General features: G+C 63.7%; 43 protein-coding genes (2 of these 43 cut by a window edge). 28 read left to right on the top strand and 15 right to left on the bottom strand.

What is annotated here, in order from left to right; translation table 11 throughout:
- Nucleotides 1-630, top strand: the 3' portion of a protein-coding gene (locus C6W88_RS19730) for a DUF1501 domain-containing protein (RefSeq protein ID WP_108133712.1). The gene continues 510 nt to the left of window position 1, outside the view; only the last 630 of its 1,140 coding nucleotides appear in the window; its start codon lies beyond the left edge, outside the window; the stop codon is at nt 628-630.
- Nucleotides 631-690: 60 nt separating this feature from the next.
- Here the strand turns inward: C6W88_RS19730 and zigA are convergent, their stop codons facing one another.
- Nucleotides 691-1,914 carry a zinc metallochaperone GTPase ZigA gene (gene zigA, locus C6W88_RS19725; RefSeq protein ID WP_108133711.1) on the bottom strand — a complete coding sequence of 408 codons (1,224 nt, stop codon included), beginning with the start codon at nt 1,912-1,914 and terminating at the stop codon, nt 691-693.
- 114 nt (nt 1,915-2,028) lie between these two features.
- On the opposite strand from zigA, the gene C6W88_RS19720 reads away from it, so the two are divergent.
- A complete protein-coding gene (locus C6W88_RS19720; protein WP_108133710.1) occupies nt 2,029-2,718 on the top strand; it encodes a DUF1826 domain-containing protein in 690 nt (229 codons plus the stop codon).
- Nucleotides 2,719-2,779: 61 nt separating this feature from the next.
- Here C6W88_RS19720 and C6W88_RS19715 read toward each other — a convergent pair whose 3' ends face one another.
- Nucleotides 2,780-4,051: an NAD(P)/FAD-dependent oxidoreductase gene (locus C6W88_RS19715; RefSeq protein ID WP_162816542.1), complete on the bottom strand. Its 1,272-nt coding sequence runs from the start codon at nt 4,049-4,051 to the stop codon at nt 2,780-2,782.
- Nucleotides 4,052-4,204: 153 nt separating this feature from the next.
- Between C6W88_RS19715 and C6W88_RS19710 the strand changes: the two genes are divergently transcribed.
- The 11 genes from C6W88_RS19710 (at nt 4,205) to nhaC (ending at nt 18,525) form a co-directional block, all read left to right on the top strand.
- Nucleotides 4,205-5,656: an NAD-dependent succinate-semialdehyde dehydrogenase gene (locus C6W88_RS19710; protein WP_108133708.1), complete on the top strand. Its 1,452-nt coding sequence runs from the start codon at nt 4,205-4,207 to the stop codon at nt 5,654-5,656.
- A 264-nt stretch (nt 5,657-5,920) separates the two neighbouring features.
- On the top strand, nt 5,921-8,104 hold the full coding sequence (locus C6W88_RS19705) for a putative bifunctional diguanylate cyclase/phosphodiesterase (protein ID WP_108133707.1): 2,184 nt from the start codon (nt 5,921-5,923) through the stop codon (nt 8,102-8,104).
- A 106-nt stretch (nt 8,105-8,210) separates the two neighbouring features.
- The gene (locus tag C6W88_RS19700; RefSeq protein WP_045992553.1) at nt 8,211-8,807 is read left to right on the top strand and encodes a sigma-70 family RNA polymerase sigma factor; all 597 of its coding nucleotides are present in this window, start codon (nt 8,211-8,213) and stop codon (nt 8,805-8,807) included.
- On the top strand, nt 8,804-9,562 hold the full coding sequence (locus C6W88_RS19695; protein ID WP_108133706.1) for an anti-sigma factor: 759 nt from the start codon (nt 8,804-8,806) through the stop codon (nt 9,560-9,562). Before C6W88_RS19700 ends, C6W88_RS19695 begins: the two co-directional genes overlap by 4 nt.
- Before the next feature lie 327 nt (nt 9,563-9,889).
- Complete coding sequence (locus tag C6W88_RS19690; RefSeq protein WP_045992551.1) at nt 9,890-10,345, top strand: DUF7282 domain-containing protein; 456 nt, start codon at nt 9,890-9,892, stop codon at nt 10,343-10,345.
- Between the two features lie 273 nt (nt 10,346-10,618).
- Nucleotides 10,619-11,551: a 4-hydroxyproline epimerase gene (locus C6W88_RS19685; protein WP_045992550.1), complete on the top strand. Its 933-nt coding sequence runs from the start codon at nt 10,619-10,621 to the stop codon at nt 11,549-11,551.
- Nucleotides 11,552-11,673: 122 nt separating this feature from the next.
- Nucleotides 11,674-12,621, top strand: coding sequence for a dihydrodipicolinate synthase family protein (locus tag C6W88_RS19680; RefSeq protein WP_045992549.1), 948 nt, complete (start codon nt 11,674-11,676; stop codon nt 12,619-12,621).
- 143 nt (nt 12,622-12,764) lie between these two features.
- Nucleotides 12,765-14,342 carry an aldehyde dehydrogenase (NADP(+)) gene (locus C6W88_RS19675; protein ID WP_108133705.1) on the top strand — a complete coding sequence of 526 codons (1,578 nt, stop codon included), beginning with the start codon at nt 12,765-12,767 and terminating at the stop codon, nt 14,340-14,342.
- 108 nt (nt 14,343-14,450) lie between these two features.
- A complete protein-coding gene (locus C6W88_RS19670; protein ID WP_045992547.1) occupies nt 14,451-15,122 on the top strand; it encodes a GntR family transcriptional regulator in 672 nt (223 codons plus the stop codon).
- A 590-nt stretch (nt 15,123-15,712) separates the two neighbouring features.
- Entirely contained in the window at nt 15,713-17,032 is a 1,320-nt protein-coding gene (locus C6W88_RS19665) for an NAD(P)/FAD-dependent oxidoreductase (RefSeq protein ID WP_108133704.1), read from the top strand.
- A 56-nt stretch (nt 17,033-17,088) separates the two neighbouring features.
- Entirely contained in the window at nt 17,089-18,525 is a 1,437-nt protein-coding gene (gene nhaC / locus C6W88_RS19660; RefSeq protein WP_108133703.1) for a Na+/H+ antiporter NhaC, read from the top strand.
- Between the two features lie 239 nt (nt 18,526-18,764).
- Here nhaC and C6W88_RS19655 read toward each other — a convergent pair whose 3' ends face one another.
- A complete protein-coding gene (locus tag C6W88_RS19655; protein ID WP_108133702.1) occupies nt 18,765-19,472 on the bottom strand; it encodes a FadR/GntR family transcriptional regulator in 708 nt (235 codons plus the stop codon).
- Nucleotides 19,473-19,717: 245 nt separating this feature from the next.
- Here C6W88_RS19655 and C6W88_RS19650 point away from each other — a divergent pair, with 245 nt between their 5' ends.
- From C6W88_RS19650 to C6W88_RS19630, 5 genes are all read left to right on the top strand, one after another.
- Nucleotides 19,718-20,710, top strand: a complete 993-nt coding sequence (locus tag C6W88_RS19650) for an asparaginase (protein WP_108133701.1) — start codon at nt 19,718-19,720, stop codon at nt 20,708-20,710.
- 114 nt (nt 20,711-20,824) lie between these two features.
- Nucleotides 20,825-21,820 carry a DctP family TRAP transporter solute-binding subunit gene (locus C6W88_RS19645; protein ID WP_197037161.1) on the top strand — a complete coding sequence of 332 codons (996 nt, stop codon included), beginning with the start codon at nt 20,825-20,827 and terminating at the stop codon, nt 21,818-21,820.
- Nucleotides 21,821-21,832: 12 nt separating this feature from the next.
- Nucleotides 21,833-22,354, top strand: a complete 522-nt coding sequence (locus tag C6W88_RS19640; RefSeq protein ID WP_045992541.1) for a TRAP transporter small permease — start codon at nt 21,833-21,835, stop codon at nt 22,352-22,354.
- 13 nt (nt 22,355-22,367) lie between these two features.
- Nucleotides 22,368-23,642: a TRAP transporter large permease gene (locus tag C6W88_RS19635; protein WP_045992540.1), complete on the top strand. Its 1,275-nt coding sequence runs from the start codon at nt 22,368-22,370 to the stop codon at nt 23,640-23,642.
- Between the two features lie 10 nt (nt 23,643-23,652).
- Nucleotides 23,653-24,909 carry a M20 family metallo-hydrolase gene (locus C6W88_RS19630; protein WP_108133700.1) on the top strand — a complete coding sequence of 419 codons (1,257 nt, stop codon included), beginning with the start codon at nt 23,653-23,655 and terminating at the stop codon, nt 24,907-24,909.
- Between the two features lie 38 nt (nt 24,910-24,947).
- Here C6W88_RS19630 and C6W88_RS19625 read toward each other — a convergent pair whose 3' ends face one another.
- The 8 genes from C6W88_RS19625 to C6W88_RS19590 form a co-directional block, all read right to left on the bottom strand.
- Nucleotides 24,948-25,754, bottom strand: a complete 807-nt coding sequence (locus C6W88_RS19625; protein ID WP_108133699.1) for an SDR family NAD(P)-dependent oxidoreductase — start codon at nt 25,752-25,754, stop codon at nt 24,948-24,950.
- Between the two features lie 420 nt (nt 25,755-26,174).
- Nucleotides 26,175-27,542 carry a YjiH family protein gene (locus C6W88_RS19620; protein ID WP_181248690.1) on the bottom strand — a complete coding sequence of 456 codons (1,368 nt, stop codon included), beginning with the start codon at nt 27,540-27,542 and terminating at the stop codon, nt 26,175-26,177.
- A gap of 147 nt (nt 27,543-27,689) precedes the next feature.
- Nucleotides 27,690-28,652, bottom strand: coding sequence for an electron transfer flavoprotein subunit alpha/FixB family protein (locus C6W88_RS19615; RefSeq protein WP_108133697.1), 963 nt, complete (start codon nt 28,650-28,652; stop codon nt 27,690-27,692).
- A complete protein-coding gene (locus C6W88_RS19610; protein ID WP_108133696.1) occupies nt 28,649-29,401 on the bottom strand; it encodes an electron transfer flavoprotein subunit beta/FixA family protein in 753 nt (250 codons plus the stop codon). The genes C6W88_RS19615 and C6W88_RS19610 overlap by 4 nt, the downstream gene beginning before the upstream one ends.
- A 23-nt stretch (nt 29,402-29,424) precedes the next feature.
- Nucleotides 29,425-30,558 (bottom strand): acyl-CoA dehydrogenase family protein, encoded by a 1,134-nt coding sequence (locus tag C6W88_RS19605; protein WP_108133695.1) that lies wholly within the window; start codon nt 30,556-30,558, stop codon nt 29,425-29,427.
- Nucleotides 30,555-31,697: a CaiB/BaiF CoA transferase family protein gene (locus C6W88_RS19600; protein ID WP_108133694.1), complete on the bottom strand. Its 1,143-nt coding sequence runs from the start codon at nt 31,695-31,697 to the stop codon at nt 30,555-30,557. The genes C6W88_RS19605 and C6W88_RS19600 overlap by 4 nt, the downstream gene beginning before the upstream one ends.
- A 585-nt stretch (nt 31,698-32,282) precedes the next feature.
- Entirely contained in the window at nt 32,283-32,990 is a 708-nt protein-coding gene (gene hutC, locus C6W88_RS19595) for a histidine utilization transcriptional repressor HutC (RefSeq protein WP_108133693.1), read from the bottom strand.
- Nucleotides 32,991-33,192: 202 nt separating this feature from the next.
- Nucleotides 33,193-34,056, bottom strand: coding sequence for an alpha/beta hydrolase fold domain-containing protein (locus C6W88_RS19590; RefSeq protein WP_181248689.1), 864 nt, complete (start codon nt 34,054-34,056; stop codon nt 33,193-33,195).
- A 175-nt stretch (nt 34,057-34,231) separates the two neighbouring features.
- On the opposite strand from C6W88_RS19590, the gene C6W88_RS19585 reads away from it, so the two are divergent.
- The gene (locus C6W88_RS19585; protein ID WP_108133691.1) at nt 34,232-35,128 is read left to right on the top strand and encodes a glycine betaine ABC transporter substrate-binding protein; all 897 of its coding nucleotides are present in this window, start codon (nt 34,232-34,234) and stop codon (nt 35,126-35,128) included.
- A gap of 203 nt (nt 35,129-35,331) precedes the next feature.
- Nucleotides 35,332-36,345 (top strand): zinc-binding alcohol dehydrogenase family protein, encoded by a 1,014-nt coding sequence (locus C6W88_RS19580; RefSeq protein WP_108133690.1) that lies wholly within the window; start codon nt 35,332-35,334, stop codon nt 36,343-36,345.
- A 145-nt stretch (nt 36,346-36,490) separates the two neighbouring features.
- Here the strand turns inward: C6W88_RS19580 and nspC are convergent, their stop codons facing one another.
- Nucleotides 36,491-37,666, bottom strand: coding sequence for a carboxynorspermidine decarboxylase (gene nspC / locus C6W88_RS19575; protein ID WP_231498715.1), 1,176 nt, complete (start codon nt 37,664-37,666; stop codon nt 36,491-36,493).
- Between the two features lie 3 nt (nt 37,667-37,669).
- A complete protein-coding gene (locus tag C6W88_RS19570; protein ID WP_045992530.1) occupies nt 37,670-38,890 on the bottom strand; it encodes a saccharopine dehydrogenase family protein in 1,221 nt (406 codons plus the stop codon).
- 691 nt (nt 38,891-39,581) lie between these two features.
- Here C6W88_RS19570 and C6W88_RS19560 point away from each other — a divergent pair.
- From C6W88_RS19560 to C6W88_RS19525, 8 genes are all read left to right on the top strand, one after another.
- The gene (locus C6W88_RS19560) at nt 39,582-40,580 is read left to right on the top strand and encodes a TRAP transporter substrate-binding protein (RefSeq protein WP_108133688.1); all 999 of its coding nucleotides are present in this window, start codon (nt 39,582-39,584) and stop codon (nt 40,578-40,580) included.
- A gap of 52 nt (nt 40,581-40,632) precedes the next feature.
- Nucleotides 40,633-41,145, top strand: a complete 513-nt coding sequence (locus C6W88_RS19555; protein WP_045992527.1) for a TRAP transporter small permease — start codon at nt 40,633-40,635, stop codon at nt 41,143-41,145.
- Nucleotides 41,146-41,147: 2 nt separating this feature from the next.
- Nucleotides 41,148-42,416 (top strand): TRAP transporter large permease, encoded by a 1,269-nt coding sequence (locus C6W88_RS19550; protein WP_045992526.1) that lies wholly within the window; start codon nt 41,148-41,150, stop codon nt 42,414-42,416.
- 20 nt (nt 42,417-42,436) lie between these two features.
- Nucleotides 42,437-43,210, top strand: coding sequence for an SDR family oxidoreductase (locus tag C6W88_RS19545; protein ID WP_108133687.1), 774 nt, complete (start codon nt 42,437-42,439; stop codon nt 43,208-43,210).
- A gap of 16 nt (nt 43,211-43,226) precedes the next feature.
- Nucleotides 43,227-44,162 (top strand): 3-hydroxyacyl-CoA dehydrogenase, encoded by a 936-nt coding sequence (locus C6W88_RS19540; RefSeq protein WP_108133686.1) that lies wholly within the window; start codon nt 43,227-43,229, stop codon nt 44,160-44,162.
- 74 nt (nt 44,163-44,236) lie between these two features.
- Complete coding sequence (locus C6W88_RS19535; protein ID WP_045992523.1) at nt 44,237-45,169, top strand: 3,5-dioxohexanoate:acetyl-CoA acetone transferase; 933 nt, start codon at nt 44,237-44,239, stop codon at nt 45,167-45,169.
- Between the two features lie 11 nt (nt 45,170-45,180).
- Complete coding sequence (locus C6W88_RS19530; RefSeq protein ID WP_108133685.1) at nt 45,181-45,708, top strand: gamma carbonic anhydrase family protein; 528 nt, start codon at nt 45,181-45,183, stop codon at nt 45,706-45,708.
- Between the two features lie 38 nt (nt 45,709-45,746).
- A complete protein-coding gene (locus C6W88_RS19525; protein ID WP_045992521.1) occupies nt 45,747-46,772 on the top strand; it encodes a LacI family DNA-binding transcriptional regulator in 1,026 nt (341 codons plus the stop codon).
- Nucleotides 46,773-46,839: 67 nt separating this feature from the next.
- On the opposite strand, the gene C6W88_RS19520 is transcribed toward C6W88_RS19525, so the two are convergent.
- Both C6W88_RS19520 and C6W88_RS21550 read right to left on the bottom strand, forming a co-directional pair.
- Complete coding sequence (locus C6W88_RS19520) at nt 46,840-49,179, bottom strand: type I secretion C-terminal target domain-containing protein (RefSeq protein WP_108133684.1); 2,340 nt, start codon at nt 49,177-49,179, stop codon at nt 46,840-46,842.
- 609 nt (nt 49,180-49,788) lie between these two features.
- A protein-coding gene (locus tag C6W88_RS21550) for an Ig-like domain-containing protein (protein WP_108133683.1) crosses the window boundary here: on the bottom strand, nt 49,789-57,671 show its 3' portion. 202 nt of this gene lie beyond the right edge of the window; 7,883 of the gene's 8,085 nt are visible here — the last part of the coding sequence; the start codon falls outside the window, past its right edge — the gene reads right to left on this strand; it ends in the stop codon at nt 49,789-49,791.

The following is a 57,671-nucleotide window of genomic DNA, read 5'->3' as shown; positions in this document are numbered from 1 at the left end:
GCGCACGGCACCACCCAGCCGTCACTGGCCCAGCGGGTCGCTGCGCTCTATCGACAGGATCCCCGGCTGGGCCCGGTGTTCGAGCGCGCCCTGGCGATGCAGCAGATGGCCCCCACCGATATCGACAGCGGTGGCCTCCTGAAGGACACCCTGGCGGCGGCAGCACAGTTCCTGGCCGCCGCGGATGGCCCCCAGATCGCCATGGTGGAAGACGACGGCTGGGACACCCACGCTCGCCAGAATGCGGTGCTGTCACGCAAGCTTGAACAGCTGGATAGCGGGCTTGCGGCGCTGCACGGCAAGCTCGGCGAGCGCTGGCAGCACACCGCCGTAGTGGTCATCACCGAGTTTGGCCGCACGGTGGCCGTCAACGGCACCGGCGGCACCGATCATGGCACCGCCAGCTGCATCCTGCTGGCCGGTGGCGCCATTCGAGGGGGGCGCGTCCACGGCCAGTGGCCGGGGCTCGCCAGGTTGCGTGACGACCGTGATCTGATCGCCTCCCAGGACACCCGCGCCGTCCTCAAGGGTGTGCTGCGTGACCACCTTGGCCTCGACCTCGATCCCCTGGCCGAGCAGGTCTTTCCCGACAGTCGGCAGGTGGGCCCTCTAGCTGGCCTGATTGGCTGAGCGGATGGCCTGATCGGACAGCCTGGGCTGACTCACTGAGCCAGCGTCGATAGCCTGGTTTTACCAGGACGGGAAAGGGTCATCCGAGTCGACCCAGGCGTCCATACCGAGGGCCAGCTCCGATTCGCTCAGCAGGCACTCATCCAGCGCCTGACGAATGCGATGCTCCGCCAGGTTCTGGCCGATGAACACCAGTTCCTGGCGCATATCACCGAAGGGCTCCTGCCATTTGGCCAGAATCGCCTCGCGATACTCCGGGTCCTCGGGCCACTGATCCTCGGGTACCGCCCGCCAGAAGCGACCCGCCAGGCCGTGGTGAGCGATGCCTCCCGCCTGACTCCACTGACCGGCGAACTGAGGACGGCTGGCAAGCCAGAAGAACCCCTTGGAGCGCAGCAAGGTGCCACCGAACCAGTCGCCATGCAGCAGTTCATGAAACCTGCGCGGGTGGAAGGGGCGGCGCGCCTCATAGGCAAAACTCGAGATACCGTACTCCTCGGTTTCCGGCACATGCTCACCGCGCAGCTCCTTGAGCCAGCCCGGCGCCCGCTGGGCCCGCTCGAAGCTGAAGCGACCGGTATCCAGTACCCGCGACAGCGCCACCTCGCCCTGGACCATGTGGACGATGTCGGCCTCGGGATTGAGGGCGCGCAGTACCGCCTCGACCTCCGCCAATTGCTGCGCCGAGATCAGGTCGCACTTGCTGATCGCCAGCACATCGCAGAACTCGATCTGGTCCACCAGCAGGTCGGCGACATTGCGCTCATCGTCCTCGCCCAGCGACTCCCCCGCCTCCTTGAGGGAGCGGGCTTCAGCGTACTGGCTCAGAAAATTGGCGCCATCGACCACGGTGACCAGGGTATCGAGTCTGGCGATCTCGGACAGGCACTGACCGTCCTCATCGGCGAAGGTAAAGGTCTCCGCCACCGGCAGGGGTTCCGAGATACCGGTGGATTCGATCACCAGGCTGTCGAAGCGCCCCTCCTCGGCCAGCCTGCGGACCTCGATCAACAGGTCCTCGCGCAGGGTGCAGCAGATACAGCCGTTGCTCATCTCCACCAGGCGCTCTTCGGCACGGTTCAGCGTGACCCCGTCCTCCAGCTCGTCTGATGCCCCAGGCCCACCGCGCACCAGGGCGGCGTCGATATTGACCTCGCTCATGTCATTGACGATGACCGCGACCCGACGCCCCTGGCGATTGGCCAGAAGGTGATTCAGCAAGGTGGTCTTGCCGGCTCCCAGAAAGCCTGACAGTACCGTGACCGGCAACCTGGCATCATTCATGAACCTGTTCTCCCGATGTGCGCTCGCAAAGGAAAGCCCTCGCGGCACGAGGCGCTTTCCTTGTTTTAAATGTTACGTTATAACATTGTAAACACATCCCATGGAGACGCCAAGATGTCGCTGTCCTGCTCACTGTCCACCTGCGTCGACGGGGACGCCCCGACCGCGTCTTGCGAGTCGCAGCCAAGTGTCCACTGGGCCCAGGGTATCGATGCCTCGATCCTGCCGCGCATCTTCGAGCAAGGCACCACCATCGCGGTGATGCAGCGCGCGCTGTCCCCCAGCCTGGAACGCAGCATCCAGGCACAGTGCGATACCGAGCGTCGCTGGAGCTTCCAGTGGCTGGGAGTTCCCGACGCCGCCATGAAGCGAGAACTCCGGCGCAGCATGCCCGCCCCGGAGCAAGCCTGCCCCCTGGTAGACGACGTCGTGCTGTTGACCCAGGCCATGGCGATGCTGTTTGACACCGACACTCTGGGAATACGGCTCCGCCTGCTGGACAGCGCCATGTGTCCACGCTTTCACTGCGACAAGTTGCCGGTGCGACTGGTCACCAGCTATCGGGGGCCGGGCAGCGAATGGCTGCCCGAGTCTGCGGTCAATCGCGCCGGGCTCGGCGCACCCTCGCCGGATAAGCCCGAGACGCTTCGCCAGGCCCATGCCATTCAGCGGCTGGGCACCGGCGACCTGGCACTGTTGAAGGGAGACGGCTGGAGCGGCAACGAGGGCCGCGGACTGGTACATCGCAGCCCGGCGCAGCAGGCAGGGGAGACGCGCCTTTTGTTGACCATCGATCCGAGCTGAGTCGAGCGGCCGCCGACGCTTTGCCAGGGGCGTGGCGGCCGCCTGCGCACGCAACGCGTGGTCAGTGAATCTTCAGGCGTGGCCCGACCGAGCGGCCGAGGACGTCGCTCAGCGCCTCGGCGGTACCCTTGAGCGGCCCCAGCAGGATGAACTGGTGCTGGCGCTGCAGCCCCTGGTAGGCCGCCCGCGCGAGTCGCCCGCGCAACTGGACGTCATCGGCGAACCAGCCTTTCACTTCGCCGACGCTGCCGGCCTCACCCAGCGACAGCAGCGTACCCTTGTCCTCGTAGACGAAGGGCGCCGGCGTTTCCCCCGCGAGAAAACGCGGCAACTCCTTGGCCAGATGTTCTGCCTGCTCGCTGGCCGCCTGGGCGGTGGGCGGTGCGGGCTCGTCGTCAATAACCGAGCAGTCGCCCAGCGCAAAGACGTGATCACTGTCGACACTCTGCAGGGTCGGCTTCACCCGCCACTGGCGCTTCTTGTTGGTCGCCAGCGCGTCGATCGAATCGGCCACCGGCGGCCCCACGCGACCGGCCGCCCAGATGGTCAGGTCCGCCGGAAACTCGTCGCCGCCATCGGTGGTCAGACGGTCGCGATCGACGCGACTGACCTGTTGTTCGGTATGGATGTCGATGCCGACATTCAAAAGGCGCTTGCGGATGGACTGGCGCACCTCATCCTCCATGCCCGGCATGAAGGTATCAGTCGCCTCCAGCAGGGTCACCTTGACCCTGGGCTGGCACTCTCGTGGGGCCACACTCGAGGCCCGCGCCTCGGTGGCCAGCAGCCCTGCCAGTTCCACCCCGGTGGCCCCTGAACCGACGATGGCGATATGGAAGGGATCACTGCGCTGCCCGGCGCGATGCGCCAGCAGACCCGTCGAGAAGCGCTCGAACAGTCGCTCGGCGTCGGCCTCGCTGTCGAGCATCAGGGCATGCTCGAGCACGCCCTCCACGCCCATGTCCGGGGTCACCCCGCCAATCGCCAGCACCACCGCCTGGTAGCCGATGCAGCGACCGGGCACCCTCACCCGACCGTCGTCTTCGGGCCACTCGGCCAGGGTCAGGGTACGCGCCTCGGGATCGATGTCCGCGAGTTCACCGCGCTCGAAGCCAAACCCCCAGTGCTCGGCGAGTCCTGCGTAGTCCAGCTCATCGACCTCGCCACGCCGAAAACCGGCGGCAAGCTCATGCAACCGCGGTTTCCACACATGGGTGGCGCTACGGTCGATCAGCAATACGTCCTTATGGCCTGCCTTGGCCAGCCGGATGGCAAGCTCGAGGCCGCCGGCACCACCACCTACGATCACCACGCCTTCACTGCGAACGTTCATGGGACCTCCTGTCATCGCCCCTGCGGGGGATCCACAGGGACGTCCGGTGTCGATTCGTCCCCACCCTACCACTCCGAGCCCGGCTTGAGGACATGCTCGTTGCAGCGTAGTTTGGGGAGGTCGGAAACGGAACTTCTTCAGGAGATTGCCCCTATGCACACCCCTGAGAACCAGCTGATGACTGACCATGCCTATCTTGGCGGACGTTGGGTCGAGGCCAGTGACGGCAAGACCCGGGAGGTCGAAGACCCGGCCACCGAAAAGACCATCGGCAAGGTGCCCCAGCTGACCGAAGACCAGTTGGGCGAGGCCATCGATGCCGCCAGTCAGGCCTTCGAGCGCTGGCGTGACACCCCCGCCCTGGAGCGCGCCGACGCGCTGATGGCCTGGTACCAGGCGATGCAGGACAACGCCGAGGCGCTGGCCCGCCTGATGACCCTGGAGCAAGGCAAGCCCCTGGCCGAGGCCCGTGGCGAGGTCGATTACGCCGCCAGCTTCCTGCGCTGGTTTGCCGGCCAGGCGCGACGCATCGCCGGTGATACCCTGGCCTCGGATGACCCCGACATCTCGCTTGGCACGCTGCGCCAGCCGGTCGGCGTGGTGGCCATCATTACCCCCTGGAACTTCCCGCTGGCGATGATTACCCGCAAGGTCGGGGCCGCGCTGGCGGCGGGCTGCACCACCCTGGTCAATCCAGCAAGCCAGACCCCTTTCTGCGCACTTGCCCTGGCCAGACTGGCCGAACAGGCCGGGCTGAACCGGGGCGAATTCAACGTCCTCACCTGCCCCGGCAAGCGCTTTTCCGAAAAGGTCTGTGACGACAATCGCGTTCGCGCGCTGTCGTTCACCGGCTCCACCGAGGTCGGCCGGACGCTGCTGGCTCAGGCCGCCGACACGGTCAAGCGCAGCGCCATGGAGCTGGGTGGCAACGCCCCTTTCATCGTCTGCGAGGACGCCGACCTGGACGCCGCCGTGGAAGGCGCCATCGCCGCCCGCTTCCAGACCAGCGGACAGGACTGCGTGGCGGCCAACCGCCTGTTCGTCCACCGTTCTCTCTACGACACCTTCATCGAGCGCTTCACCCAGCGCATGAATGACATGCCGGTGGGCAACGGCTTCGATGAGGACATCGAGATCGGCCCGCTGATCAACCGCGACGCGGTGGCCAAGGCCCGCGAACTGGTAGAGGACGCCAGATCCCGGGGGGCGCGCGTGCTCGGTCGCGGCCAGGACCAGGCCCCAGGGCCACGCTTCTTCATGCCGACCCTGGTGGCCGACTTCACCGATGATATGCGCATCGCCAGTGAAGAATCCTTCGCGCCCCTCGCCCCGGTGCGCGCCTTCGACAGCGATGACGAGGCCATCGCCGCTGCCAACGACACGGTCTACGGTCTGGCCGCCTACGTCTATGCCAAGGACCAGCAGCGCATCCGTCGCTACCAGCAACGTCTGGAAGTCGGCATGGTGGGTGCCAACACCATGGATATCACCGGGCCCCAGGTCCCCTTTGGCGGCGTCAAGCAGTCCGGCCTCGGTCGTGAAGGCGGCCTCGAGGGCATGGAGGAATACCTCGAGACCAAGTACCTGTGCACCGCCCATGGCTAGCGTGTACACACCCTGAGTCCCCCGGGAGAAGCGCAGCCTTCTCCCGGGGAGCACGGTTATCTCCTGCGACCCCGTCCCGCCGAGGATACCCGGCAGGGCCTGCGGCGCCCCCACCGACCCACAGATCCCCCCTCCAGACTCCGTCAGAAACTTAAGAAAAGCTGGCTTTTCAGGAGATTGCCTCACCTCCTGCACAAGGCTGAGGGTAAAGTGAATGCGACACCTGGCCGATACTAATACTTTACTCTCAAGGATCTCACCTGCATGGACCACTCGCTTGCGTCCTACAACCCGGCACTGGTCGCCCTGAGCCTTGGCATCGCCGCCATCGCTTCGCTCACTGCCCTCGATCTCGCCGGACGCGTCAGAGCGAGCCAGGGCCTTGCCCGCCACCTGTGGCTTGCCGGCGGTGCCTTCGCCATGGGCACCGGCATCTGGTCGATGCACTTCGTCGGCATGCTGGCCATGGACCCCGACTCGCACTTCGCCTACGGGATCCCCCTTACCCTGGCGTCCCTGCTGGCGAGCCTTCTCGCTTCCGCCTTGGCACTGGCAACAGTGCAGTCAGGCCACCTCACCGGTCCTCGCCTGGCCGTCGGCGCGCTGATCATGGGTAGCGGCGTCTGCCTGATGCACTACATCGGTATGGAGGCCATGCTGTCGGTAGACAGCCTGCGCTACCGACCGGACCTGTTTGCCCTGTCCGTGGTCATCGCCGTGCTGGCCTCGGCGGTCGCCCTCAGCCTGGCCTTTCGACTCAACCCGGTGGGGGGACGCTCCCCGCTGTGGCAACGTGGCCTGGCCTCGCTGGTCATGGCCGCAGGCATTTCGGGCATGCACTACACCGGCATGGCCGCCACCAGCTACCGCACCCTGAGCTACTCGGCCTCGGCCCCGGGCATCGGCACCGACCGGCTGGCCATCGTGGTGGCGCTGATCGCCACCTGCATCATGCTGGCAGCGTTGATGATGTCGATCTACGACGCCCATCTGTCCTCGCGCAATGCTCAGCTGGCACGTTCGCTACAGCAGGCCAATCAGGAGCTCAAGGACCTGGTCCATCATGACGTCCTGACCCAACTGCCCAACCGACTGAAGCTCGAGGAGCACCTCGATGAACTGCTCGAGGACAACATCGATACCTTCGCGGTGTTCTTCGTCGACCTGGACCGCTTCAAGCAGGTCAATGACGGCCTCGGCCACCATGTGGGTGACGAGTTGATCAAGGGCGCGGCCCGACGCCTGCAGATGGCGGTGCGCGACAGCGACCTGGTCGCCCGGGTGGGCGGCGACGAATTCATGGTGGTCACCCATCAGGTTGCCAGGCGCGGCGACGCTGAAGCGCTGGCCCAGCGCATCGTCAGTTCGCTGGACAAGCCCTTCCAGATCGGCAACAGCATGGTCAAGGTCTCCACCAGCCTGGGCATCAGCCTTTACCCCGACCACGGGCGCAGCAAGCACGCCCTGATGGTCCACGCCGACGCCGCCATGTATCGCGCCAAGCAGCAGGGACGCAACAACTTCCAGTTCTTCGCCTTGGACATGACCTCCGAGGCGGACCGGCGCAGTACCCTCGAGCGACGCCTGACTCAGGCCATCGAGGAGGATCGCCTGAGCCTGGCCTATCAACCGAAGATCCGCGTCGACAGCGGTGAGGTCTCAGGCGTCGAAGCGCTGCTGCGGTGGCACGATGAGGAACTCGGCCAGGTCACCCCTGACGAGATCATTCCCGTCGCCGAAGACTGTGGCCTGATCCTTCCCCTGGGCGCATGGGTGCTACGCACCGCCTGCCGGTTCTCGAGCGAGTGGCTCAAGGAGTCCGGCGAGCCATTGCCGGTGGCGGTCAACATCTCGGCCATTCAGCTCAATCATCGCGGCTTCGTGGCCACCATCGAGGCTGCGCTTGCCGAATCGGAGCTTCCCCCTCACCTGCTGGAACTCGAACTGACCGAAAGCACCCTGGTACAGAACCCTGATCGCGCCCTGGAAGTACTGAGTACCCTGCGCAACATGGGTGTGCTGCTGTCCATCGATGATTTCGGCACCGGCTATTCCAACTTGACCCAGTTGAAGTATCTGCCCGTGGACCGTCTGAAGATCGACCGCACCTTCATGCAAGGCGTGGTCGATTGCGAACAGGACGCGGCCATCGTCCAGGCGGTGATCTCGCTGGCCAGGTGCCTGGGGCTTCATATCATCGCAGAAGGTGTCGAGAGCGAAGAACAGCTGGCCTTTATCCGCCAGCTGCAGGGCCACGAGTACCAGGGCTACCTGTTCAGCAAACCGGTCCCGGCCGAAGAGCTCAAGGCACTGTTGGCCAAGGGTCACCTCGTGGCAGCGGCCGCAGCGGAACCCCGACACGCCCCCCGGGACACGCCGGTGCGCGAGGCCCGCCTATCAGGACTCGAGCCTGAAGGCAGACCTTCCCACCCCACTGGCATCGCCTGAGCGATCGTCCAATACCGTCGATACAGGCTGCTTGACCTTGCCGGTCAGGCAGCGTCACCCTTCTGCCACCACGACAACAACACTCCGCAGCGCAGAGATCGCCGCCATGTCCAATGCCTTTCGCGCCCCGCCCCCGGCGCACCAGGAATCCCCGCCGCTGTCCTCCCCGGAGCGGCTGGTTCATCTGCTGTCCAGAGTCGCCGACAAGGACCGGGAGGCCTTCGCCGAGTTGTACGAGGCCAGCGTGGCGAAACTCTTCGGCACGGTGTTACGTATCTTGAAGCAGCAGGCCTGGGCCAACGATGTCATCCAAGAGGTCTACGTGACCATCTGGCAGAAGGCCGGACGCTTCGAGAGCGAGCGCGCCTCCGCCATCACCTGGATGGTGACCATCGCCCGCAATGCGGCCATCGACGAGCTACGCAAGGCACCGACACGGCCCACCGAGAGCGACAGTATCCTCGAGAACTGGGTCGCCGAGACGCCCTCCGCCTACGATCAGCGTCACCAGGACGAGACGTCGACACAGCTGACGTTGTGCCTTGATGAACTGGAAGAGAGCCGGCAGCAAATGGTGCGCCTGGCCTATCTGGAGGGCTGGTCGCGGGCCGAACTGGCAAGCCACTTCGACCAGCCGGTCAATACCGTCAAGACCTGGCTGCATCGTGCACTGAAACAACTCAAGGGGTGCCTGGGATCATGAGCGACCGCGACGACAAGGACATGCTGGCCGCCGAGTTCGTGCTGGGCACCCTGGATCGTGACGAGCGCGACAGGGTGCACCGCCAGCGTCAACACGACAGCGAACTCGAGCAGCGTATCGGTGAATGGGAGAGCCGGCTGGCGCCTCTGGCCGACGAGATCCAGGACCTCACCCCGGGCCCGGACCTGTTGCCGCTTATCCAGCAACGCATCAAGGCCATCGAGGACGCCGCGCGTGGCGATACGGCATCCGACGCCCCCCCGAGCACCGCCAGCGTCACGCCGCTGCACCGCCGTCTGGCCTTCTGGAAGGCCGCCACCGGCCTGTCCAGCGCCGCGGCGGTCATCCTGGCGGCGGTGCTGCTGGCACAGCCGTCGCCGTCCACCAGTGAGTCCAACTTTGTGGCGGTGTTCCAGCAGGACGATCGCCAGCCCGCCTTCATGCTCAGCGTCAACTTGGAGCAGCGCCGCCTGCATGTCCGCCCGGTCAGCGCCGAACCTCTGCCCGACCGCTCCTATCAGCTCTGGATCAAGCATGATGATCTGGGCTCCGCTCCCCGGTCCGTCGGTGTACTCGACGATGACCTGAGCCTCGACCAGGCCGCCCTGCGCGACTACGAACCTGAATTGCTGAAGCATGCCACCTTTGGCATCAGCGTCGAGCCTCCGGGTGGCTCGCCCACCGGCCAGCCTACCGGCCCCGCTATTCACGGCTACCTGTACCCCACCGAGCCCAGCGGCGGCCAGCGCCTCTGAGAATTTCAGCCCTCACTGAAACCTTTTCGCCTGCCCTGCGTAGCTAGTCGATGACCCCGCCACCGGCAATGGCCGATGGCGGGGTCATCGTGGCGGGCGTGGGTTTCGACACCCTCGAGGCGTACGCCCCGCACCACGACTTCCCTGCTTGGCCACTCGTTCGAGTGGCCTTTTTTATATGGACGTCGGCTCTCTCAGGGCACAACAAATTTTTTCGATGATGTGAAACCCACCGTGGCATCGGCACGTAGCTGTTATCAACTCGGCAGCCATCCTGTCGTGGAGCACCTTCGGCAAGCCAATCAGCAACACCAGGAGACCATCACCATGTTCAAGCCATTGGCAGCACGTACCCTCATCACCTCAGCCCTCCTCGTCGGCGCGGCCACCCTGGCCACCGGCGCCCAGGCCGCCCACCATGGAGAGATGGACGAAGCCGGCCATCTCGGCGTCTGGGCCGAAGATCAGTCGGTGGAGAGCGGCACCGTCACCGCCGATCGCATCGTCGCCGAGAACAACGGTTGGCTGGTCGTCCACCGTACCGACGAAAGCCACAAACCAGGGCGCGTTGTCGGTCACGCCCCGCTCAAGGCCGGTGAGAACACCGATATCGCGGCCATCCTGACTGAAGAGGTCAGCAGCGGCGAACATCTGATGCTGATGCTCCACGGCGAGGACGGCGGCATGCAGACCGGCATCTTCGAATACACCCTGGGCGCCAGCGAAGACGGCCCGGTCAAGGTCGACGGCAACCTGGTGATGAGCGTAATCACCGCTCAATGACACCAGCCCCCTCCTTTTGACGACTTGGCGAGGGCCCTGCCCCTCGCCTTTTTTGTGCCTGCTGCTCGCCCTTCGTACCCCACCGCTGTCCTTCCGCGCCGGCCTCCCGGTCTTTCCTGTGCCTGCCGCTCTTCCTGCTCGCGCCAGCCCCCGCAAAGAATCCTCTTTGATGACTTCACAACGCCTCTTGAAGATTGTATAAAATATAAAACCTGATCAACGACGCCCAGATGATCGTCGATCACCACAACCGACAACAAACCGGGGTACTCCATGCAACGCGTACACGTCATCGATTCCCACAGCGCCGGCGAGCCCACGCGCCTGGTCATGGACGGCTTTCCGACGCTTGCCGGCGCCACCATGACCGAGAAACGCGACTGTCTGCGCGACCGACACGACCACTGGCGCCGCGCGGTGATGCTGGAACCCCGCGGCCACGACGTGCTGGTCGGCGCACTCTACTGTGAGCCGGTATCTCCGGACGCAACCTGCGGGGTGATCTTCTTCAACAACGCCGGCTACCTGGGCATGTGCGGTCACGGCACCATCGGCCTGGTCGCCTCGCTGCATCACCTGGGCCACCTCAGCCCCGGCGACCACCGCATCGACACGCCGGTGGGCCAGGTCGAGGCGACCTTGCATGCCGACGGTGCCGTGACCGTACGCAACGTCCCCTCCTACCGCTACCGCCGGCAGGTCGCGGTGGAAGTGCCCGGCCACGGCATGGTCCATGGCGACATTGCCTGGGGCGGCAACTGGTTCTTTCTGGTCAGCGACCATGGCCAGCGCATCGCCCTGGACAATGTGGAGACCTTGACCGGCTATACCTGGGCCATTCGTCAGGCGCTTGCAGGCCAGGGCTTCACCGGCGATGACGGTGGCGAAATCGACCACATCGAGCTGTTCGCCGATGACGACGAGGCCGACAGCCGCAACTTCGTGCTGTGCCCCGGCAAGGCCTACGACCGATCCCCCTGCGGTACCGGCACCAGCGCCAAGCTGGCGTGCCTGGCCGCCGACGGCAAGCTCGCTCCCGGCGAACGCTGGCGCCAGGCCAGCGTCTGCGGCGGCCTGTTCGAGGCGAGCTATGAATGGCAGGGCGATCAGATTCGCCCCAGCATCACCGGACGCGCCTTCATGAGCGCCGACAGCACCCTGCTGATCGACGAGCAAGACCCCTTCGCCTGGGGCATCGGCGGCTGAAGCCCCAGCGGCTGGCGCCCCAGTACCCGACGACGGCCATTGACGTTTTTACCCACCGGCGGCTGCCCAAGAAGGGCGGCGCCTCCCTGACCCCGTGACACCGTCCCACTCAAGGACCCGACATGAACGACAATATCTTCACCGGCTGCATCCCCGCCCTGATGACCCCGTGCACCAAGGACCGCCAGCCCGACTTCGACGCCCTGGTCGCCAAGGGCCGTGAACTGATCGAGGCCGGCATGAGCGGCGTGGTCTACTGTGGCTCCATGGGCGACTGGCCGCTGCTGACCGAGGCCCAGCGCCAGGAAGGCGTCGCCCGCCTGGTGGAAGCCGGCATCCCCACCATCGTCGGCACCGGCGCGGTCAATTCCCGCGAAGCGGTATCCCACGCTGCCCACGCCGCCAAGGTCGGCGCCCATGGACTCATGGTGATTCCTCGGGTGCTGTCTCGCGGCACCTCGGTGACCGCCCAGAAGGCACACTTCGCCGCGATCCTGGACGCCGCGCCGGACCTCCCCGCGGTCATCTACAACAGCCCCTACTATGGCTTTGCCACCCGCGCCGACCTGTTCTTCGAATTGCGTCGCCAGCATCCCAACCTGATCGGCTTCAAGGAATTCGGTGGCGCCGATGACCTGCGCTACGCCGCCGAGCACATCACCTCCCAGGATGATCAGGTCACCCTGATGGTCGGCGTCGACACCACCGTCTTCCATGGCTTCGTCAACTGCGGCGCCACCGGCGCCATCACCGGCATCGGTAACGCCCTGCCCCACGAGGTGCTGACGCTGGTGGCCCTCAGCAAGAAGGCTGCCAAGGGCGATGTCGAGGCCCGCCGCCGGGCCCAGGAACTCGAGCAGGCCCTGGGGGTGCTGTCCTCCTTCGATGAAGGTGCCGACCTGGTGCTCTACTACAAGCACCTGATGGTGCTCAACGGTGACGAAGAGTATCGCCTGCACTTCAACGAGAGCGACGCCCTCAGTGATGCCCAGCGTCGCTACGTCGAGACCCAGTACGACCTCTTCCGCACCTGGTACGCCGGCTGGTCAGCCTCGCTCGACCTGTCCTGAAGCCCGATATGTCCTGAAACCACCGGGGAGGCTCGCTCGACGCCGGGCCTCCTGTTGTTTTCGGCATGGGCGACAGGGGCGTTGGCACAACCCCCCTTTCGCCCATGCTGCTTCCCGCACTTCCCCCTCGACAGGAGAGTCAAATGACACTGGAAGGCAAGATGCTGATCGGACAGGACGCCGTGACTGGCAGCCAGGCGCCGATCCACGCCATCGACCCCGCCACCGGCAAGCGCCTGGAGCCGGCCTACCCGGGCGGCAGCCAGGCCGAGGTGGAGCGCGCCTGCGCCCTGGCAGAGGCCGCCTTCGATGACTACCGCGAAACCACGCTCGAGACACGCGCCCGTTTTCTCGAGACCATCGCATCGGAAATCGAGGCACTCGGCGATGCGCTGATCGAGCGCGCCATGCAGGAAACCGGCCTGCCCCAGGCCCGCCTTGCCGGAGAGCGCGGACGCACCTGCGGACAACTCAGACTGTTTGCCGACACCGTACGCGCGGGCGAATGGCTCGACGTTCGCATCGACCCTGCCCAGCCACAACGCCAGCCCATGCCCCGTGCCGACCTGCGTCAGCGTCAGATCGCCCTGGGGCCTGTCGCGGTGTTCGGTGCCAGCAACTTTCCGCTGGCCTTCTCGGTGGCCGGCGGCGACACCGCTTCGGCCCTGGCCGCTGGCTGCCCGGTGGTGGTCAAGGCTCACTCGGCCCACCCCGGCACGTCGGAGCTGGTCGGCCGCGCAGTACAACGGGCGGTGGCCCGGTGCGAGCTGCCCGAAGGCGTGTTTTCGCTGATCTTCGGCTCCGGCCGCGTGGTAGGCCAGGCGCTGGTCGAGGACCGCCGAATCAAGGCAGCCGGCTTCACCGGCTCTCGCTCTGGCGGCATGGCCCTGTGGCAAAGCGCCCAGCGCCGACCGGACCCCATCCCCTTCTACGCAGAGATGAGCTCGATCAACCCGGTATTCCTGCTGCCCGAGGCGCTCAAGGCCCGCGGCAAGGACCTCGGCGAGGCCTTTGTCGGCTCACTGACCATGGGCGCCGGACAGTTCTGCACCAACCCGGGGCTGGTGATCGCGGTCAAGGGCGAGGCCCTGGACGCCTTCATCGAGTCGGCCGCCGAAGCCGTCAAGGCCGCGGGCGCCCAGACCATGCTGACCCCGGGCATCCATGACGCCTACACCCAGGGCGTAGAGACCCTTGGCGACAGCGACAAGGTCCGAGAAATCGCACGTGGGCCGCAAGGCGAAGGTGTCAATCAGTGTCAGGCGGGTCTGTTCGTGGCCACGGCCAGCGACTTTCTCGGCGACGAAGCACTACAGGCCGAGGTATTCGGTTCGACGTCCCTGGTGCTGGAGTGTGCCGACATAAGTGAGGTCAAGGCGCTGGCCGAAGGTCTCGAGGGCCAGCTGACCGCCACCTTGCAGATGGACGACGGCGATACCGAGACGGCCCGCGGCCTGCTTTCGATCCTCGAACGCCGGGCCGGACGTATCCTGGTCAACGGCTGGCCAACCGGGGTCGAGGTATGCCATGCCATGGTGCATGGTGGCCCCTTCCCCGCCACCTCCGATGCCCGTACCACCTCGGTGGGCAGCGCCGCGATCCAGCGCTTCCTGCGCCCGGTGTGCTATCAGGATCTGCCCGAAGCGCTGTTGCCCCAGGCACTGCGCGACGACAACCCCTGGGCCCTTGGCCGCCTCATCGACGGCAAGCGCGAGGCCTGAATCAGGTCCCTTGCCCAGGCGGCGGCCCCTAGGGCCGCCGCCTGCCCATGGACATTCATCGCGGTTTGTATACAGTGTGCAATAACATCCGATGGGCAGAGAGAGGCTATGGCGACTTTCAAGACACGCGCACAGTTCGTCGCGGATGACCTGCGCAGGCGTATCCTGGGCGGAGAGTTCCAGGGGGGAACCCAGCTGCGCCAGGATGCCCTGGCAAAGGACTATGACGTCAGCCGTATTCCCGTGCGCGAAGCCCTGCTGACCCTGGAGTCCGAAGGGCTGGTCGAGTTCCATGCCCACCGCGGTGCCTTTACCACCGAACTGTCGGTCGCCAAGATTCGCGAGCTGTTCGACCTGCGAGTATTGCTCGAGACCTACGTCCTGCGCCATGCCATCAGCGAGTTGACGGAAGACGACCTGCTCAAGGCAGAGCGCATCCTCGAGAAGTACGACGATGCCCTGAACAGCGGCGGCGAGATCGACAACTGGAGCGAGTACAATTTCGCCTTCCACCAGGCCCTCTATGCACCGGCCAGGTTGCCCGAAACCCTGGCGTTGATCAGTCAGCTCAACACCAAGTCGGATCGCTACATCCGCATGCAACTGCTCTACACCCAGGAGATCGAAAAGGCCGAGCGCGAACACCATGGGCTGCTCGACTTCGCCCGCCAGGGCAAGGCCGACGAGGCCTGCGAATTGCTCCAGCGCCATATTCAGGAAGCCTGTGAAGGCATCGTGACCCTGCTAGAAGAACGCGCCCAGCGCGGCGACGCCGACTGAAGCGCCATCCCTCCCCTTGTGCTTGCCCTGTCGGCGCCTTGCGGGCGCCGACTCGCTAGAACCCTGGCGTCAACGCCATAGCCCCCTGAACGTCCGCGGGTGAGCTGCCCGCTTTCGCGGTCGTCGCCCTTGGCCTGCCAGTGGCGTCATCGCCCCCGTCGGCGCCAGCCGCCTGTCATCAACGTTTCCTCCTGCGCTGGCTTGTTCAAGGCCCTGCCCTGAACGCACCGTCCTGACGCTCCATCCCCTTCACACGTTTTCTGCGCCCCGAACACGGCGCATTCCTTTGCGCTCCGAACCCAGCACGACTTTCTCGGCGCTCCGAACCCGGCGCGGCTTTCTCGGCGCCCCCAACACGGCGCATTCCTTTGCGCTCCGAACCCAGCACGACTTTCTCTGCGCCCCGAACACGGCGCATTCCTTTGCGCTCCGGCCCCAGCACGTCGTTCATGCGCTCCCCCTCGGTGCGTCGCCCATGCAGACCGTCCCAGCGGATAACGCCAACGTTGAATATCGCCGCTATTGATCCGAAAGGGCACCTATCTTATATTTTATACAATCGACAAAGACAAACGCTGCAGAGGAAAACCATGGGTTCACCCGGCTCGCGACAAGACCGCCAACCCGGCGACACGCGCATTACCGTGATCGGTGCTGGCGTCATCGGCCTCGCCTGCGCACTCGAGCTGCGCCGCCAGGGCTTTTCGGTGCAGGTACTGGATCGTCAGGCTCCCGGCATGGGGGCGTCATACGGCAACGCCGGGCATATGGCCACCGAGCAGGTCTTTCCCATCGCCGACGCCTCGATCCTGACGCAGCTTCCCGCCATGCTGCGTGATCCGATGGGGCCGCTGCGACTGGACTGGCGCTACCTGCCCCGCGCCCTGCCCTGGTTCACTCGTCTATTGCTGAACCTGCGCTCTGCCCCCTACGCCAACAGCGTGGCCGGGATTCGTGCCCTCAACGAGGTCAGCCTGGACGCCTGGCGCAAGCTGCTCGATTCGATCGATGGCCGCCATCTGATGAAGGAGGACGGCTCGCTGCTGGTCTATGAGCAGGACCAGTCAAAGCCCCGGATCGACCACCTGGCCGCCGCCATGTCGGCCCAGGGGGTAGCCCTCGAATCCTGGTCGGGTGACGCCATACGCGAGCTTGCGCCGTCCCTCTCGACCAAGCTCCGTGGCGGCCTCTTCTTTCCCGCCACCGCCCATGTGGTCGACCCCGCCGCCATCTCTCGGGCCCTGGTCGACGCCGCCCGCCATGCAGGCGTTACCTTCGCCACGGCGGAGGTACGCGCAGCCCGTGTCCATGGCCAGGGCGTCACCCTCCAGACCGATTCGGGGGCGCTGGACTGTGAACGGGTACTGCTGGCCTGCGGCGCCCACTCGGCCCCCCTGGCCGCAGACCTCAGCGGTCGCCGGGTGCCACTGGATACCGAGCGTGGCTATCACCTGATGCTGCCGGAAGAGCGGCACCGATTGCCGGTGGCGGTCACCTCGCTGGAGCGCCGCTTCATCATGACGCCGATGAGTGACGGCCTGCGCCTGGCCGGCACTGTCGAATTCGCCGGCCTCAAGCGCCCCCCCAACATGGCCCGCGCCTGGCAGCTCCACCGCCTGAGCCAGGGTCTGTTCGAGCACGACCTGGACGCCACCGATGCCAAGCCCTGGATGGGCTTTCGCCCTTCCCTTCCCGATTCGCTGCCGATCATCGACAGCGCCCGGGACGGCCGCGTGCTGCTGGCCTTCGGCCACCACCACCTGGGACTGACCCAGGCCGCTGTGACGGCACAGCTTGTCGCCCGCCTGGCGACAGGGCGGACGGGCCCAGCGACCGGATCCGGTCCGGTGTCACTCCCGCCACCATCGCCACTCCCGCCACTGTCGCCCTATCGGCTCGAGCGCTTCTGAGCATGACCGCTCGGCCCCTGCACCGCAGAACCCACAACAACACCAAAGGAGATCCCATGACGTCGTCTTCCACCCCCATCCGCCTACCCGGCATGGCCGAGGTTCTGGCCGTCATGATCGGCTTCATCGCCATCATGTTCTTGAGCATCAATGTCCTTGGTCTGCCCATCCAGCTTGCCCTGTTCGCCTCCTGGTTTCTGGTCATGGCGCTGGGCGTCAGGCTCAAGATCCGCTACGCCAGCATGCAGGAAGGACTGATCAACGGCATTCACAACGGCATGGAAGCCGTACTGGTGCTGACCACCGTCGGCGCCCTGATCGGCACCTGGATCGCCGGTGGCATCGTGCCGAGCATCATCTACTACGGTCTGACGGTGATGGACCCGCAGATCTTCCTGTTCGCCGCCTTCATCATCTGTGCCCTCACCTCGCTGGCCACTGGTACCTCCTTCGGTACCGCAGGCACCGCCGGTGTCGCCATGATGGGCATCGGCCACAGCTTCGGCATCCCGCTGCCGCTGGTCGCCGGCGCGGTGATCTCCGGTGCCTACGTCGGCGACAAGATGTCGCCGCTGTCCGATACCACCGTGATGACCGCCTCGCTGTGCAAGGTCAACCTGATCGACCATATCCGCTCGATGATGCTGGTCAGTGCACCGGCAATCCTGATCGCCGGCGTGCTGTTTCTGGTGGTCGGCTTCTTCTTTATCGACGGCGACGTTGACACCTCCCGTGCCACCGTCGCCATGCAGGCGCTGGAGACCCACTTCACCATCAGCCCCTGGCTGTTGCTGCCGGCGGTGATCGTGATCGGCCTGCTGACGCGCCGATTCCCCGCCATCCCGGTAATCACCTTCGGCGCCGTGCTGGGCAGCATCTGCGCCTGGTGGGCCCAGGACGTGTCTCCGGTCGATGCCATTCGCATCGCCTATGACGGCAACGCCATGGCCTCCGATGTGGAATTCCTCAATACACTGCTCAATCGCGGCGGCATCCAGTCGATGCTCGGCGTGGTGGCACTGATCCTTTTCGCCCTGGGCCTCGGTGGCCTGATGGACCGGGTCGGCATCCTCAAGGCGATCAGCAACGGCTTCCTGCGCTGGGCCAACAACCCGGGCCGGCTGACCCTGTCGACCATGCTCGGTGGCTTCTTCGGCAACTTCTTCGGGGGCGCCGCCTACGTCTCGCTGATCACCGCCAGCACCATCACCGAGAAGAACTACGACGACCAGGGCATCGATCGTCGGGTGCTGTCGCGCAACGCCGAAGCCGGTGGCACGGTGACCACCCCGATGGTGCCCTGGACCGATGGCGGCGTGTTCATGGCCACCACCCTCGGCGTGTCCACCATGGCCTACCTGCCCTTCCTCTGGTATCACATGCTGGTCATCGCCATCTCGCTGTTCTACGGCTACGCCAATATCGCCATCTGGCGCACGACCCCGTCCGCCGAGAAAGCGACCACCTCCAGCGGCGAATTTCAGACCACCTGAGCCGTCACCAACAGCAGGCAACCAAAAGCCCCCGCTCGCCTTTACGGTGAGCGGGGGCTTTATCTTGTAGCGGGGCTGGGCAGGCGCGCGCCAGGCTCGTCCCCGGTCGAGGCATCCAGGTCTGGTTCGTGCAGGACGCTTCCTGCCTGGCCTTCTGCTCACGGCGGCGTGTCAGCAACGGCCGCGCGGGTGTCGACGCTGGTCCAGGCATCCTGCAAGCCGAGGACGCCGAACGTCGATCAGCGGCTTTCTGTACCTTCCAGATAGGTCAGGGTGGTTTCCCAGCTTTGGCTACTGACCTCAATCGCGGCCCTGACGGCCGTCTCGTCGCCCGCTTGGAAAGCCGTGTAGATCGCCTTGTGGTCCTTCAGCGCCACCTCAGGCAAGGTCTGCATCGACGTCTCGAGGCCGGCCTCGACCAGTTGAATCAGCGTCTCGCCGACACGAATCGTCATGGGGTTGTGGGTGGCGGCCAGGATCGCGCGATGAAAGGCCGTGTCGTGGCAAGCGGTCTGCTCGTCATTGGCAATGGCTGCCTCGAGCGCATCAATGGCAGCGCCAATTGCCTCATGATCCTCGGGCGTGGCATTGTCCATCGCCTGCAGCGTATAGGCGGGTTCAAACATCTTGCGAAACTCCAGAACGTCACGGGTCATGCCTCTGGCCAGGATCATGCCAAATGCCATCGGATCGACCAGCGGCTCTCCGGGCTCCTTGCGAATCAGCGTCCCCTGCCCCCGCTTGACCTCGACGATGCCGATCGCCTGCAGCATCTTGATCGCCTCGCGCACACTGGACTTGCCGATTCCCAGGCTATGGGTCAATTCCGTCTCCGAAGGCAGATAGTCTCCTGGCTTGAGCTCACCGGCGATCAGCGCCGTCTTGATGCGCTCGAGCAGCTGCACCGCGACCGACTGGCGGTCGATTGAACTCCCGAAGAGATCCATTGGCTTTATCCTTGTTGATGCGTTTCGAACTTGGCGTGGCGCGGCTGGGTAACACGTCAAAAGCGGTCAGCGACAGAAAATATCCAACCAATCTGCGCATCGACACAAGACGGCCGCGACGAAAATCTATTTTTATAGGTTTTATCATTACTTTTTGAGCGCCAGGACTTGCCTGGACAGCAACCTTGAGTCTAGCATGATGACAGACATCTGATGTCTTATGACAACAACAACGAGACGCGAACATGTCCTCCCTACCCCGTATTCTGGTGATGACCACCGGAGGCACCATTGCCAGTGCCCTGGATAGCTCCGGGCGCAGTCTGTCCGGTGCGCTCCCAGGCGACGCCTTGCTGGCAAACGTTGCGCTACCCGAAGCGCTCCGCGCTCGCGTCGACGTGGTTTCGGTCCTGCAAAAGCCAAGCAACGCCATCAGCCGCGCCGACCTTGTAGCGTTGCACCAGCGTTGCCTGGACGCCATGGCCGACCCAGGCGTGCAAGGCATCGTGATTACCCACGGCACCGATACCCTGGAAGACACGGCGTTCTTCCTCGACCTGACCCTGCCGTCGCACAAGCCTGTCGTGGTGACTGGCTCCCAGCGACCGCCACACCAGGCCGGGACGGACGCTTTCACCAATCTGGCCGACGCCATCCGGGTGGCCGCCGACGAGCAGGCACGTGGACTGGGCACACTGGTCGTGTTCAACCAGTCGTTGTTCGCGGCTCGGCAGGTACGCAAGGTCTCGACCTATCAGCTGGACGGCTTTGCCGCGCCTGCCGCTGGCCCCGTTGGCCGAGTGGATGGAGAGAACGTCCACCTGCTGCAGCGCCCCGTCGATCACCAGGTCTTCGAGTTGCCCTTGCAGGCACAACTTCCTCGCGTCGACATCGTTCCCGCCTACCTCGACGCCAGCCCCGCACTGCTCGAATGCGCCATCGACAACGGCGCCGCCGGCATCGTCATCGACGCCCTGGGTAGAGGCCATGTCCCTCCCGACTGGATGCCGGCTGTTCGTGATGCCAGCTCGCAAGGACTTCCTGTACTGGTCACGAGCAGTTGCCTGTCAGGCCCGCTCCACCAGAGCTACGAATTCTCGGGAAGCCTTGTCGATCTGTGTCAGGCAGGCGCACTACCGGTCAGCGGGCTTGGCGCACGCAAGGCGCGAATTGCCCTGTCGATATTGCTGGCCAGCGACACTCCACTGGCGGCAACACTCGATGCACTGGCTCGCTGAATCGAAGCACCAGGTCTTACTCAGCCATCCCCGATGGTGCTCCACCATTTTCATCGCGTTGTACCGACCACAACAACAACCACGACAACAACCACGACAAAAAAGGAACCATCCATGAAAATGTCCCTGAAGCTGGCCCTGCCCCTGGCCATCGCCGCAGCCTCCATCTCCGGCCAGAGCCTGGCCGCCGACTACACCTTTTCCTTTGCCCATGTGTTGATTGAAGACACGCCCAATGGCAAGGCCGCCCTCGCCTTCAAGAAGGAGGTGGAGGAGAACTCCGACGGCCGTATCAGCATCAACGTGCTGCCCGCCGCCCAGGTCGGTGGCGATGTCGAAATCATCGAACAGATCCAGATGGGGCTAGTGGATATCGGCATCCCCCCCACCGCAACCCTGGGCAACTTCGAACCCCGCCTGCAGATTCTTGACCTGCCTTTCCTGATCTCGACCTACGATGACATGGAAGCGGTGCTTGATGGCGACGTGGGACGGGAAATCCTCGATACCCTCGAAGATGATGGCATGCATGCCTTCAACTTCTGGGGCGCGGGTTTTCGCCATATGACGAATAACGTGCGTGCCATCGAGTCCCCCGAAGACCTCGACGCCATTCGCATGCGCACCATGCAGGCCCCGATCATCATCTCGACCTACGAGAACTATGGCGCAAACGCGACTGCGATGGCGTTCACCGAGGTCTACAACGGCTTGCAGCAAGGCGTGGTAGAAGGACAGGAAAACCCGCTGGCCAATATCTACACCATGCGCTTCCACGAGGTTCAGGACTACCTGTCACTGACCAGCCATGCCTACCACGCCTACGCCGCCGTCATGAACAAGGATGCCTGGGAATCCCTGCCCGAAGACCTCCAACAGGTCATGCTCGAAGCCTTCGACAACGGTCGCGATGCCTCACGCCAGATGACGCTCGAGGACGAGGAAGTGATCATGTCCGAAATCAAGGACGAGATCGCCATCAACGAAATCAGCGATGAGGCTCGCCAAGCCTTTGTTGAGGCCAGCATGCCGGTACACAAGGACTACGAAGACGTGGTGACGCCGGAACTGCTGCACAAGGTCTACGACGTCGTCGGTATCGAATACTAAGAGAGAGCTCCGATGATCAAGACGCTGAATGCAGCGATTGATCGCCTGGAGAGCGTTTCGATGGTCGCGTTCATGTCGATCGCGACCGTCATTACGGCGGTTCAGGTGGTTTATCGTTATGGCTTCAACAGCTCACTGTTCTGGGCCGAGGAAGTTGTCATCTATTCCATCATCTGCATGAGCTTCGTCGGTGCCAGCATGGGGGTGCGACACGGCGCTCATATCTCGGTCGATGTGCTCAATGCCATCGCCTCGCCCAGGGTCAATCGCCTGTTGCATCTGGTCTCGGCGGTACTCGGCATCATCTTCGCCGGATTCATGGTCTTCTACGGGTTCCAGCTATTCGGAAAGACCATGGATCGCGGACAGCTGACGGCAGCCCTGAGACTGCCGATGGCATGGTTCTACCTGCCGATCGGTATCTCGGGAGTGCTGCTGATCATCCGTTACCTTGGACTCTTGCAGACGATGTGGTCGAGCCCCCCCATGAGCCACGCTGAACAACTCGCCGCAGAGGCAGACAAGCTCGTCTAACCAGGAGACTCCCATGATTACGGCGCTTCTGCCAATCTTCTTCGCGGTGTTATTGCTCGGTCTACCGATATTCGCCGCACTCTCACTCGCCGTTTTTGTCGCCATTGAGCTGTTCGGCTCGACCAGTGCGCTGATTGTTCCCATGCGCATGTTCACGGGCATGAACAACTTCTCGCTGATGGCCATCCCCTTCTTTATTCTAGCTGCCGAATTGATGCGTATCGGCGGGCTGTCCGACCGCCTGATCAACCTGGCCAAGGCACTGGTGGGCTGGGTTCCCGGAGGACTCGCAGCGGCCACCGTGCTGTCATGCCTGTTCTTTGGCTCCATCTCAGGTTCCAGCCCAGCCACCGTGGTGGCCATCGGCACCATCATGTTTCCCGCCCTGGTCGCGGCAGGCTACAACCGGCTTTTCGCCATTGGCCTGATCGCCACAGCCGGCACCCTTGGCCCGATCGTGCCCCCCAGTATCGCCTTGATCATCTATGGTTCGGTGACCGGCACCTCGGTGGGTCAGCTATTCGCGGCGGGGTTGCTGCCGGCCATCCTGATCGCCTCTCTGTTGATCGGCTACTGCATGGTCTACGCCAGCCTCAAGGGATATGCGCGTGCGCCGATTCCCTCTTTGGGCGAGATCCTGCGTGCCTTCAAGGCGGCAGCCTGGGGCCTGGGACTCCCCTTTATTCTGCTGGGCGGCATCTACAGCGGCGTCTTCACCCCCACGGAGTCGGCCGCGGTGGCCTGCGTCTACGGACTCTTCATCGGCATGGTCGTGTATCGAACCATAGGTCCCCGGGAGCTGGTCGCTACCCTGAGAAGCTCTGGCTTGACCTCTGCGACCTTGCTGCTGATCACTGCCGGCGCCTCTGCCTTCTCATGGCTGCTGGCGATCACCGGTACGCCAACCCAGCTGGCCAGTCAGGTGCTATCACTGACCGACGATCCCATTCAGGTCATGGCGCTGTTCAATGTGGTGATGATCGTCGCAGGCTTCTTCCTCGACAGTGCCTCGGCCATCATCGTGCTGTCCCCTCTCCTTCAGCCTATCGCCGAGCAGGTCGGCGTCGACCCCGTGCATTTTGGCGTGATCACCCTGATCAACTTCTCGGTGGGCATGATCACGCCCCCGGTCGGGCTGAATCTTTTCGTGGCCATGTCCATCTCGAAAATGTCACTGCAGGAAGTGTTCAAGGCGTGCCTGCCCTTCATCGCCATGATGCTGCTGGCGTTGATTGTCATCAGCTATGTTCCCTGGTTCAGCACCTGGCTGCCCTCACTCATCTATTGAGACGAGCACAATGCAACAGCACAGCACATTAGGGCGAGAGGTCGATATCGATCGCTTCTGGCAGGACGTTCAGACCCAGGCGCGCATCGGCGCGCTACCCGAAGGCGGCCTCGGCCGCCTGGCACTGGACGAAAGCGACATCGAGGCACGTCTGTGGCTGATCGAACAGGCCGCCTCTCTCGGCGCGAGCGCCTTCCACGACCCCATCGGCAACCTCTACCTGCGCCGAGAGGGGCGCTCCCCGGAGCTCCCGCCGCTGTTGATCGGCAGCCATATGGACAGTCAGCCTCGAGGGGGAATCTACGACGGGGCGCTGGGCGTCATCGCAGGCCTCGCCGTGCTGCGCACACTGCACGAACAGGACATCACGCTCGAGTGCCCTGTCGAAGTGGTGAGCTGGACCAACGAGGAAGGCGCCCGTTTCGCCCCGGGAACACCGGGGTCTGCATGGTTCGCGGGGGTTAGAGACATCGCGGCGATCATGGCGTCACGCGATGATGCCGGAGTGTCATTCGAACAAGCCCTGGCCCCTTGTCTAGAGGCCATGGAAGCCCGGGGGTCGACCAAGCGAGAAACCCCCTTTTCACCATCGGCCTACCTGGAGCTGCATATCGAGCAAGGTCCCGTACTGGATGCAGGCCAACTCCCCGCCTGTGTGGTCGTTGGTATTCAGGGTGTCAACTGGTACCGCTTTCGCCTCCAGGGACGTGCCAACCACGCCGGCACAACGCCCATGGATATGAGACGAGACGCAGTGATGGGGGCACATGCCCTGATCAGGGAGCTGGAGAACTGCGTCAACCGACGGGGCTCGCAGGTACGTTTCACCATCGGCAAGTTCAGTGTGGCACCAGACTCGATCAATACCATCGCCGACGAGGTCAGCTTCACGGTCGATCTGCGCCACCCCGATGGCTCAGTACTGGCAGCCATCGACGACGATTTTGCCGCCCTGGCAGCGACTCACTGGCAGGGCTGTCCGGCCACGCTGGAACGATTGTCCTCGATCGCACCGGTCACCTTCGATTCGGCCATCCTGGCATCACTTGAACAGAAGCTTGAGACGTACGCCACCAAAGCCCCCCGACTGGTGTCTGGCGCCTTTCATGACGCCATCCATCTGGCCAACCTGTGCCCTGCTGCGATGCTGTTCGTCGCCTGTCGGGACGGCATCAGTCATCACCCGGACGAACATGTCGAGAAGGACGATGCCGCAGTGGCCGTCCGAACCCTGACCGACACCGTCCTCGAGCTTGCTCAAGGCTAAACACGACTGGCCAGGGCACTCTCGTTCGTGGCAACGGGCTAGGCCTGGCGCTCCAGCACCTCTTCCATGGCCTCGACCAGGCGACGGCATCGGCCATCGTCCATGGCGTGGGCATGCGGCGACGAGAAGCTCTTGCCGTCGTTGTCGTAGTACTGGCCGCCGGCGTTGCCGAACTCCTCGGACAACGCCGCCCGGACCAGGATGTCGACGCCGATGGACAGGTCGTTGCCGGCCACGCCAAAGCCTTCCTTGACCATCTTGCTGGCCAGCAAGGAGCCGGGATTGACCGCCACTACCATGGGATCACCGGCACTGGACCTGGCGGCCAGGTCGCGGGTCCACATGATCAGCGCCAGCTTGCTCTGGGCGTAGGCGTCGAAGTCACCGTCGGCGTCGGCAGTGCCGGCAAGCGCCGCCAGCGAAACCGGCGCCTGGGCGGCAGAAGCCAGATTGACCACCCGCCCCTTGTCTCCGAGCAAAGCCGCCAGGCGACGGGCCAGCACATAGGGCGCCAGGGTATTGACCGCAAATCGCACATCGAGGCCGTCTGCGGTGCGGGTGTCCGGGGTGCGGTAGACCCCGGCGTTGTTGATCAGCACATCGATGCGCTCGTCACTCTGCTCGATCTCCGCCGCCAGCGCCGCCGCTTCGGCCAGGCGTGACAGGTCGGCGACATGCCCTGCGGGCACCTCGCCTTGCGAGATCGCTGCCAGCTGTTCACGGGCCGCCGCGAGCTTATCCGGATTACGTCCATGCAGGATGACGCGATGGCCCTGGCGCGCCAGCTCGCTGGCGGTGGCAAGGCCAATCCCATCGGTGGACCCGGTGATCAATATCGTCTTCATGGCAATCTCCTGGCGGCGCCGGTCACCGGATAACGGTGCGGCGACATGTTTTCCCCCATGCTAGTGCAGCCCTGTGCCGACGATAAGCCGGCAAGCGGCGCAATCAGTTTTCGGTTTTCTTGCTAAGCCATCGCCTGCACCACGCCGGCAGCCTCGCCTATCCCGACCCTGGCGTATGACCTGCGCCTTGCGCCCGACATAAAAAAGGCGCAGCCGACGGAGGACGGAAGCGCCAATGGGCGATGCAAAGAGACGAGGCTCAGACTTTAGACAAGCCTTAGGCGCTGTCCGAAAAGTCGACGAGCGAAGGTTAGACAAGGCAAAAATCGGTGAGAAAGCGCAGTTTACGGGGAGTAAATGAGCATTTTGATCCGATTTTTAACGCCGTATTACCGAGCGCAGGCACTTTTCAGACAAGCCCTAGAACAGCAGATGGGTCGCCAGCGCCACCATGGGCATGGCCACCAGGGTGCGCAGCAGGAATACCACGACCAGGTCACGCACCGTCAGCGGGATGTCCGACTCCAGCATGGCGTTGGCACTCTCGGTGAAGAAGATGATCTGCACCGACGACAGGGTGCACACGAAGAACACCGCCATGGGGTCGACGTCGGCGCCGGAGATGATGATCGCCGGCAGCGCGATCTCGGCGATCGACACCAGCACGGTGGGGGCAATGGCGCCGGCATCCGGCAGCTGAAGCGCAGAGATCAACGGCTCCACCAGCACGCCCAGGTAGTCGAATACCGGGGTGTAGGTCGCCAGCAGCAGCGCCAGGGTGGCGATGGCCAGGATGTAGGCGACGATCTTCTGGGCAAAGGTGATGGCCTCCCAGAAGCCCTTGTAGAACACATCGAGCCGAGTCTGGGAGGCGCGCTCGGCGGCGGCGCCACAGGCCCGGGCCAGGATGTGTCCATCACTGGAAACCTCAAGATCCTGGGCTGTCTGGGTGTTGCCCTGATGGTAGACGTCAAGCTTGCGCGACAACGGCGGAATCCTGACCATCAGCGCCGCCAGGGTGAAGTTGATGATGAAGGAGACGATGATCATCTGCGGCAGGTAGGCCATGATGCCGCCGATGGACGCCAGCAGGGCGAAGAAGCCCAGGCTGCAGATACTGAAGTTGGTGGCAATGCTGGCCGACTCCCGCTGGGTATAGTGGCCTTCCAGATAGAGCTTGTTGGTGATGAAGATGCCCACCGCCGGGGCGGCGACGAAGGAGGCAACCGCGTCCACCGCAGACTTGCCCGGCAGACGATAGAGCGGGCGCATCAAGGGCTCCATCAGGGTGCCGACAAATTCCAGGAAGCCGAACTCGGTCAGAAACAGCACAAACAGGCCGGCGATGGCCACGGTCAGAAAGACGCTGCCCCCCAGGTACAGCGCCAGCCCACCGACATCCTTGTGCAGCAGCCAGTCGGGGCCGATCTGGAACACCAGCATGAAGGTGAACACCGCCGCCAGCAGGAAGGTCAGCCCGGTCATGGTGCCATCCTTCTCATGGTAGGCGGCGACGGCTCGGCGCCATGGAGACGACGCCCCGGAGGAAGCCACCAGGCGTGACAGCAGCCAGGTCACACACAACAGGGCGACCAGGCCAAGCGTCAGATACTCGAGGGCCCCGCCGAGCGAAGACTTCAGATAGTCGATGATGATCACCAGCGGGATCTTCAGCGAGCCATCTGCCGTCGGGAAGGGGAAAAAGAAGATGCAAAGGCCAATCAGGCTGCCGACCAGCGAGGTCACGCCAGCGCTGCGTGGAGGGGCTGCCACCTTGGGATTGTTCATGTTGTGTCTCCAGTGGGGCTTGCGATGAGCACCGCCCGCAGGGGCGATGCTCGGTGGTGCCGGCGCCGTCATCGGCGCCAGCGGGATGGATGATATTCAGGGGTTGAATGGCCAGCGCCGTTAAGCACGGAGCTGTGGCCAGCCGCGTCAGCGCTCGGCCAGTGCCTGGTCGAGTTCGGGCAGTGCCTGGAACAGGTCCGCGACAAGACCGTAGTCGGCGACCTGAAAGATCGGCGCCTCCTCGTCCTTGTTGATGGCGACGATGACCTTCGAGTCCTTCATCCCTGCCAGGTGCTGGATGGCGCCGCTGATACCCACCGCGATATACAGCTCCGGCGCGACCACCTTGCCGGTCTGCCCTACCTGCAGGTCGTTGGCCACGAAGCCGGCGTCCACCGCCGCCCGCGACGCCCCGATGGCGCCGCCAAGGGTATCGGCGATACCTTCGAGCAGGGCAAAGTTGTCACCGCTGCCCATGCCGCGACCACCGGAGATGACCACCCTGGCAGCGCCCAGCTCCGGGCGCTCGCTCACCGCCCGGGTCTCGCCGACAAAGTGCGAGCGCTGATTGACGATGGCGATGTCGACGGACTCGATGGGTGCTGCGCTTGAGGCCTCGGCCACCGCCTCGAAGGCGGTGACCCGCACGGTGATGACCTTGACCGGGTCCAGGCTCTGTACTGTGGCGATGGCGTTGCCGGCGTATATCGGCCGCTTGAAGGTATCGGCGGACTCTACCGCGATGACCTCGGAGAGCTGGGCGACATCCGCAAGCGCCGCTACCCGCGGCAGCACGTTCTTGCCACTGGTCGATGCCGCCGCCAGCACGTGGGTGTAGCCCCCGACCAGCGCCGCCACCAGATCTCCCATGGGCTCGGCCAGTTGATGGGCAAGGCTCGCCTGATCGGCCAGCCGTACCCGGCTGACGCCTTCAAGCCTTGCCGCCGCCTCGGCGATACCCGCGACACCCTCACCGGCTACCAGCACGTCGATATCGACGTCACTTGGGTCCGCTGCGGTCTGTGCGATCTGCCGGGCGGCGGCGACTACCCGCGCGGTGGCCTCGCCGAGCTGTCCTTTGTGATGTTCCCCCACGACCAGAATCTTCATGCGATCACCTTGGCGACGTTCTTGAGCTTGTCCACGAGTTCGGCCACCGAGGCCACCTTGATCCCGCCCTGCCGCTCGGGCGGCGGCTCGACCGCCTTGAGCCTGAGCCGAGGGCTGACGTCGACGCCCAAGGCGTCGGGCGTGGTCACGGCCAGGGGCTTCTTCTTGGCCTTCATGATGTCCGGCAGCTTGGCGTAACGAGGCTCGTTGAGGCGCAGGTCGGTGGTGATGACCGCCGGCAGCGCCAGCGCCAGGATCTCGAGGCCGCCGTCGATCTCGCGGGTGACCTTGATCTGGCCCTGCTCTACCTCCAGGGCGGAAGCGAAGGTGCCCTGGGGCATGCCACCGAGGGCGGCCAGCATCTGGCCGGTCTGATTGTTGTCACTGTCGATGGCCTGCTTACCGAGCAGCACCAGCTCCGGCTGCTCCTGCTCGACGACCGCCTTGAGCAGGTGCGCCACCGCCAGCGATTCCAGCGCGACCTCGGTGTCGATGTGCAGGGCACGGTCGGCGCCGAGGGCCAGCGCCGTGCGCAACTGCTCCTGCACCGCCTTCGGCCCGGCACTGACCACCAGTACCTCACTGGCAAGGCCGGCCTCCTTGAGGCGAACCGCTTGCTCCACGGCGATTTCACAGAACGGGTTGAGGGCCATCTTGACGTTGGTGAGGTCAACGCCGGAGTGGTCCGGCTTGACCCGGATCTTGACGTTGTGATCAATGACGCGCTTGACCGCGACAAGGATTTTCATGGGCTATCTCCCTTGCTGGGCGGTCAGGCGGTGATGGCACGGCCGATGATGATCTTCTGGATCTCCGAGGTGCCCTCGAAGATGCGGGTGATGCGGGCGTCACGGTAGTAGCGCTCGATCGGCAGGTCGGAGATGTAGCCGTAGCCGCCATGGACCTGCACTGCGGCGTCGGTGACCTTGGCTGCTGCCTCGGAGGCCACCAGCTTGGCCACCGCCGACTCCAGGCTGAAACGCTGGCCGGAGTCCCGCGCGTCCGCCGCCTTGTAGGTCACCAGCTTGGCGGCCTCGAGCTGGGCGTGCATCTCGGCCAGCATCCACTGGATGCCCTGGTGCCGGCACAGCGGCTTGCCACCGACGATGCGCTCCTTTGACCAGGCCAGCGACGCATCCCGAGCGGCCCGCGAGATACCGACGCTCATCGCCGCCACCTCGACCCGGCCGCGATCCAGCACCTCCATGGCGGTGGCGAATCCGGCCCCCTCCTCTCCCATCAAGGCATCCAATGGCAGCACACAGTCGAAGCCGATCTCGTAGATGTGGCTACCGCGCAGGCCCAGGGTCTTCTCGGGACTCGAGAACTCGAGACCCGCAGTGTGGCGATCGACCAGAAAGGCAGAGATGCCGCGGTGGCCCTGATCGGGGTCGGTCTTGGCATAGACCACCAGGAAGTCGGCGAAGGCGCCGTTGGTGATGTAGTGCTTGGTGCCGGTCAGGTGCCAGCCGTCGCTGGTGCGTACCGCCCGGGTGCGCATCTCGGCGGGATTGGAGCCGGCCCCGGGTTCGGTCAGGGCGAAGGCGCCCAGCTTCTCGCCGCTGGCACACTGGGGAAGCAGTGTCTGCTTCTGATCCTCGGTGGCGCCGATCAGCACCGAGTCGGTGGCCAGAAAGTGAGCGGTCAGCGATGAACAGGTGGCCGCGCAGTGGTAGGCGATCTCTTCCACCGCCAGCGACATGGCGATGCTCGAGATATCCACACCACCGTACTGCTCGGGCAGGTTCATGCCCCAGAAGCCCAGCTCGCCCAGGGCGTCGAGGCTCTCGCGGCAGAACTCCCGCGTTTCGTCGTAGCGCGCCGCATTGGTCTTGAGCACCTCAGCGCAGACGCGGTGAGCGGCGTCCTGGAAGGCGATGTCATCTTCATTGAAGGTAAAGTTCATGCGTCGATCTCCTTGTCGAGGTGCTGTGATTCGAGACAGGCGTTGTGTTGGCCAAGCGTCGGCGCGGGGCGATCGCAGACGACCCGTCGGCCATTGAAGAACACCGGTTGAGCCGGCGAGCGCCAGTGCCCCATATCGAGCAGCAGCTGGCGGTCTTCGGCATGCCGGGATTCGGCAAGCTGGGCGATGTTCCAGATCGGAGACGCCGGCACTCCCGCCTGATCGAGACGCGCGCAGACCTCCTCCACGGTGAACTGGCCGGTCCAGTCTTCGATCAGAGCCTTGAGTTCGGCCTGATGGAGACAGCGCTGCTCGTCGTCGACGAAGCGCGCATCCTCGGCGAGCTCTGGCACCTGCATGCACTCGGCCAGGCGAGAAAACAGCGTGTTGTTGATCACCGCGATGATCACCTGGCCATCGTTGGCCTCGAAGCTATCGAAGGGCGCCGACAGCGGATGGCGGTTGCCGATAGGAGAAGGCGCCTGGCCGCTGGCGACGAACTGCGCCAGGTTGGTGACCTGCATCGAGAACAGGCAATCGAGCATGGACACATCCAGGTGACAGCCCTGGCGCTCGGGGTCACGTTCACGCGCGAACAACGCCGCTGCGATCGACCAGCTGGCGAACATTCCGGCGCACACATCTCCCAGCGACTCGCCGATGCGGGTCGGCATGCCGCCATCGGGACCGGTGGCCGCCATCATGCCCGACAGCGCCTGGGCGATGATGTCGTAGGCCGGCTTGGCGCGCATGGCACCGCTCTGACCGAAGCCGGAGATCGAGCAGTAGATGAGACGGGGGTAGCGCGCACGCAGCGTCGCCTCGTCGATTCCCAGGCGCTCGGTCACCCCGGGCCGGAAGTTCTCCACCACCACGTCGGCGCGCTCGCAAAGCCGATGAAAGCGCTCCAGGTCCTGGGGGTCCTTGAGGTTCAGACACAGGCTCTTCTTGCCACGATTGAGCATCGAGAAGTACAGGCTTTCGCCCTCGACGTAAGGCGCAATATGACGGCTGTCATCGCCCTGCCCCGACTCGACCTTGACCACTTCGGCGCCCAGGTCGGCCAGCATGGCGGTGCAGTAGGGCCCGGCGAGCACCCGGGACAGGTCGAGGACGGTGATCCCCTTGAGTGGTTGCATAGCGTCTTGCCTCCGGTCTTGTTGTTGGCAGTGACATCGAGCGCTGACGGCCGCTCAATATGTATATACACATCTATCGCCAAACTGCTCAGCTTTCCACCCAGACATTCTTGCCAAAAATCTCACAACAAAACTTATTTATTGTTTTTAAACATTTTCTATAAACCAGGCCTTGAAAATTATCGACCAAGGTCTAATGAAAAATGGTGACACCAGGCGCTTGTAGCATATATTGGTATATACATCTAGCGTCATCGACGGCCCGCACCGATGTCGAGGGAGTCCGCGGCACGACACCCTGAAGCCCGCCGGGAACCCGAGAGATGGTCATCGAGGGCAACGTCAGGGAGGGGGAGAACGACGGGCGCCAAGCGTTCGTCAGCGCTGCCAGTAGAGAGACAGCAGAGAGATAGCAGGGTGATAGGAGGGAGTTCGGCGAGAGAGCTTGCCGGGGGGGAGATCACCGAGAGAGTGAGGTGAAAACGCGAGCGCTGCATGACACCAAGCCACAGCCGTCGCCACCCTCACAGTAAAGACCTGCGAAGGGAAGCCTTCCGAACAGCGCGGCGATGCGCCAGGGTAGCCTCAGGTATTGCGGGAGGCGTTCAGCTTGTAACGCTTGCCGGGATGCAGAAGCTGGGTGTAGCTGATCAACAGCTCTCCTGACCAGGTACGCCGCACCACCAGCAGGCAGGCATCGCTGGGAGACATCTCCAGCAGCGCCGCTTCCTCGTCACTTGGCAGCATCGCCTCGACGCTGTTCTCGACATCGGTGACCGGATAGCGCGCCACCAGGATGGCGTTGGGCGTCTGGCGCTCGAAGTCCTGCTGCAGGTAGTCCGGCGCCAGCTTCGGGTTGACGTGGCGTCGCTCGAGCTGGATCGCCACGCCATTTTCCCGATGCACGATCTCGGAGTAGAACACCCGGGTCCCGGTCCTCACCCCCAGAAAGACGGCGACCTCTTCGGATGCGGCCACCTCCTTCAACGCGATGATCTGGCTTGAGTGCTCGCCGCCTCGCAGGCGGATCTCGTCGGCGATATTGCGGATGTCGAACAGCGACGATTCGGACTTGCGCTGACTGACGAAGGTACCGGACCCCACCCGGCGCACCAGCAAGCCCTTCTGTACCAGATCGCGTATGGCCTTGTTGGCGGTCATGCGACTGACCCCAAACTGGGTAGCCAGAGCATTCTCGGCAGGGATTCGATCACCGGCGACGTAGGCCCCGCTCTCGATCTCGGACAGCAGATATTCCTTTATTCTTGCGTAGCTGGGCCGCGAGCTTGCCATGCAACGTCCTGTGGGCAATGGGAAACGCCAAGTGTAGCCATGCTCCCGGCCCCAGGGAAGCCGAGGTGAACATCAAAGCATCGTCGTCAACGGCAGGCACGTCTCGATGCAGGGATTCCGGCTCCCCTCCGAGCACAGCGTTAACACCGTCTCTTGGTTGCCCGGCGGCAGAACTTCACCTCCGTCGCGGCCCTCCTGCTGCTCACTCACTCCCGTCATGACTCGCTGCTGCCTCGATTGAAGCGTTGAGCCGCGAGCAAAAGGTCCGCCAGGCAGCCTGCATGGGTCTCAGCCTGGGAAGGCCATGCAGCGCGCTATGCACCATGCCTTCGGCGATATCCAGAGAAACATGCACTGAAGCGCCCGACCATCGCTCCACGGCATCTGCCGTCATTGCCGTCAGCGGGTCGTGCTCTGCCGCCAGCACATGAACGTAGCGCGACGGCGGAAGGCTCACATCATGACAGGGAATATCGGCCGCGACCGACCGCCACAACGCCATGACATCGTCGCGTGTCAGCAGCGGTGCGTCCGGCCCCAGTGTCGTCATGTGCGGCGTACCGACGACTGGATAGATCAGCCCCAGCGGTGGTACGCCAACGCCTTCCCGAGTTAGCGTGGCTGCTGCATCCATTACCAGCCTACCCCCGGCGCTATCCCCTACCGCGGCGACAGGATCACGGGTTCGCCATACGCCAAGCACATCCGCCAGTGCTTCGCGGTAATTCGCTTCAGGCAGCAGGCGATAGTCCACGCTGACCACTTCGCGGCCCAGCGCCAGCACCAGGGCTTCAGCGACGCCGCGATGGCTACGACTGGACCCGAGCGACCAGCCTCCACCATGGGCATACACCACCACGCCATCGCCTCGACCCACACCATCACGCGCCCACAACCTGGTGACCGGCACACCGGCGATCTCGGTGACGTCGCAAGCGATTGCCGAACTTCTGACCTGAAAACTCTCGCACAGGCGCTCATAGCCAAGCCGGGAGTCGGCGACTGTCATCCCGTCAAGCTGATTGAGCCCCTTTTGATAACAGTTGATGAACTCTTCGATTTCCATGCGACTTTCCGGGCACCTTTCCACGTAATGAAGCGTGAGATCATGGTAGCGATTTCTGCAACTTTCAGTCATTTGCATCTGCAATCGTCCCCATTGCAAAGACTCGTGCGTCGCCCCTTGGCAGCGAGCTCCGCTGGCCTAGACTTAAGGCTCCACCCCATAACCGGACTTCTAGATGACACTTCAACGCCGTGCCACGACAACAATCACCGCCGGACTGCTCACCCTCTTTGCCATGACATCTCACGCTGACGACAACATCGTGGTCGGTGGCAAGAACTTTACCGAACAGCAGATCATCTCGAGCATGACCGCCCAGTACCTTGACCATCTCGGCTACGACGTGGACAAGCGCGCCGGCATGGGCTCGGCGGTGCTGCGTCAGGCCCAGGAAAACGGCCAGGTAGACCTCTACTGGGAGTACACCGGCACTTCCCTGATCGTCTTCAATGGGGTCGAGGAAAAGCTTGATTCCCAGGAAACCTATGACCGCGTCAAGGCGCTGGATGCCGAGAAGGGACTTGCCTGGCTCGAACCTTCCGGCGTCAACAACACCTACGCGATCGCCATGCGAGAGGCCGACGCCGAGGCCATGGAGATCACCAGCATTTCGGACATGGCAGAAGCGGTCAACGCCGGCGAGGACCTGCTGTTCGCCTCCAATGCAGAATTCTACGCCCGACCTGACGGACTGCGGCCGATGCAGGACATCTACGGCTTTCAGTTCGAGCGTTCCGACATCAAGCGCATGGATACCGGCCTGACCTACACGGCGCTGAGAGACGATCAGGTGGACATCGCCATGGTCACCACCACCGATGGACGCGTATCGGCCTTCGATCTACGTATCCTCGAGGACGACAAGGGCTTCTTCCCGCCCTACGCCATGACCCCCGTGGTGCGCCAGGAGGCGTTGGACACCCACCCCGAGCTGGAAGCCCAGCTCAATGCTCTCGCTGCCAAGCTCGACGATGAGGTGATGACCCGCCTCAACGAACAGGTGGACGTGAACCGCGACGTCGTCGAGACGGTCGCCGAGCAGTTTCTCGTCGACCAGGGACTGATCGACTGACCATACGCCAACATCCCCAAGATCCCTTCCCCACCAACCGGTCACAAACGGCCTGGCAGGCGGTTTGTGGCCGCTATTTCGTCTGCATCCTGAGGGCGCCATTGTCCGGGAATTCCGAATAGTGTGTTTGGCGGCCGCCGGTGTTTCACGACTCCATAGCACGCTAAGGTGTTGCCATTGATGAACACCTTACGGGAGATCCCATGAAAGCTATCGGTTACCACGCCCCCGGCCCCATCGACCGCGACGACGCCCTGGTCGATCTGACCCTCGACACGCCTCAAGCCGGCGGCTTTGACCTGCTGGTCAAGGTCGAGGCGATTTCGGTCAACCCGGTGGACGTCAAGATTCGCCAGGCCCGCGCCCCCGAAGAAGGCCAGCCTGCGGTAATCGGCTGGGACGCGGTCGGCGAAGTAGTCGCCGTCGGCGACCAGGCCTCACGCTTCGCCGTGGGCGACCAGGTCTGGTACGCCGGCGATATCTCCCGCCCGGGCACCAACAGCGAGTACCATCTGGTCGACGAGCGCATCGTCGGGCATGCGCCTCGCTCCATCCCCACCGCCCAGGCAGCGGCGCTGCCGCTCACCACCCTGACCGCCTTCGAGATGCTGTTCGATCGCCTGCGGGTGCTGGACCCGGTCCCCGGTGCCGCCCGTGCGGTGCTGGTGATCGGCGGTGCCGGCGGCGTGGGTTCCATCACCATCCAGCTGTTGCGCGCCTTGACCGACCTGCAGATCATCGCCACCGCCTCGCGCCCGGAGACCCAGGCCTGGGTGAAGGAACTCGGCGCTCACCATGTGATCGACCACAGCCAACCGCTGCCCGAACAGGTCGAGGCGCTGGGCCTGGGTGCGCCAGCCTTCGTCTTCTCGACCAACTATTCGGAGCACTATGCCCCCCAGGTGGCCGAGTTGATCGCCCCCCAGGGCCGCTTCGGGCTGATCGATGACCCAGAGACGCTGAACATCACGCCGTTCAAGCCCAAGGCGGTGTCGATCCACTGGGAGCTGATGTTTACCCGCGCGCTCTTCACCACCGACGACATCGCCCGCCAGAGCGAGATCCTCGACAAGGTCGCGGGGCTGATCGACACGGGACGGATTCGCTCCACCGCCACTGACAGCTACGGCACCATCAACGCCGACAACCTCAAGCGCGCCCACGCGCTGATCGAGAGCGGCAAGGCCAAGGGCAAGATCGTGCTCGAAGGTTTTTAAGGCGCAGACGAAAAGACGCCCGCCCCGCTCGGCACTGCCGAACGGGGCGGGCGGCTTGCGTATCGAAGACGGTCCGATCGAATCGATACCACGATCCGCGTCAGTCGAGCGCCAGAACCTCGGACTCGAACCTTCCACCCTGCGGTCAGGACAGGCGTTCGCGGAAGTCCTGATAGCCGAACTCGCGGATCACCCTGAGCTCACCGGTCTCTGAGTTCCACACCGCGATGGCCGGCAGGCGCGTGCCATTGAAGGTGGTGGTCTTGACCATGGTGTAGTGGGACATGTCCTTGAAGATCAGCTTCTGACCGATCTCAAGCGGCTCGGGGAAGCTGTAGTCGCCGATCACGTCCCCGGCCAGACAGGTCAGCCCGCCCAGTCGGTAGGTGTGCGGATACTCGCCTGGCTCCCCCGCCCCCAGCAGACCAGGGCGGTAGGGCATCTCCAGCACGTCCGGCATATGGCAGGTGGCCGAGGTGTCGAGGATCGCCTGGTTCAGCGCATTGAAGCTCGTGTCCAGCACCGTGGTCACCAGCACCCCGGAACCGATGGCGATGGCCTCGCCGGGCTCCAGGTAGACCTGCACCTGGTGACGCTCGGCGAAGTCACGCACGCAGCGGATCAGGTCGTCACGCTGGTAGTCGGGACGGGTGATATGGTGGCCACCGCCGAAGTTGACCCACTGCATGCGCCCGAGCAGATGGCCGAAGCGCTCTTCCACCGCCGCCAGGGTACGCTCGAGCGGCGGGAAGTCATGCTCGCACAGGGTATGGAAGTGCAGGCCGCTGATGCCGTCGAGGCTCTGCTCGTCGAGCTCGGACAACGGGATACCGAGCCGCGACCCCGGTGCGCAGGGGTCGTAGATCGGCACATCGCCCTCGGAGTGCTCCGGATTGATGCGCAGCCCGAAGCGCAGCCCCGGGCGACGCGCCAACGCCTCGCGCACCAGCGGTTGAGCCCGCCGCCACTGAGCCGAGCTGTTGAACACCACATGGTCGGCGATCTTGAGGATCTCGGCCAGATCGGCGTCGCTGTAGGCGGCACCGAAGACGTGGACCTCGCCACCATAGTGCTCACGCCCGAGCTGCGCCTCGTGCAGGCCGCTGGCGCAGGTGCCGCTCAAGTAGCGCGACACCATCGGCGCGAAGTGCCACATGCTGAAGGCCTTGAGCGCCGACAGCACCTTGGCACCGCTGGCCTCGGCGACCTCGGCGAGGATCGCCAGGTTGCGCTCCACCGCCACCTCGTCGACGACGTAGCAGGGTGACGGCAGCGCCTCGGCGTCCAGCCGCGTGATATCCGTGAACTGAAGGATCTCCACGCCTTAGAGGTCCTCGCCCTTCTGCACGTCCAGACGGAACGACGGATCCAGCTCGATGACCTTCCACGGCAGACCGTACTCGTTCATGTCGGCCATGAACGGATCGGGATCGCACTGCTCCATGTTCCACACGCCCGGACGCTTCCAGTGGCCCTCGAGGATCATCTTGGCGCCGATCATCGCCGGCACGCCGGTGGTGTAGGAGATCGCCTGGGACTTCACCTCGGCGTAGCAGTCCTGGTGGTCGCAGATGTTGTACAGGTACATGACCTTTTCCTGGCCATCCTTCTTGCCGCGCACCACGGTGCCGATGCAGGTCTTGCCCTTGGTGCGCGGGCCCAGAGTGGAGGGGTCGGGCAGCAGGCTGGCCAGGAACTGGATCGGCACGATCTGCTGGCCGTTGTACTCCACCGGCTCGATGCCGGTCATGCCGACATTCTTCAGCACCTCCAGATGCTTGAGGTAGCTGTCGCCGAAGCTCATCCAGAACTGGGCACGCTTGAGGCTCGGGAAGTGCTTGGACAGCGACTCCAGCTCCTCGTGGTAGAGACGGTAGATGTTGTAGTCACCGACCTCTTCGGGGCAGCTGAAACGCGCCATCTTGGACATCGGCGGCGTGGTAACGAACTCGCCATCTTCATAGTGGCGGCAGTCCGCGCTGACCTCCCGGATGTTGATCTCCGGATTGAAGTTGGTGGCGAAGGGGTAGCCATGATCGCCGCCGTTGACGTCGATGATGTCCAGCTCCTCGATCTCGTCGAAGTAGTGCTTGGCGAGATAGGCGGTGAACATGTTGGTGGCGCCCGGATCGAAGCCGCTGCCGAGCAGCGCGGTCAGGCCGGCCTGCTTGAAGCGATCCTGGTAGGCCCACTGCCACTTGTACTCGAACTTGGCGGTATCCAGCGGCTCGTAGTTGGCGGTGTCGAGGTAGTGCACGCCGGCGGCCAGGCAGGCATCCATGATGCTCAGGTCCTGGTAGGGCAGCGCCACGTTGATGACCAGCTCCGGCTTCTCGGCTTCGAGCAGGGCAGTCAGCTCGGCGACGTTGTCGGCGTCGACCTGGGCTGTGCGAATCGGGCGCGGCAACTGCTCGGCGATGGCCTTGCACTTGGACTCGGTGCGACTCGCCAACAGGATATCGGTAAACACCGATTCAAGCTGCGCACACTTGTGAGCGACGACACTGCCCACACCGCCGGCACCGATGATGATCACTTTTGACATAACAATACGCTCCCGCCTGAGTACAACGACCCGTCAAGATGGATAGGCCCGGTCGAGGTGAGCCGAATCGCGACCCACGAGGCTCGTCCACCCGACGAGCCCCCTACCCTACTACCGGACGGCGCATGCTAACCAGATTTGCCGTTTCACGCCACGGCTTTTCGCCCCTTGCCTGTGCGTCGCCGAGGTGGACGTCAAGGCGTGCCACCGACCTGGCGACAGTGTAGTCAATCACCACCAGATGACAGCTTGATGTGACGCTGTCGAGCGCCTGGTGCGAGCCCATGAACGAGCCGCCCTCACCTCGCGCCAGCTCACTCCACCTCACGCCAGCCCACTCCAGCTCACTCCAGCTCACGCCAGCTCATTCCAGCTCACTCCAGCTCGCGCCAGCTCACTCCACTTCAGGCCACCTGACGTCACTTGCCCCAGCCTCCACCCGACGCTACAAAGCGCGCACGCCACCCATCAATCCACAAAAAAAAGACTACGTAGTCACCACATTAAACTAAAGTATATTTAATTACTATTCAGTGACTTACTTCACATACATGGATCATGGAATTTTCTATTGTTGAATACGTATGTCGTTTGGATTTACAAGTGTGCACTCCGCAGCGCCACCACCTCGAGCGCCGCCGATTGCCCCTCGCTGCCGGCCAGGGGCTCACAACGACAACAGGAGAGCTCCATGCGCCACTTTCACCCCCTCCCCTTCAGCCTGACCGCCCTGACCGCCGCTGTCGGTCTTGGCCTGTCCGCGACCGCCCTTGCCCAGCAGGAACGCACCATCGACGTCAGCCTGCCGCTGGGACCCGAGTCACAGCAGGGCATCGGTATCCTCAAGTTCGGTGAGGAACTTGAGCGCCTGTCGGATGGCCGTCTGACCATCGAACCTCACTACGACAACGCCTTGGGCGCCGAGCGTGAGGTCATCGAGGGCATGGGGCTTGGCATCATCGACGCCGGCATCGCCTCCACCGGCCCCATGGGCGGTTTTGTCGACGAGTTCCTGCTGTTCGACCTGCCCTACATCTTCGAGGACCACGAGCACGCCTACGGCTTCCTCGACAGCGAACACGGCGAACAGCTCGCTCAACTCGCCGAAGAGCAGATGAACGTCAAGTTCCTGGCCTGGATGGAAAACGGCTTCCGCCACAACACCAACTCGGTACGCCCGCTCGAGCACCCGAGCGATCTCGACGGCATCAATCACCGCACCCAGGAAAGCCGCGTTCAGGTGGACACCTGGGAAGCGCTGGGCGCCAACGCCACGCCGATGGCCTGGACCGAGGTCTACACCGCGCTGCAGCAGGGGGTCATGGACAGCCAGGAAAACCCGCTGGCCACCATCTACGACGTCAACTTCTACGAGGTCCAGGACTACCTGAACATCACCCAGCACGTCTATTCGCCGGCGCCGCTGATGATGAGCCTGAACCTGTTCAACTCATTCAGCGAAGAAGATCAGCAGATCATCCTCGAAGCCGCGCAGATCGCACTGCCGGTGCAGCGTGAAGCCAGCCAGGAACTGGAGCAGCGCTACAAGGGTGAACTGGCGGAACTCGGCATGACCGTGACCGAGCCGGACCTGGGTCCCTTCCGTGAGGCCGTGCGTCCGGTGATCGACAAGTGGGCGCCGACCGTGGGCGAGGACCTGGTCGACGCCGCGATCAACTTCGATCACTAAGCAACAAGGCGCCCGCGCAAGGCGGGCGCCGTCTCTTCCTGCGAGGCATCCCATGCAATCCTTCCTGCAATTCGTCAACGCCGGGATCGGGCACTTCAACCGCTTGATCGGCTGGGGCCTGGCGCTGCTGCTGCTGGTCATGACCGTGCTGATCTTCTGGCAAGTCTTCGCCCGATTCGTGGTCGGCAGCCCCTTGTTCTTCTCCGACGAGATCGCGCGCTTTTCGATGCTCTGGCTGACCTTTATCGGTGCCGGCTACGCCTACCGCAAGGGCACCCTGATTTCGGTCGACATCGTGCTGGAGTATTGCGGCGAACGCGTGGGCCGCCTGATGCGCATCCTGGTTGTGCTGTGCTCGGCGGTGTTCGCCTTCGTCATGATCAAGTACGGCTTCGAGCTGGTCGGCCGGGTCTCCAGCCAGACCGCCCCCAGCACCCGTATTTCGATGATGTGGCCTTACCTCGCCATCCCGGCAGGCGGCATCGTGATCATGGTCAATAGCCTCGGCCTGCTGATCGACGAAGCCCTGGGCCAACCGGTCCACCACCATCAGGAGGTGAACTGACCATGGCACTGTTACTGTTCGTCCTGCTGATTTCCCTGTTCATTCTTGGCGTCCCCATCGCCTTCTCGCTGGGGCTGGCCTCGGCCATCACCGTCTGGCATGGCGACCTGATGCCGATGCTGATCGTCGCCCAGCAGATGCTGGCCTCGGTCAATTCCTTTCCGTTGATGGCGATCCCGTTCTTCATCCTGGCGGGCTACCTGATGCAGGGTGGCGGCATCTCCAAGCGTCTGGTCGACTTTTCCAACACCCTGGTGGGCAGCATGACCGGCGGCCTGGCCATGGTGGCCATCGTCACGTCGCTGTTCTTCGCGGCGATCTCCGGCTCCGGCGCCGCCACCACCGCCGCGATCGGCGCCATCCTGATTCCGGCCATGCTGTCCAAGGGCTATCCCGGTGGCTACGCCGCCGCCAACCAGGCCGCCTCCGGCGCCCTCGGCGTGATCATCCCGCCCAGCATCCCGCTGATTCTCTACGGCATCGCCGCCAACGTCTCGGTGGGCGACATGTTCATCGCCGGTATTCTGCCGGGCATCCTGGTGACCCTGACCCTGCTGGTATTTGCCTACTTCTTCGCCCGTGCCAATGGACTTGGCGGCGGAGAAAAAAGCTCGCTCGGCGACGTCTTTCGCGCCGGTAAAAAGGCGATTCTGGCCATCCTGATGCCGGTGATCATCCTCGGTGGCATCTATGGGGGTGTCTTTACGCCCACCGAAGCCGCCGTCATCGCGGTCGCCTACTCCTTCGTCATCGGCACCCTGATCTACCGCGAGATCAAGTTCGCAAGCCTGGTCGGCATCCTCAAGCAATCCGCCGTGACCACCGCGGTGGTGCTCAGCATCATCGGCGCCGCCGGGCTCTATGGGCGCATCCTGCAAAGCCTGCGGGTCCCCGACATGATCTCGGACTTCGTGATCTCGGCCATCGACAGCCCGCTTCTGTTCATCCTGCTGGCGAACCTGTTGCTGCTTCTGGCCGGCATGTTCATCGAGGCCGCCGCCGCCATCCTGATCTTCGTGCCGATCCTGCTGCCGATCGCGGTGAGCTACGGCTTCGACCCGATCCACTTCGGCATCATCATGGTGGTCAACCTGGCCATGGGCATGTTCACCCCGCCGGTCGGGCTCAACCTCTTCGTCGCCTCCCAGATCACCAACATCGGCATCGCTCGTCTGACCTGGGCGGTCATGCCCTTTGTCGCGATCGTGCTCGCCAACCTTCTGATCATCAGCCTGCTGCCGGTGTTGTCCACCTGGCTGCCGTCGCTGTGACCCCACACAAGGAGAACACCATGAACGTCGTTGAAAGCCTCACCCCGCGCCAGGGACTGCGCGTGCTGGTCACCGCCGGCGCCTCCGGCATCGGCCTGGCCATCGCCAAGGCCTTCGTCCAGGCCGGCGCCAGGGTCCACGTCTGCGACATCGACAGCGAGGCCCTGGCCGCCCTGCCAGACGGCATCACCCATACCCGTTGCGACGTCAGCCGCGAAGACGAGGTCGCCCGCCTGTTCGATGACGCCCGCGCACTCGGCGGTCTCGATGTGGTGGTCAACAACGCCGGGATCGCCGGCCCCACTGCGGGCATCGACGAGATCGATCACGCAAGCTGGACCCAGACCATCGACATCAACCTGAACGGCCAGTACCGCGTCGCCCACCGCGCCGCGCCGCTGCTGCGCGAAAGCCAGGGACTGCTGGTCAACCTGGCCTCGGTAGCCGGACGGCTTGGCTTCGCCTACCGCACGCCCTACGCCGCGAGCAAGTGGGCGGTGGTCGGCCTGACCAAGAGCCTGGCCTGCGAGCTCGGCCCGGACGGCGTGCGGGTCAATGCCATCCTCCCGGGCATCGTGCGCGGGCCTCGCATCGAGAAGGTGATCGAGGACCGCGCCGCCAAGCGCGGCATCAGCTACGCCGAGATGGAAACGGAGAACCTGTCGAAGATCTCCATGCGGCGCATGGTCGAGCCCACCGATATCGCCGCCATGGCGCTGTTCCTGGCGGCGCCGGGGGGCACCAACATCAGCGGCCAGGCACTCAGCGTCTGCGCCAACGTCGAATCCCTGTGACCACGGAAGCCTCCTTATGACCAGACCCGTAGGTATTCTCGGCGCCGGCCTGATCGGCCGCGCATGGGCCATCGTGTTCGCCCGAGCCGGCATCGACGTGCACCTGCATGACGCCGCAGACGAGGCGCTCGAACGGGCCCGCGACGCCATCGCCACCTCCCTCGACGACCTCCACCAGGCGGGGCTGATCGAGGACCCGGAGCGGGCGATGTCGCGTATCCGCTACGACAGCGACCTGGCATCGGCCATGGCCGGGGTGGGCTACGTGCAGGAGTGCGGGCCGGAAGATGTCGAGACCAAGCGGCGCATCTACAGCGACCTTGAAGCCGTGGTGGCCAAGGACACCGTGCTGGCCAGTTCGACCTCCGGTATCGCCGCTTCGCGCTTCACCGATCACCTCCACCACCCTGGCCGTTGCCTGGTGGCCCATCCGGTCAATCCGCCCTACCTGATCCCGCTGGTGGAAGTGGTGCCGGCGCCGGCCACCGGGCAAGCCGCGGTGGCGTCCACCATGGCGCTGATGGAACAGGCCCGGCAGACACCGATCCTGGTCAACAAGGAAGTCCCTGGCTTCGTGCTCAATCGCCTGCAAGGCGCCCTGCTCAACGAGGCGCTGAGACTGTTCGCAGACGGGGTGTGCTCCGCCGAGGATCTGGACAAGACGGTCAAGCACGGGCTGGGCCTGCGCTGGTCGTTCATGGGGCCCTTCGAGACCATCGACCTCAATGCGCCCGACGGCGTGGTCGACTATGGCAACCGCTATGGGCCGCTGTATCGCGACGTCGACCGCGAGCGCGGTGACGACGATCCCTGGCAAACCACGACCCTGGCGGCACTCGACCAGCAGCGCCGTCAACAATTGCCGGCCCAGCGCCTGGGCGAGCGACAGGCCTGGCGCGACCGACGCCTGATGGCGCTGATCGCCCACCAGCAGTCGCTGACAAACGATTGACCCGGGCCAACGACGGACCCAGACCAGCCACTGTCCCACCTTACCCGCCTATCCATCATTCAAGGACCCGACCCATGGCAAAGCAACGCAAGGTCATCATCACCTGCGCGGTCACCGGCGCGATCCACACCCCGTCCATGTCGCCGCACCTGCCGGTCACCCCGGAAGAGATCGCCGAGGCAGGCATCGCCGCCGCCGAGGCCGGCGCCTCGATTCTGCACCTGCATGCGCGTGATCCCGACAACGGCAAGCCGACCCAAGACCCGGCCATGTTCGAGCGCTTCCTGCCCCGCATCAAGGACGCCTGCGACGCGGTCATCAACCTCACCACCGGTGGCAGTCCGCACATGACGGTGGAGGAGCGCATGCGCCCGGCCATGGAGTTCAAGCCCGAGCTTGCCTCCATGAACATGGGCTCGATCAACTTCGGGCTGTTCCCGATGCTCGACCGCTACGCGTCGCTTGAGCACCAGTGGGAGCGTGAGCACCTGGAGAACAGTCGCGACCTGGTGTTCAAGAACACCTTCGCCGACATCGAGAAGGCGATGACCTTGGGCGCCGAGAACGGTACCCGTTTCGAGTGCGAGTGCTACGACATCGGACACCTCTATTCCCTGCGCAACCTGCTCGACCGCGGCGTCATCGGCGGCCGCGTGTTCGTCCAGAGCGTGTTCGGCATCCTCGGTGGCATCGGTCCTCACCCAGAGGACGTGATCCACATGCGGCGCACCGCGGACCGGCTGTTCGGCGACGCCTACGAGTGGTCGGTGCTGGGCGCCGGCAGCAGCCAGATGCGCATCGCCGCCCAGGCCGCCGCCATGGGGGGACACGTGCGGGTCGGGCTCGAGGATTCGCTGTGGCTGGGCCCGGGCAAGCTGGCCGAGACCAACGCAAGCCAGGTCGCCAAGGTGCGCGAGATCCTCGAGGGTCTGTCGTTTGAGGTGGCGACACCGGACGAAGCGCGTCAGATGCTGGGACTCAAGGGCGCCGACCAGGTCGGCTTCTAGGGAGACGGGCAATGACCCTGTATCGACTCGGGGGCAAGGCCCCCGATATCGCCGCCAGCGCGCTGGTGTTCGACGAGGCCACGCTGATCGGCGACGTACGCCTGGGTGAGCGCGTCAGCGTGTGGCCCGGGGCCGTGCTTCGTGGCGACAATGCGCCTATCGTGGTGGGAGACGACAGCAACCTGCAGGACGGCTGTGTGGTTCACTCGGACCCCGGCTATCCGGTTACCATGGGACGCCAGGTCACGGTCGGTCACCTGGCCATGCTGCACGGCTGCCGCATCGGCGATGACGTGCTGGTGGGAATGAATGCCACGGTACTCAACGGTGCCGACATCGGTGATCGATGTATCATCGGCGCCGGCGCGCTCGTCACCTCGGGCAAGCGCTTTCCCCCTGGCTCGTTGATCGTCGGCAGTCCAGCCAAGGTGGTCAGAGAACTGACCGAGGACGAGATACAGTCGGTGCGCGACAATGCCAGCGTCTACACCGACAAGATCGCCGCCTATGCGTCTCTGGAGCCTGTCGAGCCGGCGTGATCGCCGGCCATTTCTGCCACCCGACACGACATGACTCGATGAAAAAGAAATCCGTCACCTCACACGATGTCGCCCGTCTTGCCGGGGTCTCGCAGTCTGCCGTCAGCCGGACCTTTTCGCCGGATGCCAAGGTGTCGGACAAGACCCGCAAGAAGGTCATGGAAGCGGCGCGGCAACTGGGCTATCGGCCCAACACCATCGCCCGCTCTCTGATCACGCGATCGAGTCGCACCATCGCGGTGGTCGTCTACAGCCTCGAGAATCCCTTCTACAGCTATATGCTGGAAAAGGCGTCCCGCTTCTTCAAGCAGCAGGGTTACCACCTGCTGCTATTCTCGGCGTCCAGCAGCGACGGCTTCGATGACGTGCTCGACGACATCCTGAGAAGCCAGGTCGAAGGCATCCTGATGCTGGCGATTACCCTCAATGACGACCAGGCGGCTCTGGTCTGCGACTACGGCATTCCGGTGGTGATCATCAACCGTACGGTCGACTACGCGGGCATCAGCCAGGTCGCCTGTGACAACTTCCAGGGCGGCTACTGGGCGGGCCGCCACCTGGTCTCGCTGGGCCATCGCCGCATCGCCTACCTGTCAGGCCTGGTCGACTCCTCCACCGACATCCAGCGTCGCGCTGGCTTTGTCGAGGGCCTGGCCTCCATGGGGGCAGCCCTTCACGACAGCGGCATCGGCCACTATCAATACACCAGCGCCTGCCAGGCCACCCGTCTGCTGTTCGCCAGCACCACCCCGCCCGACGCCCTGTTTGCCGCCAACGACCTGATGGCCATCGCCGCCATGGAAGTCATCCAGAGCGAGTTCTGCCTCAAGGTGCCCGAGGACGTCTCGGTCATCGGTTTCGACGACGTGCCCATGGCCGCCTGGCCGAGCCACTCGCTGACGACCCTGCAGCAGCCGGTACAGACCATGATCATGCGTGCCACCGAATTGCTGCTGGCCCAGATCGACCAGCCGGACACCCCACCACAGCAGATCACCCTGCCGGTCACGCCGATGCTGCGCGGCAGCGTCAGGCGCCCTTCAGGCGACGTCAACGACACCTAGTGAAGCGACGACCCTCTCGCCATCCGCCGACGCATGCGTGAGCATGCGCCGGCGGATGGGCCAGCGCCTATTCCACCTCGAGCTGTCCATGGTCGATCAATCGATCGAGGAAGGCGTCGCTGGATGCTCCGCCCATGCGCACGCCGGCCAGGACGATAAACTGATCGGCGCCGGTGCCGTGTGCGCCGATACCACCATCGGACTTGACCGCGATGACGGTATCGCCACCCTCCTGACTGGCGTGCAGGAAGTCCGACACCTGGTGGTCACGGGCGTCATCGAGCAGATCGGAAAGATCGAGCCGGTCTGCTTCGGGGTTGCGGGCGGTGTTGCCCAGGGTGAAGTCCTTGATCTCGTCTTCTGCAGGCCTGCGCACACTGCCCGCATCCCCCGCCTCGTAGCCAAAGGTGTCGGCGCCAAAGCCACCCCACATCACGTCGCCACCGCGACCGCCGATCAGCACGTCGTCACCACCACCGCCGATCAGCACATCGCGCCCCCCTTGCCCAAGCAGGGTATCGTTGCCGCCATCGACACGGTCTGTATCCATCAGCTCCCGGTAGTGGTCCTGGATATAGGCAATGATCTCGGCGTCGCTCGCCTCGGCGCCATTGCCATGGTGAACCGACCACTTGAGGAACTCGGTCAGCCCTTCGTAGCCGAGACCGTCGTGGCTGCCGGCGGCAAAGCTCTCGTGGGTATCGCCGTCTCTCCAGCGAAGGTGGTCGGAGTTGACGGTGTCGCCAAACAGAATATCGGCCTTCACCCCGCCGGCAAGCACATCGTCACCGAGCAGCTCGAGCGGTGCGTCGGGGCCACCCTGCGCCAGCGCGGCGTTCAGTACCTCCTGGGTGTTGACGATGACCGACTCACCGGCGGGTGACGTCCACTCGGTGCCGTCCTGCAGGGTGATGGTGCGAGTCCCCTGGGTCTCGGTATTGTCGAAGATGTCCAGATAGTCCTTGCGCAGCAGACCCGCAGGATCCGGCTCCCCCGCGACCTCTTCACCGATACCGAAGGTATGCACCTCGGACAGCCGACCGAGTTGAAGGAACTGTTGATACGCCTTGTGGACAGGGGTAAAGGCCCCCGCCACATCGCTCTCCACGATGTGTCCACCCTCCCGGTAGGAGGTTGGGAGACCATCGGTCAGGAACATGGTCAGCGACCTGTCCCCTTCATCTTCCTTTGCGACATGGTATTTTCTGGCGGCGGCGAGGGCTGCCTGATAGTTGGTGGAGCCCTGGGCGGCCGCACCGTTGACGTAAGCGATAAGGCCAGCCACGTTATGTTCGTTCAGACCATCGACCGCTCTGGGTGAATGCGCCTTGTCGTCAAAACGCACCACTTGTACGTCGACATTTCCGTCGTGACCCGCCAGACGTGTGAGCAACAGATTGACGTTCTGCTGCAATAGCTGTAGCCGAGTCAGACCATCGGTGCCGGACGGCTGGCGCATGCTGCCGGACTCGTCGATCAGGATCGAGATGTTGTAGTCGACACCTGACGCAATCAATCCCTGCTTGCCGCCCAGGTCGCCGATCAGGACGTCATCACCCGGGCCGGTCGACCCATGATTGTCCCCGTTGTCACCGACATAGAGTTCGCCATCTTCCCGGCCCGCCATCACATCGACCGTCAGTGACGCCGAGGTGATATCACCGTCGCCATCGGTGCCGGTGTAGTCGATCACTGCGTCACCGGCGAAGCCCTGGTGCGGGACGAAGGTCAGGGTGCTGTCGGGGTTGATGGTGACGTTGCCGACGCCAGCACCACCCTGAACGCTGGCCCTGATGACACCGCCCGGGCCATCGGCACCATGCTCATCGTTGGCCAGCACATCCACACGCACCGGCGTGCCGCTGGCGGTGGTGGCACTGTCGTCATGGGCGATTCCGCTGTCGTCATCGATGATGATCTGCACAGCTCCGTCAGCGCTGTCGCCGTCCCCATCGGTGACGGTGTAGCCCACCGTGAACTTGATATCGTCTTCAAACCTGCTGCTGCGGTGGTCCAGCGGACCCTCGACAAACAACTTGTAATAGGGGCCCGTTGCAGGGCCATGCAGTATCCAGATAACGCGGTCACCGTTGTCGTCGAAACCTTCCAGCGAACGACCGTTACCACTGAGCTGCCAATTGATCGGGACGCCGCCGGAGGTCAGTGCCGGCAGCCCGGCGGTGTGCCAGGTGAAGGAGCTCACGCCGTCGTTACCGACGTCATAGTTCAAACGAGCGGCGGTAAAGCTTTGGCAAGTCAAGGCGTCCCCTACGCCACCTCGAATGCCGCCGGGCAGGCCCTCTTCGTCAACCACCGACCTGATCAGACCGGCGGTCGGGGTATGGTCGTGTGGACTGTCGATCGAGGTGTAGGTGCTCGCATTGTCTGCTTCGGAATCGGTATTCATGACAGTCTCCTGTCCTTGGGTGGGTCGAAATTCGCGTATGACTCCTTGAAGCTAGGCGGTCGATACCGACCTCGACACTGGACTGGTGGCCACCACTTTTCGCCCCATTACTCCTCGATATCTTGCGCCAAACGCGACTTTCATAAAAAACCGACACTTGCGAATCAGCAAAAAACCACTTCGCATAAAAAGCCACGCGAAAGAAAATTCACGAAATCTCTTACCGACTGATACATAACAACTTTATGTTTTTCCACCGATTTTAATACATGAGATTCCGGCATCGAAAAACTCGAAACAGCACAGTTCTGTAGGCCGGATAAACGCCGGCGCTGCCATGGCTTATAAAAGCCAACAGACCACCTTGTAAGTCAACGCCACCTTTTGGAACATTGATCGTTAAATATTGATCACACGACAGGAAAAACATCCATCGATCATCGAGACGTCGAGGCAGAATTTCAGCTGACTTATCGACAAAAAAGATGCAAAAAATATCGCGATAGCCGACAAGACATCACCCAGCCAAAGGCCGGGTGATTGAAGGGGATCTTCGCAGGAGTGATCCACCGCTTACTCCACTCTCTACTCCACTCTCTACTCCACTGCCTACTCCACCAGCAGCGCGGCCTCCTGGCCGATGCGCTCCAGGGTGGTGTCGCCGGCACCGGCGCCGTTCAGGGCCAGCGCTTGTTCGCTGTCTGCGCCGCTGTCACTGCTGCCACTGCCGCCGCCACTGCCCCCTGCCGACGCGGGGCCTACGCTGTCGGTCTGGTCCTGTTCCGGCGGCAGCCAGGCCGCTACCTCCTCGTCGCTCTCGTCGAGCAATTCCGACAGCGCCAGCCGGCCCGCCTGGGCAGCGACTTCCTCGCCTGTCACAAGCACACCCGTGTCGCCAATGGCAGAGGCACTGACGTCAGCATCCGCTGGCGCTGGCGCCACGTTGACTTTATCGACACTGTAAGCGCTATCGTATTCGCTGTCAGCAACAGTTACCCAGACGCGCGTTTCACTGATAAAGCCCCCGTCGTACAAGAACGTCACCGTATGATCGGGATTGATCGTCACCTGGCCACCATCACCGCTGGAGACTCTCACCCCCAGGAAACCGTAGCCATCGCCGCCGAAGTTCACCAAATCGAGGGTCACCGGAATGCCGCTATAAAAGGTAAAGCCTTCCAGATCAGCAGTGATCACAGGCGTGTCGTCATCTACCGTCAGCCGGAGTTGTCCTTCAGCAGTATCGCCGTCACCGTCGGTAATGACGTAGCCGACCGCGACATTGATATCACTCTCCCCAAGGTCATCTTTGTGGTCCAACGGACGATACAGCTCGACGCGGTAGTCGCCGCTGTCGATATCGGTCATCTCGATGCCAATCACAGTATTACCGTCGCTATCGGAGCCTAAAAGGCTGTGGCCGGAGCTACCGAGTGACCAGGCCAGGGGGCGTCCTTGCGACGTTAAAGACGGCATGCCTTCTGTCGTCCAGCGGAAGCTGCCACGCCCTCCCTCACCGAAGTCATAGCCCAGCGAACCGGTCACCACGGTCTGCTCACCGGGAACGTCATACCTACCGCCGGGGTTGCCGCCGAGGCCATCCTCATCGACGACGGCCTCGGCCACCATGGTGGCGGGGTCGCCATCGGTTTCCGGGGTCGTCGGTCTGGTGGGGTCGCCACCCGTCACATCGATAGAGAGCGTCGCCTCGCTGCTGTCACCGTCGTTGTCGCTGCCGCTGTAGTCGATCTCCGCCACGCCGGAGAAGCTCGGGTTGGGTATGAAGGTCACGGTGTCATCGGCATTGACCGTGATGCTGCCGACCCCTGCCCCTCCCTGAAGGCCAAACCCGCCGATACTCCCCGGCCCATCGGCGCCATATTTATCGTTGGTGGACACATCCACGGTAATCGGGGTGTCACTGTCGGTACTGGCGCTATCGTCGCTGGCGCTGCCGGCGTCGTCGTCGACAAAGAGCAGGAAGACTCCCTCGGCACGGTCCCCGTCGCGATCGGTGACGGTATAGCCAACCTCTAAGGCGCGGTTATCCTCTACAACATAAGACAACGAGGGGGACGGCTCGTGATCCAACGGCTGGAACAGCGCCACTCGATAGCTACCGCTGGCAACATCGGTCAATTGCACCGAGATCACCCGGTCGCCACTGCTATCTACGCCTACCAGCGAACGCCCGTTACCGCTTAACTGCCAGGTCACCGGATCCCCGCCGGTCGTCAGCGTCGGCAGATCGTCGCTATGCCAGGTAAAACCACCCTGACCGTTATTTCCGAAGTTGTAGCCCACCAAGCCGGTGGCGACGGTGCGTTCGGTGGCAACATCCCCATCTCCTCCCGGGATACCGCCTGGCAGCCCGTCTTCGTCGACGAAGGTGCTGACAGGGACAGTGTTCGGATCGTCATCGGTTTCCGGGGTGGTCGGGATGTCATCGGTTTCGACGTCCACGACAAGCGTGCCGGTACTGATGTCACCGTCGCCGTCCATTGCGTCATAGTGAACACGCGCAACGCCAGAGAAAGACGAATCGGATTCAAAGGTCAAGGTACTGTTAGGGTGGATCTTGAGGGTGCCGACGCCGTCGGCGCCACCCTGAATGCGGGCGCCGACAAGACGTCCCGGCCCATCGGCGCCGAACTCATCATTGGCCAGCACATCCACCCTGACCCGGTCACCGCTCACGGTGCTGACACTGTCATCATTGGCGCGAACGCTGTCGTCATTCACGCTGACATTGAGCACGCCTTGCGCAGCCTCGCCGTCACGATCGGTGATCACGTAGCCCAGCGCCATGTCGATACTGTCCTCGCTCATGGCATCATCGTGATCAAGCGGTCGGAGCAGTGACACGCGATACTCTGCGTTGAGAATATCGATGATTCTGACGCGCAGGACGTCATTGCCCTCGGTATCGGAGGCCGTCATGGTATGGCCGGTGGCATTGAGCGACCAGCTCAATGGGCGGCCTTGTGACGTCAAGGAGGGCAGACCGTCGGTGCTCCAGCGGAAGGTTCCACGCCCATCAGAGCCAAAGTCATAGCCCAGCGAGCCGGTCACGACGGTCAGCTCGCCTGGCGCATCACCCGGACCACCGGCAACACCACCGACCAGGCCGTCCTCGTCGACAACCGCCGTGGCGGGTCCGGTGGCTGGATCGTCATCGGTCTCCGGGGTGGTAGGACGATCCGTGCCCTGGTCGACACTGACGCTGAGCTGTCCAGCGGTAATGTCGCCGTCTGCATCGCTGCCGGTGTAATCAATCAGCGCGGTGCCGGTAAAGCTTGCCTGTGGCACAAAGGTCAACACGCCAGCGCTGGTTAGCGTGACGCTGCCGACATCCGCGCCTCCCTGGACACTGGCAGCGATCACCCGTCCCGGGCCATCGGCGCCGTGGTCGTCGTTGGCCAGCACGTCCACATCGACCGCGGTAGCGCGATCGGTGCGCGCACTGTCGTCGTTGGCACGACCACGGTCATCATCCACGGTCACGCGCAGCACACCCTCAGCAGTGTCACCGTCAGCGTCGCTGACGCTGTAGCCCACGACGAAGTTGAGGTCGTCCTCGACCCTGGCGTTGGCGTGGTCCAGCGGCCTTGCCACTGCCACCTTGTAGCTGCCGGTCGCCTGATCGACAAGCTGAACCGAGATGGCCCTATCGCCATTGCTGTCAAACCCCACCAGCGAACGACCGTTACCGTTGAGCCGCCAGGTCACCGGATCACCGCCGCTGGTCAGCGACGGCAGGCCGTCGGTGCTCCAGCGAAAGTCTCCCTGGCCATCGCTGCCGAAGTCATAGCCAAGCACGCCCGTCGCGACCGTGAGTTCGGTGGGCGCATCCCTGACACCGCCGTGGATGCCGCCCGCCAGGCCATCCTCGTCGACCACGGCCTTGGCGGGGTTGGTCAGGGGGTCGCCATCGGTTTCCGGGGTCGTAGGCGTACCGGGGGCATCGTTTTCGACCATGACGCTGAGCTCTGCGCTGCGGATATCACCGTCGGCGTCACTGGCTGTGTAGGCAATCAACGCTTTACCGAAGAAGTCCGGATGGGCGACAAAAGTCAGGGTATCGTCGGGATTGATGGTGACGTTGCCAACCGCTGCCCCACCGCGCACGCTGGCGGAGACGAGACCACCCAGGCCATCAGCGCCGTACTGGTCGTTGGCCAGCACGTCCACGCTGATCGGGCTGGCCTTGTCAGTAGTGGTGCTGTCATCGACCAGCAGCATACTATCGTCATCCACGCTGATCCTTAGCTGGCCCTGGGCAGTGTCGCCGTTGCCGTCGGTGATCATGTAGCGAACGGTCAGATCGATATTGTCCTCGAGGCTGGCATCGTCGTGGTCAAGCGGCCGGTGCAGCTCGACACGATAGAGCCCCTGCTCGAAATCGGTGATGCGGACGCTGATCACCTCGTTGCCAAGCGCATCCACGCCCGTCACCTCATGCCCGGTACCGTTGACCAACCAGCTCAACGGGCTACCCTGTGAGCTCAGCGCCGGCAGGCCATCGGTGACCCAGTGGAAGGGAAACAGCCACGGGCCATCCTTGCCGAAGTCATTGCCCAGCGACCCGGTGACGACCCTGGCCTCTCCGGCCACGTCCCCCGGGCCGCCGGCGATGCCACCGGCGAGGCCTTCCTCGTCGAGCACGGCCCGGGCCGAGACGGTGGCAGGGTCGCCATCGCTCAGCGGCGTGATCGGTACATTGTTGCCAGAGGCGCCGACACTGACCTCGACACGTCCGCCGGTCTCATCGCCATCACCGTCAGTGTATCCGAGCTGCAACAAGGCCTTGCCGTGGAACTCGGGATGCGGCGTGAAGGTGGCATAAAAATCACCCTCTTCGTGGCTGACCTGGCCAACGCTATCGCCGCCGACGACCTCGGCGCGAAAGTTGGCGACCCGCTCGAAGTCGGCGCCGATAAGGATGTCATCCCGCAGATCAAACCTGACCGGGGTATCGGTGCCAGTGAAGTACCATCCCCTGTACCCACCACCACGGGGACTGTCGTCGTCCACCAGGATGTCCAGCGAGCCTTGCGCACTATCGCCGTTGCCATCGGTGATGACGTAGCCGACGCTGAAGGTGATGTCGTCTTCCAGGTAGGGGTCGCTGTGATCCAGTCCCTTTAGCAGTTCAACTTTGAAGATGCCCGGCTCCAGGCCCAGGAGCTTTATGCTGATCACGTCTACCTGGTCATAGTAGCCGAAAATATTGAGACCGCGGGCCTTGCCGATCAGGCTGTTACCAGCGGCGTTGAGCGACCAGGTCACAGGCTCACCATTCGCACTCAATTCGGGCAAGCCATCGGTGGACCAGCGGAAGCTGCCAGGCCCAGCCTCGCCAAAGTCGTAGCCCAGAAAACCGTCGTAATAGGCTTGGTAGTATCCGATATCGCCGGAACCACCTTCCAGGCCAGTCATTTCATAGGCATACAAGTAAAGCCGGTCCTCATCGACGATGGCGGTGGGCGCCACGTTCTCAGGATCACCGTCGCTGTCCGGGGTGGTGGGGCCGCCGGCGTCGCCACCTTCGACGACGACGCTGAGTGTGGCGGCGGCGGTGTCACCGTCGGCGTCACTGACGACGTAATCGATCAGCACCTCTCTGCCGAAAAGCTCCGGGTGAGGCACGAAGGTCAGGCTGTTGTCGGGGTTGATCGTGATGCTGCCGACCGCTGGCCCGCCGCGCACGCTGGCGTCGATGATGCCCCCAGGGCCATCGGCGCCCAGCCCGTCGTTGTCCAGCACCGCTACCCTGATCGCCGTGTCGACGGCGATTGTGGCGCTATCGTCTCGGGCCACCAGGCTGTCGTCGTCCACCACGATGTCAAGCCTGCCGGCGGCAACGTCTCCGCCACCGTCGGTGACGGTATAGCCCACCTCGATAGAGAGGTCGTCCTCGATGCCCGAAATGACATGATCCAGCGGCTTGTCCAGCGTCACCTTGTAGCGGCCGGTCACCACGTCGACAAGCTGCACCGCGATGACCCTGCCGCCACCGCTGTCGACGCCCAGCAGCGAACGGCCATTGCCGCTTAGCCGCCAGCTCACCGGATCGCCACCGGAGGTCAGTATCGGCAGGCCATCGGTGTGCCAGCGGAAGCCACCCGGACCATCATTGCCGAAGTCGTAGCCCAGCGATCCGATGGTCACGCGACTCTGGGTAGCCGTGTCGCCGGCCCCCCCGGCGATACCGCCTGCCAGGCCATCCTCGTCGACCACCGCCTTGGGCGACCGGGTGTCGGGGTCGCCATCGGTCAGTGGCGTGATCAGCCCGTCAGGATTGACGGCCGCAACAGACACGGTGAGGGTGCCGACGGGGAAGTCACCGTCGCCATCGGAGCGGGCGTAGTCGATAAGCGCATCGCCGGAGAATCCCACAGCGGGAACAAAGGTCAGGGTGCCATCGGGATTGATCGACACGGTGCCCACAGCGTCGCCGCCCTGAACGCTTGCCTGCATGACCTTGCGTACGCCCTCGGCGCCGATCTCGTCGTTGCTCAGCACGTCCACGATGACCGGGGTGGCACTGAGGGTGGCGGCGCTATCGCTGTTGGCGCGGCCGGCGTCGTCATTGACACGGATCTCGAGTACGCCTTCAGCCGTGTCGCCGTCACCATCGGTAACGACATAGTCGATCACAAAGTCGACATTGTCCTCGATGCTTGGATCCGAGTGATCCAGCGGCTGGAACAGCTCGAAGCGATATTCACCCGTCGTGATATCGACAAGTTCAAGCCTGAATACCGAGCCGAACTGCTCGTCCTTGGCAATCAAGGTCCGTCCATTATTCACCAGTGACAGGCGCGGCACTTCCCCTCTCACCTCCACATCTACCAAATAGGAGCTACGAATCCAGGAGAAACCAGCAACCCCATCGTCGCCAGCGTCATAACCCAGGAAACCGGTGGCGACCGTTGACTCGCCGGCGATATCGCCGATACCGCCAGCAATGCCCCCGGGCAGACCCTCCTCATCGACGACGACCCTGGCCGGTTGGGTATCGGGGTCGTCGTCGGTTTCCGGAGTGGACCGCGTCGTCGAGGCAGCGTCGCGGACATTGACGGTCAGACCTCCTTGGGTGGTGTCACCATCGCCATCGCTGCTGGTGTAATCGATCAGGGCATCGCCCAGAAAGTCCGGGTGAGGCACGAAGGACAAGCGGCCATCGCCCCGGACCGTGACGCTACCGACATCGGCTCCCCCTTGAACGCTGGCCGCGACAACCCCACCCGAACCGTCGGCACCGAGAACGTCGTTAGCCAGCACGTCGACGATGACCTGGGTGTCCTTGGACGTGGAAGCCCTGTCGTCGTTGGCGCGAGGAGCGTCATCATTGACCGTGACCTCGAGCACGCCGAAAGCGCTGTTGCCAGAGACGTCGACGACGACATAGCCCAACTCGAAGTGAATACTGTCATCGTTGCCAGCGCCCGAGTGATCCAGTGCGGCAATCTGGTCGCGGTCAGCAAAGTGTCTAACGTCAGGCAACCGTACCTCATAGCTGCCGGAGGCTAAGTCGGTAAGCACCACCTCGATGACCGCATACTCCTCCTGGGCGTCACTATCGTAGGCAACCCCACGCACCCTGTGGCTACTAGCGTCAATCAACCATGACACCGGATAGCCGTCGGCGGTCAGACGCGGCAAACTGGCGATATCCCAATCGAAGCTGCTCACGCGTTGAATTTCGTAGCCAGTTTCTTCTGAGCAATCGCTGCCGAGGTCATAGCCCAGCGACCCGGCCGCCACGACCGTTTCGCCTGTGCCTGAGCCGCTGGCACTACCGTAGTAAGAGGCGGCTTCATCGACGATAGCGTGGGCCGGTTCGGTGGTGGGATCGCCATCGGTCTCCGGGGTGGTCGCCACCTCGCTGTTCTCACATTCTCGGATATCGAAGTGGGCCTCAATGTTCACCCGGTCGCCGTCACCATCGATGACAACGATCTGGAACTCGAACGATCCCTCGGCATCGGGGTCGGCCTTGAACACCCAATATTCCAAGTTGACGGCGAGCAGGCCTTTGTCGGTGTCGATCATCGCCCCCAGTGGATATTCGGTGTCGTCACCGGGCAGGCTGACAAAGACCCGGTCGAGCCCTTCTTTGCCAGCATCCATCCTCCAGCGATCGACGACAAAGTTCCCCGGAACGACCGAACTGGGAGTATCGATGCCGTTGTACCCCGAGTAGGTGGGTGGCGCTACATCAACCACATTGATGTCGACCCAGGCCTTCTCTTCCCTGCCCTCGTTGTCGGTGGCGATGAAAGGAAACGATAACGACAGAATGTCGTCGAAATCAGGCCCGGTATGGTCCAGTTTCCGATTCACCGAAACAGTGACCAACTCGTCGTCGTCAGTCAGTTGCAGGATCAGCAGGGCTCTTCCCGGATCCTCGTCCAGCAAACTCTCCTCGAACAGCATCAATCGCTGCCCGTCGGGTGAAATCCGAAACCCCACTGGCTCACCGTCCG

This window comes from Halomonas litopenaei (genome assembly GCF_003045775.1).
GTDB classification, from domain to species: Bacteria; Pseudomonadota; Gammaproteobacteria; order Pseudomonadales; family Halomonadaceae; genus Halomonas; species Halomonas litopenaei.
This window is presented reverse-complemented; position numbering and strand designations above follow the sequence as displayed.

What these genes read in the sequence shown, in the direction of transcription:
- C6W88_RS19600 (WP_108133694.1), bottom strand. Translation starts at nt 31,697, where the DNA reads ATGCAACCACTCAAGGGGATCACCGTCCTCGACCTGTCCCGGGTGCTC.
- C6W88_RS19680 (WP_045992549.1), top strand. Translation starts at nt 11,674, where the DNA reads ATGAACGACAATATCTTCACCGGCTGCATCCCCGCCCTGATGACCCCG.
- C6W88_RS19640 (WP_045992541.1), top strand. Translation starts at nt 21,833, where the DNA reads ATGATCAAGACGCTGAATGCAGCGATTGATCGCCTGGAGAGCGTTTCG.
- C6W88_RS19720 (WP_108133710.1), top strand. Translation starts at nt 2,029, where the DNA reads ATGTCGCTGTCCTGCTCACTGTCCACCTGCGTCGACGGGGACGCCCCG.
- C6W88_RS19675 (WP_108133705.1), top strand. Translation starts at nt 12,765, where the DNA reads ATGACACTGGAAGGCAAGATGCTGATCGGACAGGACGCCGTGACTGGC.
- C6W88_RS19580 (WP_108133690.1), top strand. Translation starts at nt 35,332, where the DNA reads ATGAAAGCTATCGGTTACCACGCCCCCGGCCCCATCGACCGCGACGAC.
- C6W88_RS19635 (WP_045992540.1), top strand. Translation starts at nt 22,368, where the DNA reads ATGATTACGGCGCTTCTGCCAATCTTCTTCGCGGTGTTATTGCTCGGT.
- C6W88_RS19535 (WP_045992523.1), top strand. Translation starts at nt 44,237, where the DNA reads ATGGCAAAGCAACGCAAGGTCATCATCACCTGCGCGGTCACCGGCGCG.
- C6W88_RS19695 (WP_108133706.1), top strand. Translation starts at nt 8,804, where the DNA reads ATGAGCGACCGCGACGACAAGGACATGCTGGCCGCCGAGTTCGTGCTG.
- C6W88_RS19710 (WP_108133708.1), top strand. Translation starts at nt 4,205, where the DNA reads ATGCACACCCCTGAGAACCAGCTGATGACTGACCATGCCTATCTTGGC.
- C6W88_RS19690 (WP_045992551.1), top strand. Translation starts at nt 9,890, where the DNA reads ATGTTCAAGCCATTGGCAGCACGTACCCTCATCACCTCAGCCCTCCTC.
- C6W88_RS19520 (WP_108133684.1), bottom strand. Translation starts at nt 49,179, where the DNA reads ATGAATACCGATTCCGAAGCAGACAATGCGAGCACCTACACCTCGATC.
- zigA (WP_108133711.1), bottom strand. Translation starts at nt 1,914, where the DNA reads ATGAATGATGCCAGGTTGCCGGTCACGGTACTGTCAGGCTTTCTGGGA.
- C6W88_RS19560 (WP_108133688.1), top strand. Translation starts at nt 39,582, where the DNA reads ATGCGCCACTTTCACCCCCTCCCCTTCAGCCTGACCGCCCTGACCGCC.
- C6W88_RS19685 (WP_045992550.1), top strand. Translation starts at nt 10,619, where the DNA reads ATGCAACGCGTACACGTCATCGATTCCCACAGCGCCGGCGAGCCCACG.
- C6W88_RS19650 (WP_108133701.1), top strand. Translation starts at nt 19,718, where the DNA reads ATGTCCTCCCTACCCCGTATTCTGGTGATGACCACCGGAGGCACCATT.
- C6W88_RS19665 (WP_108133704.1), top strand. Translation starts at nt 15,713, where the DNA reads ATGGGTTCACCCGGCTCGCGACAAGACCGCCAACCCGGCGACACGCGC.
- C6W88_RS19585 (WP_108133691.1), top strand. Translation starts at nt 34,232, where the DNA reads ATGACACTTCAACGCCGTGCCACGACAACAATCACCGCCGGACTGCTC.
- C6W88_RS19555 (WP_045992527.1), top strand. Translation starts at nt 40,633, where the DNA reads ATGCAATCCTTCCTGCAATTCGTCAACGCCGGGATCGGGCACTTCAAC.
- C6W88_RS19545 (WP_108133687.1), top strand. Translation starts at nt 42,437, where the DNA reads ATGAACGTCGTTGAAAGCCTCACCCCGCGCCAGGGACTGCGCGTGCTG.
- hutC (WP_108133693.1), bottom strand. Translation starts at nt 32,990, where the DNA reads ATGGCAAGCTCGCGGCCCAGCTACGCAAGAATAAAGGAATATCTGCTG.
- nhaC (WP_108133703.1), top strand. Translation starts at nt 17,089, where the DNA reads ATGACGTCGTCTTCCACCCCCATCCGCCTACCCGGCATGGCCGAGGTT.
- C6W88_RS19605 (WP_108133695.1), bottom strand. Translation starts at nt 30,558, where the DNA reads ATGAACTTTACCTTCAATGAAGATGACATCGCCTTCCAGGACGCCGCT.
- C6W88_RS19645 (WP_197037161.1), top strand. Translation starts at nt 20,825, where the DNA reads ATGAAAATGTCCCTGAAGCTGGCCCTGCCCCTGGCCATCGCCGCAGCC.
- C6W88_RS19550 (WP_045992526.1), top strand. Translation starts at nt 41,148, where the DNA reads ATGGCACTGTTACTGTTCGTCCTGCTGATTTCCCTGTTCATTCTTGGC.
- C6W88_RS19530 (WP_108133685.1), top strand. Translation starts at nt 45,181, where the DNA reads ATGACCCTGTATCGACTCGGGGGCAAGGCCCCCGATATCGCCGCCAGC.
- C6W88_RS19620 (WP_181248690.1), bottom strand. Translation starts at nt 27,542, where the DNA reads ATGAACAATCCCAAGGTGGCAGCCCCTCCACGCAGCGCTGGCGTGACC.
- C6W88_RS19625 (WP_108133699.1), bottom strand. Translation starts at nt 25,754, where the DNA reads ATGAAGACGATATTGATCACCGGGTCCACCGATGGGATTGGCCTTGCC.
- C6W88_RS19630 (WP_108133700.1), top strand. Translation starts at nt 23,653, where the DNA reads ATGCAACAGCACAGCACATTAGGGCGAGAGGTCGATATCGATCGCTTC.
- C6W88_RS19570 (WP_045992530.1), bottom strand. Translation starts at nt 38,890, where the DNA reads ATGTCAAAAGTGATCATCATCGGTGCCGGCGGTGTGGGCAGTGTCGTC.
- C6W88_RS19670 (WP_045992547.1), top strand. Translation starts at nt 14,451, where the DNA reads ATGGCGACTTTCAAGACACGCGCACAGTTCGTCGCGGATGACCTGCGC.
- C6W88_RS19700 (WP_045992553.1), top strand. Translation starts at nt 8,211, where the DNA reads ATGTCCAATGCCTTTCGCGCCCCGCCCCCGGCGCACCAGGAATCCCCG.
- C6W88_RS19705 (WP_108133707.1), top strand. Translation starts at nt 5,921, where the DNA reads ATGGACCACTCGCTTGCGTCCTACAACCCGGCACTGGTCGCCCTGAGC.
- C6W88_RS19610 (WP_108133696.1), bottom strand. Translation starts at nt 29,401, where the DNA reads ATGAAAATCCTTGTCGCGGTCAAGCGCGTCATTGATCACAACGTCAAG.
- C6W88_RS19540 (WP_108133686.1), top strand. Translation starts at nt 43,227, where the DNA reads ATGACCAGACCCGTAGGTATTCTCGGCGCCGGCCTGATCGGCCGCGCA.
- C6W88_RS19615 (WP_108133697.1), bottom strand. Translation starts at nt 28,652, where the DNA reads ATGAAGATTCTGGTCGTGGGGGAACATCACAAAGGACAGCTCGGCGAG.
- C6W88_RS19715 (WP_162816542.1), bottom strand. Translation starts at nt 4,051, where the DNA reads ATGAACGTTCGCAGTGAAGGCGTGGTGATCGTAGGTGGTGGTGCCGGC.
- C6W88_RS19655 (WP_108133702.1), bottom strand. Translation starts at nt 19,472, where the DNA reads ATGGATCTCTTCGGGAGTTCAATCGACCGCCAGTCGGTCGCGGTGCAG.
- C6W88_RS19590 (WP_181248689.1), bottom strand. Translation starts at nt 34,056, where the DNA reads ATGGAAATCGAAGAGTTCATCAACTGTTATCAAAAGGGGCTCAATCAG.
- C6W88_RS19525 (WP_045992521.1), top strand. Translation starts at nt 45,747, where the DNA reads ATGAAAAAGAAATCCGTCACCTCACACGATGTCGCCCGTCTTGCCGGG.